Raw genomic sequence first — 55,266 nt, forward strand, 5'->3', positions numbered from 1 at the left:
GGTGCGTCGTTGGCGCCGTTGATGGTGATGGTCACGGTGGCGGTGTCGAAACCACCGTTGCCGTCGAGGACCGTGTAACTGAAGGTGTCGGTGAAGGTTTCGCCGTCATCGAGACCTTGTGCGGCGGCGCTCGGGGTGTAGGTGAATGTTCCTGTGCCCGAATCGAAGACGAGCGATCCGTGTGCCGGTTGGGTGAGTGATCCGACGAACGGTGTGAGCGGGTCGTTTTCGGCGTCGGTGTCGTTGTTCAACAAGTTGGTGAGGTTGAAGGTCAGCGGCGGGGAGTCCTCCCCGGTGCTGAAGGCATCGTCGACGGCGACGGGTGCGTCGTTGGATCCGGTGACGGTGATGGTGACCAGGCCGGTGTCGGTGGTGGTGCCGTCGGAGACGGTGTAGGTGAAGGTGTCGTCGAACGAGTCGCCGGCGCCGAGGGCTTGGGCGTTGGCGCCGGGGGTGTAGGTGAACGTGCCATCGCCGTTGTCGACAACCGAACCGCCACTGATCGGTGGGGTGAATCCGATGACGGTCAGGGCATCTCCGTCGGCGTCGGTGTCGTTGGTGAGGACGTTGACGCCGACCGAGCTGTCTTCGTCGGTGGTGGCAGCGTCTGCACCCGCCACGGGTGCGTCGTTGGCGCCGGTCACGGTGATGGTGACGAGGCCGTCCGTCATGGTGGTGCCGTCGGAGACGGTGTAGGTGAAGGTGTCGGTGCGGGTTTCGCCGTCGTCGAGGTCTTGGGCGTTGGGGGTGTAGGTCCAGGTGCCGTCGCCGTTGTCGGTGACTGAACCGCCGTTGGTGGGCTGGGTGAAGCCGACGACGGTCAGGGTGTCGCCGTCGATGTCGGTGTCGTTGGCGGCGAGGTAGACGTTGGGGTCGCCGGTGAGGACGCCGTCTTCGCCGACGGTGAATGCGTCGGGATTGGTGATGGGTGCGTCGTTGATGCCGGTGACGGTGATGGTGACCAGGCCGGTGTCGGTGGCGGTGCCGTCGGTGACTTCGTAGGTGAAGGTGTCGGTGAGAGTGTCTCCGGCGCCCAGTGTTTGGGCGTTGGTGCCGGGGGTGTAGGTCCAGGTGCCGTCGCCGTTATTGGTGACAGCACCGCCGTTGGTGGGTGTGGTGAAGGAGACTGCGGTGAGATTTTCGAGGTCGACGTCGGTGTCGTTGCCGGCSAGGTAGAAGTTGGGGTCSCCGGTCAGTGAGTGGTCTTCGTCGGTGGTGAACGCGTCATCAACCGCCACGGGTGCGTCGTTGRCGCCGKTSACGGTGATGTTGACAGTGCCGATGTCGGTGCCACCGTGACCGTCGGAGAGGGTATAGGTGAAGCTGTCCTGCAACGACTCCCCGTCGTCGAGTGCTTGGGCATTGGCGCCGGGCGTGTAGGTCCAGGTGCCGTCCCCGTTGTTCGCGACAGCACCGCCATTGGTGGGTTGGGTGAACGACACAGCGGTCAGTGTGTCGCCGTCGACGTCGGTGTCATTGCCCGCCAGGTGGACATTCGGATTGCCGGTCAGCGGGTGGTCTTCGTCGGTGGTGAACGAATCGTCCACAGCGACCGGCGCATCGTTGACCGAACCGACCGTGATGGTGACCGTCGTGGGAGCCGCAGCGTGCGCCCCACCACCGAAGAATCCGCCCAAGCCGTGCATATGCCAGGGGCTGGCTTCATCGGACACCGTGTACGTGAACGTGTCGGTGCCGTTGAAGTTCGCGTCGGGGGTGTAGGTGAAGGTGCCGTTCGGGTTGAGGGCCACCGAGCCGTTGGCAGGCTGGGTGTAGTCGGTCACGGTCAATACGTCGCCGACGCCGAGGTCGCCATCGGTGTCGTTGGACAACACCGGGATGGTCACGCCGGTGTCTTCATTGGTGCCGATGTTGTCGGCCACGCCGTTGGGGGACTGGTTGAAGAAGGTTCGTGCCAATTCGCGCTGAGCCCAACCCAATACGACGAACAGCATGACCGGTGGCGCGGGAGTCCCCGGGCCGGGGTTCAACAGCCCGTTGAAGAACATCGAAATCGCGGTCGCCGCAATGTTGGCCAACGCTGCCGGCGCCCCCATCAGCGCTTCGATCGGATTGTCGGGTTGGTCGACCAACGCCGCGGGCGCGGGTGTTCCCGACGCGGTCGCCAGTGACAATTGCGAGGTGAAGCTGGTACCGGCCGCCGTGCTGAAGGTCTGAAGGTTGGGTTGTCCGCCGGACAGTCGTGCGGCACCGTTGCCGGGCTGGTTCGTTTCGCCGTTGTTATGGATGACTGTCGTTGTTGTGGTGCCGGTCAGCAGAGGGGTGACGTGGCCCGATTGGTTGGGTATCACGTTCGGAGTCGGGTTGCCCTGCGGTGCGGCAGGGGTGGTGGTGCCGGTGGGCGCGACGTAGCCGGATTCGGTTTGCGACGTGGTTGGGGTGGTACCGCCGGACGGTATTCCGTTGTTGACCAACGGTTCCTGCGTCGGGCTCGGAGTCGGTGTCTGCGAATGTGTCGTCGGCGTCTGTGTGGTGCCGCTGCCGGACCCGTTCTGCGCACCGCTACCGGTGAGTTGTGCCCCACCGCTGACGGAGACCTGCATTTCGGACGGGCTTGAGGTGTTCGACGGTTGTTGCGAGCCGGAATGTTCGGGCAGTTGCATTTCCGGGACTGTGGGGCCGCTGGAACCGGCGCCTGTGCCCGAACCCGATCCATTGCCGCCGGGCTCGGCGGGCGGATCTTGAGGATTGGGAGGATCGTTGGGGGTGTTTTCTGTGGACTCAGAACCGTTTTCGGCCGACGCCACCGCCGGGATGCCGAGGCCGTAACCGGTGGCGACCGCCGCGCCCAACCCCAACGCAACTGCCAACGCGCCGACCCGTCCCACATACCGTCCGTATCCCGGACCGCTCACGAGGACAGGGGCGGGCGCCGCAGCGACGGCGGGAACCTCTGGCTGCATTTTCGCTGCGCGGCGCGCCTTGCGGTTGATGCGCGTGGACGTGGCCTGGCGATGGCGAGTTGTCATGAGGTCCCCTTGATCGACCCGAATCGCCGATGTCCCGGCGATGCAGCAAACCATAGGACCGCATCTGTCGGGTTGGCTAGTGTTTCCTGCATATTTCCTGAATGTCGTCCTATCGGATGACAGCGCATATTTAACGCGTCAATATGAACTCGAATTGTTTTGCTGTCACATGCAAATAGATCGACTTGTCGTTTAGGGCTGCCGCGGAGATCCGCTGCTGCGGGGCGGCAGCCAACTTTGCATGAAGGTGGCGCATGAACCATCTGTATGGCCAGTTAAATGCTACTTTCAGGGTCGCCGCGGCCGGGAGTTGCCGCCGCGTCGGCGTGCTGTGCAAAGGCCGCTCGGCGGTGATCACTCCCGTCTGGTGCCAAATATGCCGCGGTGGTTGATTATTTTCTCGGGTAGCTGACAAATAATTTTTGCGAACGTTAATAGAATTTAGATAAGTTAGCCGGAAGGCTTCTAATTTGTCGATCTTGACAATAAGGTTCAGCCCGACAGCTAACTCATAGCGAACGCCATGTCTCGATCGGGAAAGTCTCGGGTCGGTACGCGTCTGCCTAGGTCGATCCGACGTGGTCGACCATCTGGTCGCTGATGACCCGCTTCGCGCCGATCGCCAAGCTCTGTGGTGGTGAATTCCACCGGGGTGCAGGATGATTCGATCCACCACCGAATGCGCTCTGCCGTGGAGCTACCGAAACCTTTGTGTTCGAATAGGTTTGGTCAACCGAAGCGCCTGGCGGTCGGTAGGGAAAGCGGCGGGCCGATTCGGCGGCGTTCGGTCACCACTCGGCTGTCACGGCGGCGTGGATCCTGAGGGTGCAACAAATCCGCGAGTTGGTGGTCCACTCCCCGGCAGCGCCGTACCGTGATGTCGACAGGAAAACAGCTCAAGTGTTCGCGAGGATTGATGACGCATCTCGACTCGATGAGGCGCTCCGTGATGGTAGGGGCGGCAGCGTGCCTGGCGCTCGCCGCCACGGCCGCGTGCGTCCGCACGAGTGCGGGCAATCCGGTCGCGGCCGAAAGTGGTGCGGCGGCCCCGACGAGCACGTACCGCCCGCCTGCCACCGGCGCACCTGACTCGCCGGCCTTCGGGGTGGTGCCGACCACTCGTGCGCCGGTGCCGGCCGACACGGTGACATGCGCGCCTGATCAGAAGCCGCGGGTCGGATTCGTCGCGAAGGTCACCGATGCGTCCGCGCCGGTGATCACGGTCCCGGTACCCGATGGCTGGTCCATGCAAGGCGGCAGCGGCGACATCGGCGGCTACCTCAAAGGCCCGGATGGGATGGCCGCCACCATCACCATCGCTCCCACTCCGCTGGATCCTGCGAAAGCTTTCGACGAGTACGCGGATCGGATGATGGCCGAGGCTGCCGTCAGTTCGATCAGCGTGCTGCCCGCCGAACTGTGTCAGTACAGCGGACAGAAGATGCTCGGCGCGTGGTCGGATACTCCGCAGAACGCACTGGAATTCGTCGATCGGGTGGTGCACATCTGGACGAACTCCGGCAACTACCTGGCATCGGTGCATACCGCAGCGCCCACCGGCACAACCGGATTCGACGCCGCCGCCGAATTGCTCTCCGGGGATTTCGAGATCCGCATCCCGTGACACCGAGCGAGCTTGTCGAGATTCCGGGTGGGCGATTCCAGATGGGCGCCATCGGCTTCTATCCCGAGGAGCAGCCGGTCAAGCCGGTGGAGGTCGGACCTTTCGCGATCGAGCGGCATCCCGTCACCACCGCGCAATACGCCGAATTCGTCGATGCCACCGGGTACCGCACTGTGGCCGAGCGACCGATGGATCCGGCGTTGTACCCGGGCGCGAACCCGGCCGATCTGGTCCCCGGCGCCATGGTGTTCCGGCCGACGGCCGGACCGGTAGAGCTGCGGGACTGGCGCCAGTGGTGGGATTGGGTGCCCGGCGCGAACTGGCGTCATCCGTTCGGCCCGGACCGCGCCGCGGCAGCGTCCGACCATCCCGTCGTGCAGGTGGCCTATGCCGATGCGCTGGCCTACGCGGACTGGTCGGGCCGTCGGCTGCCCACCGAAGCGGAGTGGGAGTACGCCGCCCGGGCGGGAACGCACACCGTCTACGCCTGGGGTGACGAGGTCAAACCGGGTGGCGAGTTGATGGCCAACACGTGGCAGGGTGCATTCCCGTACCGCAACGACGGGGCCGCGGGCTGGGTCGGGACATCTCCGGTGGCCACCTTTGCGCCCAACGCGTTGGGCCTGGTGGACATGATCGGCAACGTGTGGGAGTGGACGGCGAGTGAGTTCACCGGGCGGGTGGCCAACCCCTGTTGCCTGCCCGCTGACGACCCGAGCGTCAGTCAGGCGCTCAAAGGTGGATCGCACCTGTGCGCGCCGGAATACTGCCACCGGTACCGTCCGGCCGCCAGGTCGCCGCAGTCCCGGGACACCGCGACCACGCACATCGGTTTTCGCTGCGCCTCCGACCTTTCCTGAGGATATTCTCAGCGCGATTCCATATCTGGGTGAATGATCCCGCGTCCGGCAACCTGGCGGAATGGCTGACGAGCAGGGCACGACGAGCTGGGTGACCCGTGTCGGGTCTGACTGGTGGGCAACAATTCTCGGGCTGGCGATCACCGCGCTTGCGGTCGCCGACCTGCTCCCGAAGATTCCGTTCTGATGAGCACTGCCACCGCCGTCGACGAGACGTTCGAGGACGACGCCGCGTTCACCAGCAAGCGACCGCTGGACTATGTGCCCGGTCTACTGTTGCTGATCGCCGTGGGGCTGGCGGGCAAGTACGCCGAAATCGGCTGGCTGGCACTCGGCAAGAAGTTGCACTGGCATGTGCCCGATATTGAATTCGTGTTGTGGGCCATCCTGATCGGTCTGCTGATCACCAATACCGTTGGGCTGCATCGAATTTTCCGGCCCGGTGTGCTGACCTACCAGTTTTGGCTGAAGGTCGGCATCGTCGCACTGGGTTCGCGATTCGTGTTGGGCGACGTTCTGAAACTTGGTGGTATCAGCCTGGTTCAGATCATCGTCGACATGACGATCGCGGGCACCATCATCATTCTCGCGGCCCGTTGGTTCGGATTGTCCGGCAAACTCGGATCACTGCTGGCGATCGGCACTTCGATCTGCGGGGTTTCGGCCATCGTGGCGTCCAAGGGAGCCATCCGTGCCCGCAACTCCGATGTCAGCTATGCCATCGCGGCGATCTTGGCGCTCGGTGCGGTGGCGCTGTTCGTACTGCCCCCGTTGGGCCACCTGATCGGCCTCAGCGATCACGAGTTCGGGCTGTGGGCCGGTCTGGCCGTCGACAACACCGCCGAGACGACGGCCACCGGCTACCTGTTCTCCGATGAGGCGGGCAAGATCGCCGTCCTGGTCAAGTCGGTGCGCAACGCGCTGATCGGTTTCGTGGTGCTCGGTTTCGCGTTGTACTGGGCCGCCAAGGGTGAGGCCGACGAGCTGGCTCCCGGATTCGGCGCCAAGGCTGCCTTCGTGTGGGAGAAGTTCCCCAAGTTCGTGCTCGGCTTTCTGGCTGTCTCCGCGGTGGCCACCGCAGGGCTGCTGAGCAAGGGGCAACTGGCCAACATCGCGGCCGTGTCGAAGTGGGCGTTCCTGCTCACCTTCGCCGGGGTCGGCCTTTCGACCGACATCCGGCAGATCGCCCGCGCAGGGTGGCGCCCGCTGGTCGTGGCCGTGATCGGCCTGGTCGTGGTGGCTGTGGTGTCGCTGGGTCTGGTGCTTGTGACCTCGCGCATCCTGCATTGGGGTGTGGGCGGAACCTAGCCCTCGAACGTGCACAATGGTCGTTGCCGCTCCATCGGCAGCGGCCATCCTGTGCATTCTCGGGACGGCCTGCGCGGACCATAACCGCAGCAATTTGGTGCTGAGCACCTCGTCACCTAGACTCTAGGGGTTGCCGCGGGCAGACCTCGGTCATATTCGTATGACCCTGAGTGCCCTGCGGAAACAAGACCGCGTACGTCCAGGTCGGTATCTGGCGTGCACACAATCCAGGTCAAGGAGATCGAGTGATTCAGCAAGAATCGCGCGTAAAGATCGCCGACAACACTGGTGCCAAGGAAATCTTGTGCATCCGGGTGCTCGGTGGCTCAGCGCGACGCTATGCCGGCATCGGCGACATCATCGTGGCGACCGTCAAGGACGCCATCCCGGGCGGCAACGTCAAGAAGGGCGACGTCGTCAAGGCCGTCATCGTGCGGACCGTCAAGGAACGTCGTCGTGCCGACGGCAGCTACATCCGCTTCGACGAGAACGCCGCCGTCATCATCAAGAACGACAACGACCCGCGCGGCACCCGCATCTTCGGGCCGGTCGGTCGCGAACTGCGTGAGAAGAAGTTCATGAAGATCGTTTCGCTTGCCCCGGAGGTGTTGTAAATGAAGGTGCACAAGGGCGACACCGTCCTCGTCATCTCGGGCAAGGACAAGGGCGCCAAGGGCAAGGTCCTGGAGGCCTACCCGACCCGCGAGAAGGTTCTCGTCGAGGGCGTCAACCGGATCAAGAAGCACACCGCTCAGTCCCAGAACGAGCGTGGCGCATCCTCGGGCGGCATCGTCACGCAGGAGGCCGCGATCCACGTCTCCAACGTGATGGTCGTCGACTCTGACGGCAACCCGACCCGCATCGGCTACCGCGTCGACGAGGAGTCCGGCAAGAAGGTCCGGGTTTCCAAGCGCAATGGCAAGGACATCTGACATGACCACCGTAGAAAACACCGCCAAGGTGCAGCCGCGGCTGAAGCAGCGCTACCGCGAAGAAATCAAGGACGCACTCAACCAAGAGTTCTCCTACGCCAACGTGATGCAGATCCCGGGCGTGGTGAAGGTCGTCGTGAACATGGGTGTCGGTGACGCCGCCCGTGACGCCAAGCTGATCAACGGCGCGGTCAAGGACCTCGCGCTGATCACGGGCCAGAAGCCCGAAATCCGCAAGGCCCGCAAGTCGATCGCACAGTTCAAGCTGCGTGAAGGCATGCCGATCGGTGCGCGCGTCACGCTGCGCGGCGACCGGATGTGGGAATTCCTGGACCGCCTGGTGTCGATCGCGCTGCCGCGTATCCGCGACTTCCGCGGGCTGAGCCCCAAGCAGTTCGACGGCAACGGCAACTACACCTTCGGACTCGCCGAGCAGTCGGTGTTCCACGAGATCGACGTGGACGACATCGATCGGCCCCGCGGCATGGACATCACCGTGGTCACCACGGCGACCAACGACGATGAAGGTCGGGCGCTGCTGCGGGCCCTCGGCTTCCCGTTCAAGGAGAACTGAGCAATGGCAAAGAAGGCTCTGGTCAACAAGGCCAACAAGAAGCCGAAGTTCGCGGTGCGCGGCTACACCCGCTGCAACAGGTGCGGTCGCCCGCACTCGGTGTACCGCAAGTTCGGCCTGTGCCGAATCTGCCTTCGCGAGATGGCGCATGCGGGCGAACTGCCCGGCGTGCAGAAGTCCAGCTGGTAACCAGCATTCATTCGATTTCAAATTTCGGTAGGCCCACTGTGCCCAATGGCCATGTGGGAACCGCCGCAAGGAAGGTGAACCGGCTGTCATGACGATGACCGATCCCATCGCAGACTTCTTGACGCGTCTGCGTAACGCCAATTCGGCGTACCACGACGAGGTGACTCTGCCCCACTCGAAGATCAAGGCGAACATCGCCGAGATCCTCAAGAAAGAGGGCTACATCTCCGATTACCGCACCGAGGATGCTCGTGTGGGCAAGGCCCTGGTGGTGCAGCTCAAGTACGGCCCAAGCCGTGAGCGCAGCATCGCCGGCCTCCGCCGCGTGAGCAAGCCCGGTCTGCGGGTTTATGCAAAGTCCACCAATCTGCCTCGGGTGCTCGGCGGCCTGGGCGTGGCGATCATCTCCACGTCCTCGGGTCTGCTCACCGACCGACAGGCAGCGCGAACCGGCGTGGGCGGCGAAGTCCTCGCCTACGTCTGGTAGGGGAACAGAAACATGTCGCGTATTGGAAAGCAGCCGGTTCCGGTTCCCACCGGAGTCGATGTGGCCATCGAAGGCCAGAACGTGTCGGTGAAGGGCCCCAAGGGAACCCTGAACCTGGATGTTGCGGAGCCGATTGTGGTGTCCCGCAACGACGATGGTGCCATCGTCGTGACCCGGCCGAACGACGAGCGGCGCAACCGCTCGCTGCACGGGCTGTCGCGCACGCTGGTCGCCAACCTGATCACCGGTGTCACCGAGGGCTACACCACCAAGTTGGAGATCTTCGGCGTGGGTTACCGCGTCGCGCTCAAGGGCGCCAACCTGGAGTTCGCGCTCGGCTACAGCCACCCGGTGCTCATCGAGGCGCCCGAAGGCATCACTTTCGCGGTGGAGACGCCCACCAAGTTCTCGGTGACTGGCATCGACAAGCAGAAGGTCGGCCAGATCTCCGCGGTCATCCGTCGCCTGCGTCGCCCCGACCCGTACAAGGGCAAGGGCGTGCGCTACGAGGGTGAGCAGATCCGCCGCAAGGTCGGAAAGACAGGTAAGTAACCCATGGCTACCACGAAGACTGAAGCCCCCAACCGTAAGCCGGTGGGGCAGAACATCTCCGAGACGCGTCGTATCGCGCGTCTGCGCCGCCACGCCCGGCTGCGCAAGAAGGTCGAAGGCACGGGCACCACGCCGCGCCTGATGGTCAACCGCTCCGCGCGGCACATCCACGTGCAGCTCATCGACGACGCGACCGGCACCACGCTGGCCGCTGCCTCGTCGATCGAAGCCGACGTGCGTGCCGTCGACGGTGACAAGAAGGCCGTCAGCGCCCGGGTCGGTCAGCTGATCGCCGAGCGCGCCAAGGCCGCCGGCATCGAGGCTGTGGTGTTCGACCGCGGTGGGTACACCTACGCGGGACGTATTGCCGCACTTGCCGATGCCGCGCGTGAAGGCGGGCTGAAATTCTGATGACTGTTAACGAGAGGACTGCATGATGGCCGAGCAGGCTGGCGCCGGTTCGGCGCAGGACAATCGCGGCGGTCGTGGGGATCGTGACGGCCGTGGCCGTCGCGACGACCGCGGTGGTCGTGGTCGCGGTGACGACCGCGGCGAGAAGAACAACTACATCGAGCGCGTTGTCACCATCAACCGCGTCTCCAAGGTGGTCAAGGGTGGTCGGCGCTTCAGCTTCACCGCTCTGGTCATCGTCGGTGACGGCAACGGAATGGTCGGCGTCGGCTACGGCAAGGCCAAGGAAGTTCCGGCCGCCATCGCCAAGGGTGTCGAGGAAGCTCGCAAGAACTTCTTCCGCGTCCCGCTGATCGGCGCAACCATCGTGCACCCGGTGCAGGGTGAGGCCGCGGCCGGTGTCGTGATGCTGCGTCCGGCCAGCCCGGGTACCGGTGTCATCGCCGGCGGCGCGTGCCGCGCGGTGCTGGAATGCGCCGGCGTGCACGACGTTCTGGCCAAGTCGCTGGGTAGCGACAACGCGATCAACGTGGTGCATGCCACCGTTGCGGCGCTGAAGATGATTCAGCGGCCCGAAGAGGTGGCGGCCCGTCGTGGTCTGTCCATCGAAGATGTCGCGCCGGCCAGGATGCTTCGGGCCCGTCGCGAGAGCGAGGCGCTGGCCGCTGTGGCCGCGCGTGAAGGAAATGCGTGATCATGGCTGAACTGAAGATCACCCAGGTGCGCGGAACCATCGGCGCACGCTGGAACCAGCGCGAAAGCCTGCGGACCCTCGGACTGCGGAAGATCCGTCAGTCGGTGGTTCGTGAGGACAACGCGCAGACCCGCGGTCTGATCAAGGCCGTCCATCACCTCATCACGGTTGAGGAGGTCTAGGAAGATTATGAGCGTTATCAAACTGCACGACCTGAAGCCGGCGCCGGGCGAGAAAACCGCCAAGACGCGCGTCGGACGTGGTGAAGGCTCCAAGGGTAAGACCTCGGGTCGCGGCACCAAGGGCACGAAGGCCCGCAAGAACGTCCCGTCGACGTTCGAGGGTGGCCAGATGCCGATCCACATGCGGCTGCCCAAGCTGAAGGGTTTCCGTAACCGGTTCCGCACCGAGTACGGCGTCGTCAACGTCGGCGAGCTCGCCAAGGCATTCCCGGAGGGCGGCACCGTCGGTGTCGCCGAGCTGGTGGCCAAGGGCCTGGTGCGCAAGAACGTCCTGGTGAAGATTCTCGGCGACGGCAAGCTGTCCGCCAAGGTCGATGTCACCGCGCACAAGTTCAGTGGGAGCGCCCGCGAGGCGATCACCGCTGCCGGCGGCTCGGCGACTGAGCTGTAACAGCTCCACAGTCTCCACACGAMCGGCCCCCGCTTCGGCGGGGGCCGTTTGCGTTGTGCGCCATCAGTCCTCGGAGCGCAGCTGTCCTTTGCGCATCATGTCGTTCACGGCGACGCCCCACCGGGCCAGTTGGTCGGGCGAGGTGAACGGCGCCGGCAGATGCCGGTCGATGTGCGAACGCAGCAGCACGGTTCCGAAGAACAACAGCACCGGATTCAGCGCCGCCCAGGTGTGGTCCAGATCGTCGCGGGTGAGCCCCTCGTCGGCGCGCAGCTGCCAGCGGACCATGCCCTGCTCGATCAAGGTGTCGAAGATCAACGACCCGACCGGGGTGTCCTCCACAAGTGCCCGGGCCAGATAGTCGACGACGGTGGTGTGCTGCACCAGCAGCGCCGTCACCTGTTGGCCGAAGGCGTCGAGCGTGGTGGGACCCGGGCCGGAGGCCAGCGTTGTCCGGAGCACCTGAGTGACATGTCGGTCCACGGCGTCCACGAGTCCGGCCTTGGTGCCGAAATGGTGCTGGACCAGTCCGATCGACACGCCCGCCGCGCACGCCACCTCACGCAACGAGGTGGCTCCGACACCTTGCGCGGCGAAGCTGACGAGCGCCGCATCGCGGATCTTGTCGACATTCGACGCAGCCGGATCGGGTTTCTCCTCCGGCGGCCAGCGGGTCACCGACTCACCGTATAGCCCGACGTGGCAAGTACAAACGTATCGTGCGACAATACGTACGTATTGGCCTGCCGGGGGACGAGGGGTCGGGCAGGCCAATACCCATACCTTCCCGCGCGCTGTCCGTTCATGTTTCAGGTCAGCCGCGGAATCACTTCAGCCGCAAGGCGTTCCATCTGTTCGCGGTCCTCGGCGACCGTCGCGCCGAGCGGATTCAACAGGATGGTCTGGGCGCCCGCCGCGATCACCTCGGTAAGTCCGCGCACCACATCGGCGGGGGTGCCCGCGACGGCCACTGCGTCCAGTCCCGTGGCGCGCCCGTAGATCCGGTGCAGACCGCCCAGGGCCCGATCCCAGGCCAGCGATCTGTCGTCGTCGACGATCAGATACACCCGCTTGCCGATGGTGAAGCGACTCGCGTCCTTCTCCTGTTCGTCGAGTTCGCGGCGCAAGGTGTGCACCGCGGTGGCGAATGCCGCAGTCGTGGACGAACCAGCTCCGAGAAACGCATCCCCGTGCCGCACCGCGCGGGCCAGCGCGGCGGGGGCATTGGCCCCGAACCAGATCGGCGGGTGCGGCCGCTGCACCGGTTTCGGCACGATGTGCAGGTCGTCGACGTCGCGGAACCGGCCGTGGAAGGTCAGCCTCGGCTCTTCTGACCACGCTGCCTTCATCAACTCCAGTCCCTCGACGAAACTCGAGACGAACGACGAGCCGTCGACGCCGAACGCCGGGAACTGGCGCCCGCCGCCACCGGGGGCCACCCCGAGGTCCAGCCGGCCGTGACTGAGGTGGTCCACCGCCGTGACCGCCGAGGCAAGTTGCAGCGGGTCATGCAGGGAGGTGACCAGGACGGCCACTCCCAGCCGCAGCCGGGTCGTGCACGCCGCGGCGTAGGCCAGCAGCTCCAGCGGCGCGATCAGCGGTGCCGGCCCGACGGTCTGCTCCAGCGTCCACCCGCCGTCGAAGCCGAGCTCCTCGGCCCGGGTCAGGTAGTCCTTCACGCCCGTGGCGTCGAACGTGCCGCCGTCCGATGCGGTGCCGAGAAGCTGCGGCATAGAAATGGAGAACCTCACCGGGTCACGGTACGACTGATCCGGCGCCGGTGTGTGGTGGCCGGCGATCGGTACGCTCGGGAGATGTTCGGATTCCTTCCCGGTACAGCAGAACTGCGCGCCATCGTCCGCAAGGTGGACACCGTCCGGCACAACGGGGTGCCCGACGGGTGTGTGCTCGAGTTGGATCTCCAGGCGGTGCCGCCGGAGACCACGGGTTTCGACCCGATGACGCTGCTGTCGGTCGGAGGGAAACCGATGACGCTGCGCCGCGCGGTTGCGGCGATCCACCGCGCCGCGAAGGACGACCGGGTGGCCGGGCTGATCGCCAGGGTCCAGATCCCGGCGGCCGCACCGGGTCCGGTGCAGGAACTGCGGGACGCCATCGTCGCGTTCGGCGCCGAGAAGCCGACGCTGGCCTGGGCGGAGACCTACCCCGGCACGCTGTCCTACTACCTGGCCTCGGCGTTCCGCGAGGTGTGGATGCAGCCGTCGGGCACTGTCGGGCTGGTCGGTTTCGCCACCAACGCCACGTTCCTGCGCGACGCACTGGACAAGGTCGGCATCGAGGCCCAGTTCGTGGCGCGCGGCGAATACAAGTCGGCGGCAAACCTTTTCACGCAGGACAGCTACACCGACGCGCACCGGGAAGCCGACAGCGCGATGATCGAGAGCCTGCACGCGCAGGTGCGGACTGCGGTGGCGGCGTCGCGGCACCTCGATGCCGCTGCGGTGGACGCACTGGCCGACAAGGCGCCCTTGCTGCGTGATGATGCGGTCACCGGGGGACTGCTCGACCGCATCGGGTTCCGCGACGAGGCCTACGCCCGCATCGCCGAACTCGGTGGCGGCGCCGCGGTGGCAGACGGCGACGACGCGCCACCCCGGTTGTTCCTGTCCCGGTATGCGCGGGCGACAGCTGCCAAACCTGTGCCGAGCATTCCCGGTCTCAAGACCAAGCCGACGATCGCAGTGGTCACCCTGCACGGGCCCATCGTCAGTGGCCGCGGCGGACCGGGGGTGCTGCCGATCGGGAACTCCAATGCGGGTGGGGACACCATCGCCGCCGCTCTGCGTGACGCCGTCGCCGATGACGATGTCTCGGCGATCGTGTTGCGGGTGGACAGTCCGGGTGGCTCGGTGACGGGCTCGGAAACCATTTGGCGCGAGGTGGTTCGGGCCCGAGCAGCGGGCAAGCCGGTGGTCGCGTCGATGGGTGCCGTCGCCGCCTCCGGCGGCTACTACGTGTCGATGGCAGCCGATGCGATCGTCGCCAACGCGGCAACCATCACCGGCTCGATCGGCGTGGTCACCGGCAAGTTGGTGGCCCGTGAGCTCAAGGACCGGCTCGGGGTGGGCACGGATTCGGTGCGCACCAACGCCAATGCCGACGCCTGGTCGGTCAACGCGCCGTTCACCGAGGAACAGCACGCCCACGTCGAGGCCGAGGCCGATCTCTTCTACACCGATTTCGTGCAGCGGGTCGCCGACGGTCGCAAGCTCGCCGTCGAGGATGTCGACGCCGTGGCCCGCGGCCGGGTATGGACGGGCGCCGACGCGAAGGATCGTGGCCTCGTCGACGAACTCGGCGGACTGCGCACCGCGATCGCCCGGGCCAAGGTGCTGGCCGGTCTGCAGCCCGACGCCGCCGCCAGGCTGGTCGGTTACCCGGGATCGTCGCTGCTGGATGTGTTGCGGCCCAAGGCCTCATCGCAACCCGTCGCGGCGTCGGTGCCCCAGGCGCTCGGCGCGTTGCTGGGCCGTTCGGTGGTCGGAGCGTTGGACCAGGCGCAGAGCGCGGTCACCGGGGTGACCGCGCTGTGGCTGGGGGACTACCGCTTCTGAGTGCCGCTGATGTAGATGATCTCGGCCATCGGGTTGTCCACGACGAATTCGGGTAACGGCAGTCCGTAGCGGGCGAAGAGTTCGGCGCGTGGTTCGCCCGTCATCTCCCAGCCTCTGGCGCCCAGATAGTCGGCGGCCGAATGCCTTTCGCCCGGGTATACCAGCGACGACATATCCAGGTCGAGGCCGAGCGCCTTCATGCTCACGGCCTCGTCGCGCACCGCTTCGGGGTCGAAGTTCCGCAGACCGGGCACAAACTCGGTGGCCGCGGTACTACCGGGGGCGCTGAGCCCGTCGATGACGTCGAACAGGCGGTCCTGGGCTTCCGGGGGCAGATAGATCAGCAGTCCCTCGGCCAGCCACGCTGCGGGTGCGCCCGGGTCGAAGCCCGCCTTCTTCAAGGCAGCGGGCCAGTCCTCGCGCAGGTCGATCGACACGGTACGGCGCTCGGTCGTCGGTTCCGCGCCGATCCCGGCCAGCGTGCTGGTCTTGAAGTCGATGACATCGGGCTGGTCGATCTCGTACACGACAGTGCCTGCGGGCCAGTTCAGCCGGTACGCCCGCGAATCCAGACCCGAAGCCAGGATGACCACCTGGCGGATGCCCGTCGCGGTGGCGGCGAGCAGATACTCGTCGAAGAACTTCGTTCGCACGGCCATCTCGTCGATGTTGGCGCGGGCCCGTTTGGCGGCTTCGGGCGCGATATCGGTCAGGTCGAATTCACCGTCGATCATCTTGGTGAAGAAGTCGATGCCGACGGCACGGACCAGTGGGGCCGCGTAGGGATCATCGATCAGACCGTGTGGTTCGGTGCTGGCGATGGCGCGCCCCGCGGCCACCAGAGTTGCGGTGGCTCCCACGCTAGAGGCCACGTCCCAGGAATCGCCTTCGGTACGGACCATCATCACTCTCCCAGTGTTGCGGACAGGTACCCAGAGTCTCCGCCGAATGTGCGCCATTCGTCATCTGGTTGCTCGAATCCGTTGGCGGCGAAAGCATCATCACTCTTGAGCACGGACGTCAGCCAGCCGTGCTGCCGCAGATACGTAGCCGCCGACGCACGCTTGCCCGTGTAGAACAGCTCGGCGAGATTGATCCCCGTCCCCGCCCGCTGTGATCGTTCGGTGAGCTTTTCGGCCCAGTTCGCGGGCAGCGACGTCATGTCCATCTCCTCGGTCGCCAGCCGGCTGCCCGGCGCGGACAATGCGGTGATGCTGTCGAACAGGCGATCCTGGGCCTCGGGCGGCAGATACACCAGCAGCCCCTCGGCGATCCAGGCGGTGGGCAGGGTGGGGTCGAATCCGTTGTCGCGCAACGCCGTGGGCCAGTCCTCGCGCAGGTCGATGCTCACGGTCCGGCGGTCCGCCGTCGGTTCCGCACCGAGGTTGGTCAGTGTGCTGGTCTTGAAGTCGATGACCTCGGGTTGGTCGATTTCGAACACCACGGTGCCGGCCGGCCAGTCCAATCGGTAGGCGCGGGTGTCCAGCCCGGAGGCCAGGATCACGGCTTGGCGGATACCCGCCGCGGTGGCACCGGTGAAGAAGTCGTCGAAGAATCTGGTCCGCACCGCCATCTGCTCGCGCATGTGCCGGCGGGTGAACACCGGTTCGGCCGCGGCCGGCAGATCGTCGTCGACCAGTTTGACGAACGCCTCGAGCCCGACGGCGCGCACCAGCGGCTCGGCCAGGGGATCAGCCAGCAGGGGTGCGGGGCCCTGGGATGCGATGGCGCGAGCGGCGGCCACCGCGGTGGCGGTGGCTCCCACGCTGGAGGCGAGGTCCCAGGTGTCGCCGTCGGAGCGCGCTGTGGTGTTGGAAGCCATGCAATGTCCTTCAGTCACGAATTGCGGTGATGGATACGGAGTGCCGTAGAGGGTTGGCCAGTTCGGGGAACTGCCGCCCGTAGTCGGCGAACACGTCGCTGCGGTTGCGGCTGTGTGCACCTGCCAACCACGCTCAGTCAGGTAATCGACGACGTCGTTGCGTTCGCCTTTGTAGAACAGTTCGGACAGGTCGACGTCGAAACCCTGGGTGCCCCACTGCCCGACCATCTCCTTGGCGCGTTCACCCAGCGACTGGCCGAAGTCGCCGCCGTGGTACTCGGTGGCGAGGCGGCTGTCCGGTGAGGACAACGCGGTGATCTCGTCGAAGAGCCGATCCTGGGCCTCGGGCGGCAGGTACATGAGCAAGCCCTCGGCGCTCCAGGCGGACGGGGCCGACGCGTCGAATCCGGCCTGGCGCAACGCCGTAGGCCAATCCTCACGCAGGTCGATCGCGACGGTGCGGCGTTCGGCCGAGGGCGACGCACCGAGTGCCGCCATCGACTGACTCTTGAACGCGATGACCTCGGGCTGGTCGATCTCGTAGACGACGGTGCCCGCGGGCCAGGCCAACCGGTAGGGCCGGGTGTCCAGGCCGGACGCCAGGATGACGGCCTGCCGGATGGCGGTGTCGCCGGCGGTGACAAAAAAGTCGTCGAAGAAGCACCGCCGAGGTCTTCCAGCCGAGGCTGTCCAGGTGGGTGGCGGCATCGGTGCGGTCGCCGATGTAGACGAGTTCACTGAAGTCCAGGTCGAATCCGTGCTCGGACCATTTGTCGGTCACCGACTGCATGCGCTCCCGCACCTCGTCCATGTCGACGTCACCTGTGCTCGGCACCGCCTCCGCGGCCACCCAGCTGCCCGGGGCGCTGTTCTCGGTGATCAGCTCCAGCAGTCGGTCCTGGGCCTCTGACGGCAGGTAGCCGAACAGACCCTCGGCGATCCAGGCGGTCGGTGCGGCCGGGTCGAAGCCCGCGGACAGCAGCGCCGACACCCAGTCGTCACGCAGGTCGACGGCCACCGTGCGGCGTTCCGTGGTCGGCCGCGCACCCAGGTCGGTCAGCGTCCGGGTCTTGAACTCGATGACCTCGGGCTGGTCGATCTCGTACACGACGGTGCCCGCGGGCCAGTCCAGGCGGTAGGCGCGCGCGTCCAGTCCGGAGGCCAGGATCACTGCCTGCCGGACGCCGGATGCGACTGCCTGATCGAAGAACTCGTCGAAGAACCGCGTGCGCGCGGCCATGCCGTTGGCGAACCGGACGATGTTCATCGACGGATCGTCGCCGAGGTCCGCTTCGGTGAGTTCGCCGTCGACGAGCTTGGTGAAGAAGTCGACGCCCACCGCGCGCACCAACGGGGCGGCGAACTGGTCGTTGATCACCGGATCCGGCGCGGCCGAGGCGATTGCTCGGGCGGCCGCCACCATGGTCGCGGTGGCGCCGACGCTGGACGCCAGATCCCAGGTATCGCCCTCTACGCGTGCCATCAGAAGACCCCTCTCGCATTTTACTTAGCTGATGTAATGAACGCTTCCGACTGTACGCCTCGAAACTGAATGCTTCCTTTCGGAACGAAGGGCGCCGACCGAACACAAAACGAGGCCCCCGGCAGTGCTGCCGGGGGCCTCGCGTCATGCAGTGTGCGGATTACGCAGCGGAGCTGTGCTCTCCGGCCGACGAAGCGGACGAACCTTCCGAGCTGCCGCCTTCGGGCTTGCGGTGCTTGCCGCCGGTCGAGGCCTTCTTGCCGGTGGAGGCCGACGGGGTCGAATCGGCGTCGTCCTGGCGGGCGTGCTTGCCGTACGAGCTCTTCTTGCCGGTGCTCTGCTTGCCGGTTTCCGAATCCTTGGCGTCCTTGGCGTCCTTGGCGTCCTTGGTGTCCTTGACCTCGGTGGTGTCCTTGACCTCGGTCGGGTTCTTGACCTCGGTGGTGGTGTCCTTGACGTCGGTCGGATCCTTCACCTCGGTGGTGGTGTCCTTGACCTCTGTGGCGTCCTTGACCTCGGTCGCATCCTTCGCGTCCTTGGCGTCCTTCTTGGTGCCGGTCACCTCGTCGGCGGTGGTCGCCGTGCTGTCCTCGGTCGACGACTTGGCGGTCGGCAGAGCCAGCGTCGAGACGCGCTCGCTCTGGACGAACGTCGCGGCCGTGGAGGTGGCGGACGCCGGGTTGAACAGGTTGCCGATGGCCTTGGCGTTGTAGCTCAGGAGGGTCTGCGGCAAGGCGAGGACCTTCTTGAACGCCGCGACCTCGTCGGTCCAGGCCTTCTGCAGGTTGGCCGGGACCTGGTCCCAGTTGCCCTTGTAGATGTTGCCCAGCGCCAGGTTCAGGCCGGTGACGAAGTTCGTCAGACCGCCGAGGGTGCTCAGCGTCGTGTTCAGGTTGTTGAACGGGATGCCGAGCACGACAAGGAGAGCGGACGCCGACGGCGCCTGGGCCGTCGGGAGGGCCGCGGCAGTGGAGACGACGGACTTGTTGGTGGCGGCGACAGCCAAGCTGCCACCGTTCAAGCTGCTGAGGAAGTTCCCGATGACCGTGGCGTCGTACTTGATCAGCGTCTGCGGCAGCCGCAGCACCTTCTGGAAGGCGGCGACCTCGTCGGTCCAGGCCTTCTGCAGGCCCGCCTGGACCTGGTCCCAGTTGCCCTTGTAGATGTTGCCGAGCGCCTGGTTCAGGCCGGTGACGAAGTTCGTCAGACCGCCGAGGGTGCTCAGCGTCGTGTTCAGGTTGTTGAACGGAATGCCGGCGACGAGCAACAGGTTCTGAAGCGCCGCAGAGGCGGCCGTCAGGTCATACGGCTGGTCCACCGCCGACACCGTACGGTGCGGGGCAACGGGGGCTGCAGCTGCAGCCGCAGCGTGCGGCGGGGCGACAATCAGTGACGCGGTGATGCACAGCGAGCACACACCAGCCGTCAGCGAAGCGGGCTTATTCACGGCAGAAACTCCCGGGGTCTGGGTAAGTTTGACAGCCAGAAAATACCTCAGGTTTTGCTAATCCACTACCTAGCAAGGCTTTTAAATCCGGGGCGATTGAATCAGCAAGCCTTCTACCAGCGATTCGCTTCGAACGGTCCAGGGGAGTTCGCCAAATGTTCACCGAATCATACGGCGCCGGAGCGGATTTCGGACTCCAGAGAGTTGCTGTGCGCAGCCTTGCGAAAGCGGCTCTAGCCCGTCCGGCACGGCTCTCGCCGCGTGATTGTGCGACGAAAAATATTGACATTTAATGAATTCCGAGGTGGTGCGGCAAGATCAAAAGCAGGCCAACCGATTTCAATTCACCTCATTCACTCGGGGCTCCGAAACGACAAAGAGACCATATCCCGATGGATTGAAACCCATTGGGATACAGTCTCTTTCGCGCCAAGGATCTGGCGATTGATTGTCAGCCCGGCGGTGGTGGCACCGGGGCGGGGGGAGCGCCGGCCGCTGGTGGCACCGGGTCGGGCAGGTACTGGCCGAGTCCGGGCGGGATGTTGGTCCCAGGGACAGGCGCGGTACCCGGCAACGGCTCACCGAGCTGCTGCTGCGGCAGCTGGCCGAGCAGTCCGCCCCGGAGCCTGCCGTCGCGGTACAAGTCGATGTACCGGCCCAGCCATTCCCGACGGCTCACGTCTGCGTGCTCCTCGCCGGGTGCGACGTCGAACTGCTCGCATTTACCGGGAGCCGAAGGAACTTCGCACTGCGGCAGCCCGTAGGCGTTGTTGAACGGGTTCAGGTTCGGCACCGTGCCGGGCCCGGCGCCGGGAGCGGCGGGTGCCGCGAGCTGACCCAGAACGGTGGTGCGGTCCAGGCCGTCCACTGCGGGAGCGCCGAGGCCGCCAGGGACATCGGCGGCCGGAACTCCGTTCTGCGCCAACACATTGAACCCACCGGGTCCGAGCGGCGCGCCGATGACCGGCACGTTCGGAGCGGGCGGGGGAGGTGGACCGGGATCCACGGGGGCCGGCGCGGGGACCGGTGGCAGAGGCTCCGCAACGGCGGCCGCCGGGAAGGCGACCGCCGCTGCGAATGCGACTAGACCAGCTGCCGTTGCCACCGCGTACCGGGTGTGCGCTGAGCGATCTGGTGTAGAGACCATGTCGATGTCAGACGGCCTTGGTCACGCCGTAGTAGGCCACGATGTCATCGGTGTCCTCGGTGGCGCTCGTCAAGGTCGCGTACGACCGCAGGAACGACTGTCCCACGCAACCGTCGACCTTGATGTGGGTGTCTTTGATGGTCACACGCACCGGTGCCGCCTTGTATTCCTTCTTGTTGACGGCGACGTTGGAGACCGTGCCGGGCTTGGCGTGGATCTCGATGGTGCCGGACAAGGGGAAGGAGACGCCGGTGGGGATGAGGCCACCGGTCAGGGACGAGCCGGAGGTGCTGATACCGGCGGAACCGATCAGGCGGACCTGGCCGAGCTCGATACCGCAACCGATCTGGTAGCCGGCCTCCAGCGTGCCGCCCTTGAGGGTGGTCTTGCCGGAGCCGGTCACCGTGCCGGTGAAGGTGCCGCCCACGAGGTATTCACGAGAGGACACCGCGGTGGTCAGGGGCGCCACCGGCAGCTGGGTCTCGTCCTTGGCGACCACGTTCAGCACCCAGCCGTCCGGGGTGGTCACGATGCCGGGCTCCGCCGAGGCGACGATGCCGTTGTCCGGCGGGGGGCCGACGTCGTCGACGGGCGGGTCGGCCAGTGCGAGCGGCGCCGTCGCGAGCGGCAGTGCCATGCAAGCGGCAACTGTGGCAAAACGCTTCAACATTTTCTCTTCCGTTCCGGTGCGCATGTGTCAGACGGCCTTGGTGACGCCGAGGTACGTGATGATGTCGTCGGTGTTGTCCGTCGAGCTGGTCAACGTCGCGTACGAGCGGATGAACGACTGGCCCGCGCACTGATCGGTCTTGATCCGCACGCCGGTGATCGTGATGCGGGTTTCTTTGCCCTTGAACTTCTTCTTGTCAATGGCGACCGTGGTGACCGTGCCGGGCTTGAGGTAGATCTTGCCCTGCAGCGAGACGCCGAAACCGGCAGTTGCGTTGCCCGTGAACGGGATTCCGATACCGGGCGAGAAGCTGGCGCCGGGGTTGATCTCGACCTCGTCGGAGATGATGCCGCAACCGATCTGCTCGCCGGCTTCGAACGATCCACCGGTCAGCTTGGTCTTGCCGCCGCCGGAGACCTTGCCGGTGAACGTTCCGGCGATCAGGTATTCGCGGGAGGAGATGGCGGTGGTCAGCGGGGCGACCGGCAGCTGGGTCTCATTCGTGCCGGTGACCTCGAGGCGCCAGCCGTCCGGCGTCACCAGGACTCCGGGAGGGCCGGACGGAACGCGGCCTTCGTCCGGCAGCGGGTTGGTGGCATTGAGTGCAGCCGCCGGATCAGCGGGGGCCGGGGGCGGTGGCGGGTCAGCCTGTGCGAGAGGTGCCGTCGCAACCGGCACCAGCACGCAGGCAGCCAGAGCGGCAAGATGTTTGTACATGGTGGTGATTTCGCCCTCTCATGTTCGGAATACCGAAGGTCCAACAGTTCTGTAACGAATACGTCGCGTCGGAGCCTCTAATGGCCGGGTTTCCGGATGGTGAACGGAGGGGAAATTGTTCACGCCTTGTACCTATCGAGTGAGCGTCTTGGAGCTGGGCTTCTTTCCGGAATCACATGCACCCCCAATGAATTCCACAGAGCGACGCAAGCGAATGGACGACGGCTGGAAACTACCCGTTGGGTGTTCGTTCACCATTTGGACACCTGATGAATGGACCGTGAGTCGCATTGCTGTCTCAGGGCCCGTACGGGCCGGCTCGTCACGAGACCGAATGCAATTGGAGGAATGTCTTGAAGTCAGCGCGATGGAGTGGAAAGGTCGCGGCGGCATCGCTCGTCGCGCTCAGCATCGGATTGACCAGCGCGGCAACGGCGTATGCCGATGACCTCGATGGCGAGCCGGCTCCCGCTCCGGTGCAGGGCGCACCGGTGCAGGTCGGCGCAGTGACATCGGACAACGCAGACCCGGCCGCCGTGGCCGCGTGCGCGCAGTTCGCCCAGGTGCTCGACGGTTCCTCGACCTACTACGAGAGCTTCGCCGAGTCCTTCGAAGGCTCGGACTACGGCGATCCGGCGGTCGCGAGCAGCAACACGACCGGCCGGACCGCGCTGCGCGAAGCGGCCGGGCTGTCCATGGACGCCGCCAACACCCCGGGACTGCCGGGGGACGTCGCCGACCCGATGCGCTCCTGGTCGCTCGGCGCCACCAAGTTGCTCGTCAAGATGGGCCTGCGGATCCCCGGCGACAGCCTGAACAACACCGTGACGGAGATGAACAATCAGGCCACCCTCACGCAGGAGGCCTGTGCCCGGGCCGGGACGCACGCCTGACCCGGTGAAGTTCATTGTTCTCGGGGCGCTCGCGCTCAGCCTCGGGCTGGCCGGTTGCTCCGACGGGATGGCCTCGGAAGCCTCGAAGCCGCCGAAATCGGTGGCGGACTCCGCCTTGCCCGGTCTGCTGCTCACTGCCAAGGACGTCGACACCGTCATGGGTGTCTCCGGCATGACGCCGCAGAATCCGGTGGACGTGATGGGCGACCATCGCAACCTGCTGCCGAACCTCAACTGTCTGGGTGTGTGGCAGGTCAACGAGGCGCCCATCTACGACCCGAGCCATTTCAAGACGCTCCGCCAGCAAATGCTCCGCACACCCAACGCGGACAACTGGGACAGCCTGGCGGTGCAGTCGGCGGTCACCTACCGCACGGCAGACGCAGCGCAGGCATTCTTCAACGACTCGGCGGACCGGTGGTCCAAGTGCGCCGGTCACACGGTGAACATCCGGCTCAACGAGCAGGCGCTGCCCAAATGGGTGAGCGGCAACCTCGACAAGACCGACAGCCTGCTATCGATGCCGTACACGCGGACCGACGGAGATCAGGTCAGGTCGTGCCAGCGCGCCCTCGCGGTCGCCGCCAACGTGATCCTCGACATCCAGGCCTGCAAGCCCGCACAGCCGGAGCCGATCACCGCGGCGGTCGACATCGCCGACAAGATCGAATCGAAGATGCCCCGATGATCAGGTATGCCGGGAGCCGGTTTCCCCGGCGGGGCGCCGGCGTGCGACTGTTACTCTCGTAGACTGTTTGACGCGCGACTGTGCAGGCTGGGAGCAGCTGATCGGGGCACCGCGCACGACTTGACCAAACGCTGGATCAACCAGCCCCATTGGCACGCCGCGACAAGTGCTCGGCTGCGCAGGAGGAAGAGTGCTTTCGGCTTTCATTTCGTCGTTGCGGACGGCCGACCTCAGGCGCAAGATTCTTTTCACTCTTGCAATCGTGATCCTGTACCGCGTCGGCGCATCGATCCCGTCACCCGGGGTCAACTACCCGAACGTGCAGAAGTGCATCGAGCAGGTCAGCGGTGGTGACTCGGCGCAGATCTACTCGCTGATCAACCTGTTCTCCGGTGGTGCGCTGCTGCAGTTGACGGTGTTCGCCGTCGGCGTGATGCCCTACATCACGGCCAGCATCATCGTGCAGTTGCTGACGGTGGTCATCCCGCGCTTCGAACAGCTGCGCAAGGAAGGCCAAGCCGGCCAGGCCAAGATGACGCAGTACACGCGTTATCTGGCGGTTGCGCTCGCCATCCTGCAGGGCACCAGCATCGTGGCGCTGGCCGCCAACGGTGGCCTGCTGCAGGGCTGCAACCTGGACATCATCGATGACACGTCGATCTTCGGCCTGATCGTCATCGTGCTCGTCCTGACGGCCGGCGCATCGCTGGTCATGTGGATGGGCGAGCTGGTCACCGAGCGCGGCATCGGCAACGGCATGTCGCTGCTGATCTTCGCCGGTATTGCCGCGCGGATCCCGTCCGAGGGCAAGACCATCCTGGACAGCCGCGGTGGCATCGTCTTCGCCGCGGTCTGCGTCGCCGCACTGGCGATCATCGTCGGCGTGGTGTTCGTGGAGCAGGGTCAGCGACGCATCCCGGTGCAGTACGCCAAACGCATGGTGGGCAGGCGCATGTACGGCGGCACGTCGACCTATCTGCCGCTGAAGGTCAATCAGGCCGGCGTCATCCCGGTGATCTTCGCGTCCTCGCTGATCTACATCCCGCACCTGATCACCCAGCTGATCCAGAGTGGGCGGACCAGCCCCAGCAACGGCTGGTGGGACCAGTTCGTCGCCAACTACCTGACCAACCCCGCGGACCCTGTCTACATCGCGATCTACTTCGGTCTGATCATCTTCTTCACGTACTTCTACGTCTCCATCACGTTCAACCCCGACGAGCGGGCGGACGAGATGAAGAAGTTCGGTGGCTTCATCCCCGGCATCCGGCCGGGCAAGCCCACCGCGGACTACCTGCGCTATGTGCTGAGCCGTATTACTCTTCCGGGATCGATCTACCTCGGTGTGATCGCCGTGCTGCCCAACCTGTTCCTCGAGATCGGCAACTCCGGATCGGTGCAGAACCTGCCGTTCGGCGGTACGGCGGTGCTGATCATGATCGGTGTCGGCTTGGACACGGTCAAACAGATCGAGAGCCAGCTCATGCAGCGCAACTACGAAGGGTTCCTGAAGTGAGAATCGTTTTGCTCGGCCCGCCAGGTGCCGGAAAAGGCACGCAGGCCGAGAAGCTCGCCGAGAAGCTCGGGATCCCGCAGATTTCCACCGGTGACCTGTTCCGCTACAACATCAGCAACGGCACCCCGCTCGGGCTGGAAGCCAAGAAGTACCTGGACGCCGGGGACCTGGTGCCCGCCACGCTCACCAACGCGCTGGTCGATGACCGCATCGATGACGAGGACGCGGCCGGCGGGTTCATCCTGGACGGTTTCCCGCGTTCGGTAGAGCAGGCCGAGGCGCTCAAAGAGATGCTCGCCAAGCGCGGCCTCACCCTCGACGCGGTCGTCGAATTCCGGGTGCCCGAGGACGAGCTGGTCGACCGCCTGAAGGGCCGCGGCCGGGCCGACGACACCGAAGACGTCATCCGGAACCGATTCAAGGTGTACCGGGACGAGACGGCGCCGCTGCTGGACTATTACGCAGGTGAACTCAAGACGGTCGAAGCCGTGGGTTCCCTGGACGAGGTGTTCGCTCGGGCGCTGCAGGCGCTCGGCCGCTGAAGTAGTCGATCATGATTTCGGTGCCTGGCCGGCGCAAGACCGTTGCCCAGCGCAGTGCGGGCGAACTCGATGCGATGGCCGCCGCGGGCGCGTTGGTGGCCGCCGCGTTGCGAGCAGTACAGAAAGCGGCGGCGCCCGGGGTATCCACCGGCGAGCTGGATCGCATCGCCGAATCGGTGATCCGAGACGGCGGCGGCGTGCCGTCGTTCCTCGGTTATCACGGGTATCCCGCGACGGTCTGCGCTTCGGTGAACGCCCGGGTCGTGCACGGTATCCCGTCCGATGACGAAGTCCTGGCCGAGGGCGACCTGGTGTCCATCGACTGCGGGGCAATCCTGGAGAAGTGGCACGGCGACTCAGCGGTGACCTTCGGCGTCGGTGCGTTGATCCCCGCTGATGAACTGTTGTCGGAAGCAACCCGACTGTCCATGGAAGCCGGGATTGCCGCGATGGTGCCCGGCAATCGGCTGACCGACGTCTCGCACGCCATCGAGACCGGGACACATGCCGCCGAGGCGCGCCATGACCGCAAGTACGGCATCGTCGAAGGCTACGGCGGTCACGGGATCGGTCGCGAAATGCACATGGATCCGTTCCTGCCCAACGAGGGCGCACCGGGACGTGGCCCGTATCTGGCCGTCGGATCGGTACTGGCCATCGAGCCCATGCTGACGCTGGGTACGGCCAAGACCAAGATCCTGGACGACGAGTGGACCGTCGTCACGACCGATGGCTCGCGGGCCGCGCATTGGGAGCACACCGTCGCGGTCACCGATGACGGGCCACGCATTCTCACGCTCCACCCGGCATAGTCGCTCACCGCCGGATCACGTCCCGGGTCGCTTCGCTTTCCCCGCCGGTGGCAAACATTTACCGTTGAACCGGATCACCGCCCACGTCGTATAAAGGACGGAGGTTGGGAGTGGACGATCCGGAGGCCGCGATGATGCGGGTGCTGTATGACGAGCACGCCGGCGCACTGTGGCGGTACGCCCTGCGATTGACGGGCGATGCCGCCCGCGCCGAAGACGTGGTGCAGGAGACCCTGCTGCGCGCGTGGCGCCATCCCGAGGTGACCACCGACCCCGACCGGCCCGTACGTCCCTGGCTGTACACCGTCGCGCGTAATCTCGTCATCGACGACCGGAGAAGCGCCCGTTTCCGCAACGAGACCGACACACCCGACGTCGAAAAGGCCGCCGACAGAGCAGGCCCCGACGAAGTGGATTCTGCGCTGGACCGCCTACTGATCAGCACCGCGCTGAGCGAACTCTCCGAGGATCATCGCGCGGTCATCAAGCGCGCCTACTACCAGGGCATGAGTACCGCACAGATCGCCGCCGACCTCCAGATCGCCGAAGGCACCGTGAAATCCCGACTGCACTACGCGGTGCGCGCGTTACGGCTTAATCTGCAGGAAATGGGGGTGACGCGATGACCGGGTTCGATACGACCTCCGCAGGAGATCAGTACGCCACCTGGGACGCCTCCTATGTGCTCGGGGCGCTGTCGCCCGCGGAACGTCGTGAATACGAGGCGCACCTGCTGACCTGCGCGCCGTGTCGCGCCGCGGTGGCCGAACTGACGGGCATGCCCGCACTGCTGGCGATGGTCGACCTCGCCGACATCGAGGCGATGGACAGTGCGGAAGGGGCAGGGGGAGAACCGGAGCCGCCGCTTCGTCCCGAACTGCGCGACCAGGTGATCGACCAGGTGCGGACGCGCCGGCGTCGGTCGCGGTGGCTGACCTCGGCTGCGGTCGGGTTGGCCGCGGCACTGCTGGCGGTCGGAGTTGTGGTCGCATTGCGCCCCGAGGTGTTCGGCATGCAACAGGGCACGCAACAGGCGGCGCCCTCGCTGGAGATGAGCAAGGTCAATCAGACCACCATCGCCGCGAGCATCTCGTTGTCCGAGTACGGCTGGGGCACCCGGATCGACATGGCGTGCAGCTACGGCGACTGGGGTCAGCGCGACACCAAGCCCCAGAACCTGGGAATGGTGGTGGTCGGCAGGGACGGTAGCCGCGACCAGATCGCGACGTGGCTCGGACTGTCCGGCGCGACCGCCCTGCCCAGCGGAAACACCCCACGACCCATGAAGGAAATCGCTGCCGTGCAACTGGTTTCGGCAGACGACGGAAAGGTCCTGCTGGAAAAGAACCTGTGAATCGGGCCCGGAGGGTGAACCCAATCCCCACCGGACCCGTGTCATCTGCAGAACGAGAAAGCAGGTGAGCGGTGAGCAGCAGGAACAGGGTGGTCGACCATATCGTCGGCCGTCTCGCGGCACACGGGGTGCGGCACATCTTCGGCGTCGACGGCGCGAACATCGAGGACCTCTACGACGCCGCCCACTTCCGCACTGATCTCACCGCGGTGCTGGCCAAGCACGAGTTCTCGGCCGCCACGATGGCCGACGGATACCGCCGGTCCGGGGAGCCGCTGGGAGTGGTGGCCGCGACATCGGGCGGCGGCTCCCTCAATCTGGTTGCTGCGCTGGGAGAGTCGCTGACAAGCCGGGTCCCGGTGCTTGCCCTGGTAGGTCAGCCGCCAACGGCGCAGGACGGGCGTGGGTCGTTCCAGGACACCAGCGGGCTGGGAGGTTCACTCGACGCCGAGGCGCTGTTCTCGGCGGTGTCGGTGTTCTGCCGGCGGGTGGTCGACCCCGGCGCCATCGACTCGGTGCTGACCGAGGCGCTGACCGCAGCCCGGCGCGGACCCGCCGTCGTGCTTCTGCCAAAAGACGTGCAGCAAAGTAATTTTCGCGTCGGAACCGGTGTCGCATCGACCTTCGCCGCGCCGCTGGGTGACCCCGCGCCGATTGCCGAACAGTTGCGGCGGGTTCGTGGTCCGGTCACGATCATTGCCGGTGAGCAGGTCGCCCGCGATGATGCCCGCGACGAACTGGAACGGCTACGCGCCATGCTGCGGGCCCGGGTGGCGACCGTGCCGGATGCCAAGGACGTCAGCGGTGCTCCCGGTCTGGGATCATCGTCGGCCCTGGGGGTCGCAGGTGTGATGGGTCATCCCGGGGTGGCCGAGGCGGTGGCCGCCAGTGCCGTCTGCCTGCTGGTGGGCACGCGACTGCCGGCCACCGCGCGCGCCGGCCTGGACGCCCCGCTGGCAGCGGTGCCGGTGCTGTCGCTCGGGGCGGAGCCGCCCTACGTCCCGAGCCTGCATGTACACACCGATGATCTCCGTGGTTCGCTGGCACTGCTCAACACGGCCCTGTCGGGGCCGGGGCGAGCCACCGGAGTTACTGTCCCAGAGCATATTTCGCACGCCGAGCTAACCCCGCCCGCCCACGACGGCAGCGGGATCCGGTACCGGGCCGCGATGCACGCGCTGGACCGGGCGCTGCCCGAAGGCGCCGACATCGTCGTCGACGCGGGAAACACCGGTGCGTCGGCCATCCACTATCTGCCGGTCCGTCGCGGCGGACGCTTCGTCGTGGCGCTGGGGATGGGCGGGATGGGCTACAGCTTCGGAGCCGGTATCGGGATGTGTTTCGCCCGCGGCCGGCGGACCGTCATCATCGCAGGCGACGGTTCGTTCTTCATGCACGGGCTGGAACTGCACACCGCCCTCGAATATCGACTTCCCGTCACCGTCGTGCTGTTCAACAACAACGCCCACGCGATGTGCGTCACCCGCGAACAGCTGTTCTACCAAGATCTGTACAGCTACAACCGTTTCCGGCCCAGCAGACTCGGCGCGGGGCTGGCGGCGATGTTCCCGGGACTGCCTGCGGTCGACGTCGCCGATATCGGTGCGCTGCCGCAGGCGCTGCAGACCGCCCTCACCGCCGAGGGACCGTCGGTGGTCAGCATCGAATGCTCCGCCGACGAAATACCACCGTTCGCACCGTTTCTCACGACCAAGGAGGTAAGACCTCATGTCCCTGCCCGCACTTGATGACATCACCGCCCCGATCGACGGGGTGGTACGGATCGAGACCGCGCCGCGTGAACAGGCCACCCCGATCATCATGGAGATGATGCGGTCGGTGTACCCACACGACCAGGTGTTCGGCGACTTCTGCACGGTCAACAGCTATGTCGACTGTCCGCCGACGGAACTCTTCGACTACCTGGCTGACACTCGGAGTCTGGAGGAGTGGACCTATAGCCTGCGCGGATTCACCCCCACCGACGAACCGGATCTCTGGCTGGCCTATGACCGGCTGGGCTCTGAGACCGAGATATTCACCCGCACGGTGGCCAACCGCGAGGCCATGACGGTCGATTACCACTGCGCCTGGGACCAGGGACACCACCTGTGGATGGTGTATCTGATGCGCGTCGTCGACGCGCAGGTGGTGTTGAACAAGCCCGGCTCCGTGGTGTTGTGGACCAACTGCCACCACCCGTTCTACGACGAGAATCCGTACCCGGAGGCGGCGCCGCCGGAGCGGCCGGTGTGGGTCGGCGACTTCTGGGACATGTTCGGCGCCGGCCACGAACTGGAGCTGCGCAACCTGAAGGCCATCGCCGAGTACCGGTACCACCACGGCCTGCCGATCACCCCCGACTGGATGAAGTGAGGTGTCTGCGATGACGAGAACAGCTGTCAGCCTGCTCGACGTCTCGACCTATCTGCCCGGCGATCCCATCGGGGCGGACTACTACGCACAGTTCGCCGATTCCGATGACCTGCGCGACAATCTGATGTTCCGCGCTCCGAAGTATCGCCACCACGTGGCTCCCGACGAGACGGCCACCGACATGATCGAACGGGCCGCCGCCGGCCTGATCGAGCGGCATGGCGCCGATGTGCTGGCCGATGTGGATGTGCTCATCACCCACACGCAGCTTCCCGACATGCCGTTCTACGGCGGGGGTGGGGCGATCGCGCACCGGCTCGGGATGAAACCGGGCTGGGTGGTCGACCTGCACAACGGCGGCTGTGCGGCATTCGTGCTCGGCCTCAAGATGGCCCGCAACCTGCTCATGTCGGGGGAGGGGCGCACGGCGCTGATCGCCGTCGCACAGAATGCCGCGGGGCAGATCTTCGAACAGGAGACGGTGCGGCGCAAGGCCCAAGCGTCGGTCCCCGGCGACGGTGCGGCCGTCGGACTGGTCACCGTGTCGGACACCTCGCCGATCCTGGACGTGGAGTGCCGCACCTACGGAGAGTTCGCCGGGGACATGACCATCGCCGTGGACCCGCCGCGAAAGTGGTGGGCTGCGGGCCCGGGTGAAGGCTGTATCGGATTCACCGAGTCGAAGATCACCAAGGTGCTGGCCCGCGGAAACCGGCAGGTGCCCGAGGTGTCGTACGCGGTGTGCGATCGGATCGGATTGGCGCCCAGGGAGATCGACCTCTTGGTCACCAACCAGCCGAACCGGGTCTTCCTGCGCAATTGGCGTGACGCGCTGGAACTGCCCGCCGAGCGTCACGTCGACACTTTCGATGACTGCGGCAACCTCTTCGCCGCCGGGATCCCGGTGAACTTCGACCGCGCGATCACCGACGGTCGGGTGAAGGCCGGCGATACCGTGCTGATGGCGGCGTTCGCGCACGCCGGCGACTTCGCCGGTGCGGCCGCCGTGCGCTGGGGCGGACGATGAGCATGCCCGATGGGGCGCTGTCCGATGTGTTCGACGCCTTTCCCGAGGGTCAGGACCCGTTGGCGTTGTCGCTCAACGAGAATCCGTTCCCGCCGTTGCCGTCGGTGCGGGCCGCGCTGGTCGCCTCGATCGGCTCGGCGAACCGGTACCCGGAGTTCCTGCCGCAACGGTTGCGCACCCTGGTCGCCGGTCACCTGGGGATCGATGACACGCAGGTGGTGATCGGTACCGGCGCGACCGGAGTCATCATGCAGGTGCTGCAGGGAGTCGCCCAACCCGGGGACACCATGGTGATGGCCGCGCCGACCTTCGACGGGTATCCGATTTTCGCTCAGATCGCGCGGCTGCGATCGGTCACCGTGCCGCTGGACGCCCACGGCCATCACGATCTGGACGCGATGGCCGAGGCGGCTGCCGCGGGCGCACGGGTAGTGGTGGTGTGCCGACCGCACAACCCCACCGGCACCATCGAATCCGCGTCCGACATGCAGCGGTTCCTCGCACGGATACGCGCCGACACCGTCGTGGTACTCGATGAGGCGTACGTGGAGTTCTTGGCTCCCGAAGACCGGCTGCCCGTTCGCGAATTGCTGCAGAGCTTCCCCAATCTGGTTGTGGTCCGGACATTCTCGAAGGCGTACGGACTGGCGGGGCTTCGCGTCGGATACGGTTTCTGCGGCCGGGATCTGGCCCGGCGGCTGTGGACCATGCAGATGCCGTTCGGGGTGGGGCTCACCGGTCTGGTGGCGGTGGCCGCCTGCTACGACGCGGAAGATGAGATGCGGCAGCGGATCCGGATCATCGGTTCGGAGCGCCGGCGGCTACGGGCGCGGCTGTCCCGGCTGGGGATCTACAGCACCGATGCGCAGGCCAACTTCGTCTACCTGCCCGCGCCCAACGGTGACCGCACGGCATGGCGGCAGGTGTTCGACGAACACGGTCCCCGCGTGCGGCATTACGGGGACGGTGGGGTGCGCATCACGGTCGGGGTGCGCCAGTCCACCCGGGCGGTGCTGTCCGCGGTCGCCGGGTTTCGGGCCTGAGGATCCGCTTGCCCGAGGTATGCGGTGATCAGGGCGCGATGCGGTAAGAACTAGGGAATGTCCCCGCAACCCGGCAAACGTGACCCGATCGCGCAGGCCCGCGCCAACTGGGAACGCGCGGGCTGGGGTGATGTGGCCGACGGGATGGTGGCGGTCACGTCGGTGATGCGGGCGCATCAGATCCTGCTCGCCCGGGTGGAAACCGCACTGCGCCCCTACGATCTGAGCTTCTCGCGCTATGAGCTGTTGCGGCTGTTGGCGTTCAGCAGCAGCGGTGCGCTACCCATCACCAAGGCCTCGGACCGATTGCAGTTGCACGTCACCAGCGTCACCCATGCGATCCGGCGGCTGGAGGCCGACGGTCTGGTCGAGCGGCTACCGCACCCGACCGACGGCCGCACCACGCTGGTGCGGTTGACCGAACTGGGCCGGTCCACGGTGGAAGACGCCACCGAAACCGTGAACAAGGATGTCTTCGCCGACGTCGGGATGTCGGCGGCGGACTCGCAGGCGCTCACCACGGCCATCGAGACCCTGCGCAGGCACGCCGGCGACTTCTGACGCGCCTAGACCGACGGGAGCGGGATGGTGGCCGTCACCGCCGTACCCGAGCCGGGGCGCGACCGGATGTTGAGCCGCCCGCCGACGATCTCGGCGCGTTCGGCCATCGACAGCAGGCCGTAGCCGCCCATCTCGTCACTGCCCAGCGGGTTCTCCAGGGTGTCGAAACCTATTCCGTCGTCGACGATCTCCAGGCGTGCGGTGTCGTCGTGCACCCCGAATGTGAGCCGCGCCGAGCTCGCCTGCGCGTGCTTGACGACGTTCTGCAGGCACTCCTGCGCGATCCGGTACAACGCCACCTCGATGTGGTCGGGCAGGCGCTTGTCGGACAGATCCACCTCGAGGCGCAGTTGCGGGATGGACCGCGCCAGGCTGGCCAGCCCGCCGGCCAGGCCGAGATCATCGAGCACCGGTGGCCGAAGGCCGCCGATCGCCGCCCGCGCCTCCTGCAGCGTCAGATCGACCAGTTCGCGGGCCCGGCCGAGTTGCTCGCCGGCCGCAGAAGGATTCTCGGCCACCGTTCGGGTGGCCGCGTCCAGCCAGTACGACAACGTGATCAACCGCTGCGATATCCCGTCGTGGATGTCGCCCGCCAGGCGCCTGCGTTCGATCTCTTGGGCCTGGATGACCTGTTCGACGAAGTTCTCGTGGGCGCGTTCGCGCACCACCAGCTGCCGGTGCAACCGCGCCTGGTGCATGGCGCCGGCGATCAGCTTGCCGATCACCAGCAGCAACTCCACATCACGGGCACCGAACTCGCGGCGCGCCACGGTGTGCACGTTGAGCACGCCGACCAGTCCGCCCGGATCGGTCTCCATCGGCACCGACACCATCGAGGTGAAGTCGGATCCCCGCAGCGACTCGAAAGGCAGGTAGCGCGGGTCGGCCTCCTTGTCGGCGATGATCACCACCGTCTCCCGGTGGCTGGCCACCCACCCGGAGACACCATGGCCGAGTGGGAGCCGGATCTTGCCCACCTCGCTGTCGAACGGCGGCGTCGCACCGGCCAGCGTGAGCGATCGTTCGGTGTCGTCGAGCACGTGCACGAAACACACGTCGGTGCCGGTGGCCGCGGTGATCATCCGGGCTGCGGCGGCCGCCAGCGGCTCGACGCCGGGACCGCTGGAGGCCGCCTGGATGAGCTCGCGCAACAGGGCCAGTTCGCCGTCGGCGGTCAGCAGGTTCGCGCGGGCGGGAGCGGGACGACCCGGGAGGTGGCCGGCGTCGGTCATCGGTAGATCCCCTCACGTAGCGCGGTGGCCACCGCCCCGGTGCGGTCGGTGACCCCGAGCTTGCGGTAGATCGAACTGAGATGGCTCTTCACCGTTTCGTCGCCGATCACCAATTTGGTGGCGATCCCGCGATTGGACAGACCGTTGACCACGTACGACAGGATTTCGCTCTCACGCTGGGTCAGGCCTTGGCGTGCGCCCGGCCAGAATTCGTCGCGTTGCAGGCGGGCGGCCGTATCGGCGGCACGGGCGGCCATCCCCGGGTCCAGCGCGGTCTGTCCGACATGCACGAATTCCAGCTGCCGGACCAGTTCATCGCTGCCGATGCTCTTGAGTAGGTAGCCCGACGCCCCCACCCGCAACGCCTGGAACAGGTATTGCTCGTCGTCGTAGACCGACAGCATGACGACCCTGCGATGGGGGTTGCGCTCCCGCAATTCGAGACACAGATCCAGGCCGCTGGAACCCTGCATCCGGACATCGCAGAGCACGATGTCCGGGTCGAGTTCGTCCACGATGTCCAGCGCGCGGTCGGTGCCGACAGCCTGGCCCACCACCTGCACCCGGTCGCCGAACGCGGCGAGCATCGCCTTGAGCCCCTCGATGACCATCTCGTGGTCGTCGACCAGGACCAGCCGCAAGGGCGCGCGCGATCCGCCTTCGGCTTCCGGCTGGGATGACATGGCCACCATTCTGCGCAAGTTGACCTGCCGAATCCCCCCTTTGGGGGAGGCCGTCCAGGTGTGACCTGGGCCACGATATGCGGATGAGGGGTGAAACGGTGCGAGCGGAGCGACGGGAAATGTTCTGGTGGGACGCCGGCAGGCCCGCAGGCGCTGTGGTCGAGCCGCTGCAGGCGGTGATCTTCGACGTGGACGGCGCTCTTGCCGATATCGAGCGCGATGGTCAGCGGCGCGCGTTCAACGCGGCGTTCGCCGCCCACGGTTTCGATATCAGCTGGACCGCCGCCGAATACGGCAGGCTGGTCTGTATCGGTGACGAACGGCGGCGGATCGCGTCGGCGCTGCGCCGGCGCGGTTACGGGCGGATCAGTGCGGAGATCGCCAGCTACATCCAGCACACCAAGAACGACGCGTTCGCCGAATGGGTGCTCGACGGTGACGTAATCCCTCGGACGGGCCTGGTTGATCTGGCGAACAGCCTGTACGCGGCCGGTATCTCGGTCGCCGCGGTCAGCACCGGCTCCTCGCAGTGGGTGGAGCCGCTGGTGCGTCAGCTGATCGGCGAGGGGATGGCCGAGGCCATCGTCACCCCCGACGATCTGCCCCGACCGTCCCGCGAACCCGACCTGTACGGCCATACGCTCTGGGAACTGGGGCTGGGCCCGGAGTCGGTGCTGGCGGTGGCCGGCTCGGTGCACGGGCTGCGTGCCGCAACGGGGGCCAAGCTGGCCACCGTGGTTGTCCCGACGACGTACACGGCGAGTCAGGACTTCACCGGCGCTGCCGCGGTGCGCATCGATTACGAGGGGTGGACCGCCGACGGGTGCGCGCGGTTGCACCGCCACTGGTGGATGTCGCGCTGATGGCGCGCCGGCGTCAGCCGCGGATCAGCTCGATGACGGCGCTGAAATCCTTGTCCGCGTGTTCTTCGGCGAACTTGGCGTAGATCTCGGCTGCGTGGGTGCCCAGCGGTGCGGCCGATCCCGTCGATGACACCGCAGCCATCGCCAAGCCGAGGTCCTTGTTCATCAGCGCGGTGGCGAACCCGGGCTTGAAGTCGTTGTTGGCCGGCGAGGTGGGTACGGGTCCCGGAACCGGGCAATTGACCTGTACCGCCCAGCAATTGCCGGTGGCCCCGGTGATGACGTCGAACAGGGACTGCTTGTCCAGACCCAGCTTCTCGGCCAGCACGAACGCTTCACCGATGGCGATCTGTTGCACGGCGAGCACCATGTTGTTGCACACCTTGGCGGCCTGGCCGGCGCCCGAGTCGCCGCAGTGGATGATCTTGCCCGCCATGGGTTCCAACACGGGCCGGCCACGCTCCACGGCCTCGCTCTCGCCGCCCACCATGAAGGCCAGCGTGCCCGCGGTGGCGCCCTTGATACCGCCGGAGACCGGCGCGTCGAGCTGAGCGAAACCGGCATCGACGGCCTGGCGGTGGATGTCGCGGGCGTCGTCGACCGAGATCGTCGAGGTGTCGATGAACAGTGCGCCTGCCTTCGCGGCCGGCAGCACCTCGGCGTAGCAGCGTTTAACGATGTTGCCGTTGGGCAGCGACGTGATCACCACGTCCGCCTCGGCCACCGCCTCAGCGCCGGTGCCAAAAGTCTTCGCGCCCTTGGCCGCGGCCTGTTCGGCGAGCGCGGCCACAGGGTCGAACCCGTGGACCGTATATCCGCCGGCGACCAGATTGGCCGCCATCGGGCCGCCCATGTTTCCCAGCCCCAGAAAAGCAACGGTGCTCATCAGTGCCCCACCTCTCGTTATCCGGCGGCCCTGGCGCGGGCGGCTTCCGCCCGGCCGATGACCACGCGCATGATCTCGTTCGTTCCCTCGAGGATGCGGTGCACCCGCAGATCCCGGAGGATTTTCTCCAACCCGTATTCCTTGAGATAGCCGTAGCCGCCGTGCAGTTGCAGCGCCTGGTCGGCCACCTGGTAGCAGGCATCGGTGACGTAGCGCTTTGCCATCGCGCACAGGGCCACCTTGTCGGGATGATTGCTGTCGAGGGCGGAAGCAGCCCGCCACAACATGATCCGCGACGTCTCCAGGCTGGTGGCCATGTCGGCCAACGCAAACCGGATGGTCGGCTCGTCGAGCAGGGCACCCCCGAAAGCCTGCCGGTCTGCCAGGTAGGCCACCGTCTTGTCATAGGCGGTCTGTGCCCCACCCAGCGAGCAGGCGGCGATATTGATGCGGCCGCCATTGAGGCCGTTCATCGCTATCCCGAAGCCGGTGCCTTCGGTGCCCCCCAGCAGTGCCTCGGCGGGCACCCGGGCGCCCTCGAAGACGACCTGGGCGGTGGGCTGCGCATTCCAGCCCATCTTCTGCTCGTTGACGCCGAAACTCAGTCCCGGCGTGTCCTTCTCGATGACGAAGGCCGAGATGCCGCGCGGGCCGTCGGCACCCGTTCGGGCCATCACCACATACAGATCTGAGACGCCCGCCCCGGAGATGAACTGCTTCACCCCGTCCAGGACATAGTGCTCCCCGTCCCGAACGGCCCTGGTACGCAACGCTGCCGCATCCGATCCGGCGCCAGGTTCGGTCAGGCAGTAGCTGGCGATGGTCTCCATCGAGGAGAGCTTGGGCACCAACGTCTTTCGCTGCTCTTCGGTGCCGTAGCTGTCCACCATCCACGCGGACATGTTGTGGATGGACAGGAACGCCGCGATGCTCGGATCGGCGGCAGCGAGTGCCTCGAAGATGCGCACCGCATCAAGGCGGCGTAACCCGCTGCCACCGGCATCCTCGGAGCAGTAGATACCCCCCATGCCCAGGTCGGCTGCTGCGCGCAGCACATCGGTCGGGAAGTGATGGCTTTCATCCCATTCCAACGCGAAAGGGGCGATACGTTTCTCGGCGAAGGCGGCAGCCGTCTCGGTGATGACGCGTTCGTCGTCATCCAACTCGAACATGGCCGGCTACTTCATGGTCGGGATGACGAACTCGGCGCCATCCTTGATGCCGGAGGGCCAGCGCTCGGTGACGGTCTTGGTCTTGGTGTAGAACTGGATCGAGGCGGGTCCGTGCTGGTTGAGATCGCCGAAGCCGGAGCGCTTCCAGCCGCCGAAGGTGTGGTAGGCCACCGGAACCGGGATGGGTACGTTGACCCCGACCATGCCGACCTGGACGCGGGAGACGAAGTCGCGGGCGGCGTCGCCGTCGCGGGTGAAGATGGCCACGCCGTTGCCGTATTCGTGTTTGGTGGGCAGTTCGAGGGCGGCTTCGTAGTCCTCGGCGCGCACGATGCACAGCACGGGTCCGAAGATTTCGTCGGTGTAGATCGACATGTCGGTGGTGACGTGGTCGAACAGGGTGGGGCCGATGAAGTAGCCCTTCGACAGGTCCTGGTCGTCGAAGGTGAGTTCGTCGGTGGCGCGTTCGCGGCCGTCGACGACGAGTTCGGCGCCGGCTTCGACACCTTGGCCGATGTAGTCGCGGACGCGTTCGAGTGCGGCGCCGGTGACCAGGGGGCCGTAGTCGGCTTTGGGGTCCAGGCTGTGTCCGACGCGCAACTGGTTGACGCGCTCGACGAGCCTGGCGCGCAGGCGGTTTGCGGTTTCTTCGCCGACGGGCACGGCGACGCTGATCGCCATGCATCGTTCACCGGCGCTGCCGTAGCCGGCGCCGATGAGTGCGTCGACGGCCTGGTCGAGGTCGGCGTCGGGCAGCACGATCATGTGGTTCTTGGCGCCGCCGAAGCATTGCGAGCGTTTTCCGTGTGCGGCGGCGGTGGAGTAGATGTACTGCGCGATGTCGGAGCTGCCGACGAACCCGACGGCCTGGATGTCCGGGTGGGTGAGGATGGCGTCGACGGCCTCCTTGTCGCCTTGGACGACCTGGAAGACGCCCGGGGGTAGGCCCGCCTCGATGAACAGTTCGGCCAGGCGCAGCGGCACCGAGGGGTCGCGTTCGGAGGGCTTGAGGATGAAGGCGTTTCCGCATGCCAGGGCGGGGCCGGCTTTCCAGAGCGGGATCATGGCGGGGAAGTTGAACGGGGTAATGCCGGCGACGACGCCGAGGGGCTGGCGGATCGAGTACACGTCGATGCCGGTGCCCGCGCCTTCGGTGAACTCGCCCTTGAGTAGGTGCGGGATGCCGATGGCGAATTCGATGACCTCGATACCGCGCTGGATGTCGCCGAGGGAGTCGGGCACGGTCTTGCCGTGCTCGATGGACAGCAGCTGGGCGAGTTCGTCGGCGTTCTGGTTGACCAGGTCGACGAATTTCATGAAGACCCGGGCGCGGCGTTGCGGGTTGTAGGCGGCCCATACCTTCTGGGCTTCGACGGCGTTGGCGACGGCGGTGTCGACGTCGGCGGTCGAGGCCAGCAGCACCTGGGCCTGGACCTCGCCGGTGCTCGGGTTGAGCACGTCGGCGGTGCGGGTGGATGCGAGGTTGGTGCGCTCGCCGTTGATGAAGTGCGGAATCTGTGTGGTCATGACGTCCGTCCCGAGAGGTTGTGCCCAGAGAGTTGTGCGCGAGAGATCCGGGCCGCGACCCGAGATACTTGCATATCCTAGTAATGGTGCTGTCGAGTTGGCAAGAGGTCGTCACCGGGCGATCGGACGGCGGATCGCCGACCTATATTTACTTCGGGTGCGGGGCTGCCGCGCCGGCAACGATCGACCGCTGAGGTGACGGATGGCCGGGGTTCACGAGTACGAGCTGGACGTGACGTGGACCGGGAACACCGGCACGGGAACCAGTGGATATCGCGACTATGCGCGTTCTCACGACCTCAGCGCGCCCGGCAAGGCCACGATCCCCGGGTCCGCCGACCCGGCTTTCCGCGGGTCGCCGGATCGGTGGAATCCCGAGGAGCTGCTGGTGGCCACCCTGTCTCAATGCCACATGCTGTGGGTGCTGGCGCTCTGCGCGCAACAGGGGATCGTCGTCACCGGCTATACCGATCACCCGTCCGGGACCATGGTCGAGACGCCGGACGGGGGCGGGTACTTCTCCGACGTGATCTTGCGTCCGCAGGTGGACATCGACGACCCGCGGGATGCCGACAAGCTGCCCGGCGTACATGAGCGCGCACACCAGCTGTGCTTCATCGCCAACTCGGTCAACTTCGACGTCCGTTGCGAGGCGCGGTATTTGGTGCGCGGTCAATAGGTGACCTGAGCTCACCGCTGCGGTCGATTCGTCACTCCGTTGTGGGTATGGCGGCGCCTGACCATGCGATGACGGCCCTCGAGCGGCACCAATTTCAAAAAACTTTCCGGCGGTGGATGAGCAGAGCGCGCCGGCGTTCGTACTTTTGCCGTTTCCGCCCGGATGGGCCCGGATGTTGCTGGAGGCCCTTTCGGTAGACGGCCGGAGGCGTCAATTCCGCTGGTGACGGCATGAAACAGGTATGCCGGCACCCTACCCATTGCTAGCGGTTCTAGCTAATTATTTTCAAGATCGTAGATTTGCTGAATCAGTCATTGAACTGTGAGATTGACGGATTTGTCATTTTCTACAGTTACTTCCTGTCGCAAGCTGAGTGAATGACGCCGTGAGACCCCGGGTATGGCCCCTAGTGACGCAGATCACCAAGGGGAAGGGAAATCATCGTGAGGAACATCGTTTGCAGGACCAATAAATTCGTGGTCGGCTCCATCGCGATCATCAGCGCCTCGGCGGTGATGGCGTACACAGGTCCGGGGACCGCGCCCATGGACGTGGCGCTGGCGGCGGCGATCGACACGTCTTCGGACACACTGGGTATCGCCGATTCCGACCTCATCTGGGACTCGCCCGCAGCGCAGGATCAGGCGCTGGATGCGATGCAGGCCATGGGGGTCAACACCATTCGCATCGGTGTCTTCTGGGCGGGGATCGAGCAGGCGCCGGGTTACTACAACTGGACCGCGCTCGACAACCTGGTGAATGCGGCGGCCGAACGCAACATGGGTGTGCTGGCGGCGGTCACCACCACACCGTCGTGGGCTTCCAAGCCCGGGTCGGGGTACTACACGCCGCCGTCGAACCCCCAGACGTTCGGAAACTTCACGGGGGTTCTGGCCGACAGGTACGCCGGCAAGATCTCGGCTTATGAGGTGTGGAACGAACCGAATGCCGGTTTCTTCTATAACCCGCAACCGGATCCGGCGTCGTACACCCAGTTGTTGAAGGCGGCCTACCCGCAGATCAAGGCTGCCGATCCGGACGCCACCGTGATCGGGGGTGTGGTCGGCGCGGGTCTCACGTGGGGCAACCTGACGATGAACCCGGTGGACTTCGTGAAGGGGATGTACGCGGCCGGCGCCGAGGGCAACTTCGACGCACTGTCGTTCCACCCGTACCAATACACGACGAAGTTCTCCGAGGGCGAGACCCTGGCCAATTCGCCGATCAATCAGCTCACCGACATCCGGAATCTGATGGTGGCCAATGGTGATGTCAGCAAGCAGATCTGGTCCACCGAGTACGGCTTGCCGACCAACGCCGTGAGCGAGCAGCAGCAGGCGGACTACATCCAGGACATGGTCACCGACTGGCGCACGCTGCCCTATGCCGGTCCGGCGTTCATCTACACCTTGCAGGACACCAACACCGGAAGCACGAACGACGAGGACAACTTCGGCGTCTACCGCACCGACTGGACACCGAAGGCGGCCGTGGCGGTGATCAGGGCGTTGACCAGCAGTGCGGCAGCAGATCCCGCGGTGGCGTTGACGGCCCTGACCACACCGCTGGATTCGTCGCGGATGGTGACGCTGAACACTGCCTCGACGACTACGGACGCCGCTGCAGCTGCCACTGCCGCCGCGGCTACGCCGGCCCAGCAGCTCGCCGCGATCGCGGCGGCGGATCCGACGGTCGCGGCACAGCTGGAGACGCTCACCGATCAGCTCGCCACGGCGACCACTGATGCGTCCGACCCGGCTGTGGCGGCACAGCTTTCGACGCTGAGCCAGCAACTGCAGAGTGTCGAATCGGTCGAGCCGGCGACTGCCCTGGCCGCGGATGTCGCAGCGGCGGCGGCTACGGATCCGGCTGCCGAGGCCGCCCCGACCACGGTTGCTACGCCGGCGGCAGCGGAGCCTGCTGCCACCACGAAGAGCGCCCCGACCATTGCGCAGCGGATTGCGGCGGCGGTCAAGAAGAATCCGGTAGTGGCAAGAATGCTTGCGGCGGCCAAGGATCGTGCTGCCGATGAGAAGGACGCGACTGCCGCCGAGAGCGCGGATTCCGCGCAGCAGCAGGTGGCCGCGGTCGCCGAACAGAATCCGGCCGTAGCGAGAAGGCTTGCGGCGGCGGCGAATCGTGAGGATGCGGCCACCCCGGCCACGCCCGCGACGCCGGCGACCCCGGCAACTCCCGTGACGCCGGCAACTCCGGCGACGCCGGCAACTCCGGCGACCACATCCAGCGACACCGATTCGACTGCGGGACAGGATGATACGCCCAAGCCGGCACGCCGGGACACACCCCGCACGCCTGCTCGGGATGACGCCAAGGGGCCGTCCGCGAACGGGCGCGACAGCGGCTCTTCGGATCCCGGCCCGCGCCGGTCGGCTGGCCGCCACGACCGCGGTGACCGGCATGCTGACGGCGGCGGCAACCACCGCCGTGCCGAACATGCGGGAAGCGGCCGCCGATAGCGGCATCGATGACCGAAGTGGCGCGGCGATCGCATCGGCGGTGCCGTGCGCCACCACGGCGTCGATCAACGTGTCGCTACCGGGCTTGGCGATGTCCTCTTCGCTGAAGCCCAGGCGGCGCCAGTTGTTCAGGTAGTTGCTCAGATTCAGATAGAAGTCGACGGTCTCGCGGCCGACCTGGCGGGCCGCCTCGGTCGCCTCGGGTGAACCGTCGGTCAGAACCACCTTGTGCTCGGGCGCCAGGAAAACGCCCTCTCCCAGCACCTTCCGTGCCTCTGCGGTGTGCTCGGGAGTGGTCAGGTACGGATGCGCACCGGCGCTGCGATCACGCGAGAGGCGCAGTACCTTCGGGCCGAGCGCGGCGACCACCCGTCGCTCCGGGGGCACACCTGCGGCGTCCAGTGCGTCGAGATACTCGACCAGGACGTCGTAAGGTTTGCGGTATTCCTCGGTGTGCTCCGGATGCCCGATACCGATACCCAGCAGGAAACGTCCGGGATGAGTCTTCTCCAGACGGTGGTAGGTCTCGGCGGACTGTTCGGCCGGCGACGTCCACACATTGATGATGCCGGTGGCCAGTTGCAGTGTGTCGGTGGCGTCTAGGATGCCCTCGGCGAAGGGCAGATCCCCGGCCGGGGAGCCGCCGATCCACACGGCGCCATAACCCAGCTTCTCGATGGCGACGGCCTGTTCGGGGGAGACCTTGCCGAATGTCCACACCCCGTAACGGCCCACATTGATCGTCATGGCTGTCCCTTTCGGTTACCGCAGGCCCAGCGGACCGGCGAGTTCGGTCAATGCGGCGACGAGCTTGTCCGGCGAGGTGAGCACCTGCACCGGCACGTGGTCGGCGCCGGCATCGCGGTGCTCGCGCAGGCGTGCCGCAATCGCGTCGACGGTCCCGTGCGCGACCACCGCATCCACCAGGCGATCGCTGCCCGGCTTGGCCACGTCGGAGTCGGTGAACCCCAACCGCTTCCAGCTGTTGAGGTAGTTGTCCAGGTTGAGGTAGATCTCCAGGGTCTTACGGCCGGCCGCGCGGGCCTGCTCGGCGTCGGTGGTCAGCACGACCTTGTGCTCGGGGGCGATGAATGCCTCGCTGCCGAGCAGTTCACGCGCCTGCCTGGTGTGCTCCGGGGTGGTCAGGTAGGGGTGCGCGCCCGCCGACCGGTCCGCGGACAGCTGCAGCACCTTCGGGCCCAGCGCGGCGACGACACGACGGTCCTTGGGTACACCGTGCTCGTCGAGCTTGTCCAGATAGTCGTTGAGGGCGTCGAGCGGCTTCTTGTATTCGGTGATCGCCTCGCGGTGGCCCACGCCGATGCCCAGCAGGAAACGGCCGGGGTAGGCCTTGTCGATGCGGTGGAACGACTCCGCCGTCGGGCCCGCGTCGGCGGTCCAGATGTTCACGATGCCGGTGGCCACCTGCAGGGTGGTGGTGCTCGCCAGCAGCGGCTCGACCCATTCCAACTCGGCGGGTGGTGACCCGCCGGCCCAGATGGCGCCGTAACCGAGTGCTTCGATCTCTTGCAGTTGAGCGGGGGAGAGCTGCTGCCACTGGGTGTAGTGGCCGAAGACGCCGTACGGTCCGAGATTCGGTTTCGATGAGCGCTCGCGCGAAGAGGATGTGCCCTGTGTCATGGATCAAGTCAACCCGTCGCGCCGCCGACGGTATTCCGATTGGATCCGCATGAGGCGAACTATTCGGCGGGGTCGGCCTCGTCGGGCCGCGGGGCGATCACGGGCAGGCAGACGATGAAGCGGGTGTTTCCCGGTTCGGACACCACGCGCATGTCCCCGCCGTGCTTCTCCACGACGATGCGCCAGGCCAGGTCCAGGCCGAGCCCGGTGCCCTCGCCGAACGGCTTGGTGGTGAAGAACGGCGTGAAGATACGGCCGATGATGTCCTCGGGGATACCCGGCCCGTCATCGCAGATCTCGACCCGGATCATCTCGTCGCTCTCGCGCGCGGTACGCATCGTCAACGTGCCGTGCCCGTTCATCGCCTGGATGGCGTTGTCGATGATGTTGGTCCACACCTGATTGAGATCGCCTGGGTAGCACTGCAATTCGGGCAGTGACTTGTCCAGATCCTTGATCAGGGTGATCGGCTTGCCCTGATGCCCGATCTTGTCGCCGAACATCATGATGGTGCTGCGCAACAGTTCGTGGACGTCGGCGCTTTGATACGAGCCGCGGTCCATCTGCGAGTACTGCTTGGCGCCGGCCAGCAACGCGGAGATCCGGCGGCTGGCTTCGGCGATCTCGTTCATCCGCAGCTCGTTGTCGATGGTGTATTTCAGCCAGCCGGTGGCGGCCTGCAACGAAGCGGTGGCGTCGACGTCGTCGATCTGGGCCGAGATGCCCTCCAGCCAGTCGATGTCGAGGCCGGCTTCGACGAAGGTGGGCGCGTAGTCCCACGCACCGACGATCCCACGGTCCTCGAGCCACTCACCGACCTGGTCCTCGCGGTCGGTGGTTTCCAGCGCGGTGAGTTCGACACCCTTGTTCTTGGCGACCTGTTCGGCGACCTGGTCCTGGATGGTGACGAGTACTCGCAGCGCCTCGGGGGAGAACTTGCCGTCGGCGAGCATGGCGAGCTTGTGCCGCATCTTGCCGACGCCCTCACGCAGGTCGGCGACGGCGCGGGCGGTGGCGGCCGCGGGGTTGTTGAGCTGGTGGGTGAGCCCGGCGGTGATGGTGCCCAGCGCCAGCAGTTTCTCGCGCTGTCCGATGATCTGGCTCTGGCGCCTGCCGCCGACGAGGTGTCCCTCCAGAAGGTGCACGGCCATGGGGAACTGCGCCCGCATGAACGCGGCGAACGCGTCGGCGTCCAACACGAACACACGCGACGGCTCCACCAACCGGACCGAGGCCATGTAGATGTGCTCCTCGCCGGGGATGTACGCCGACCACGCGCCGAAGTAGACGCCGCGCTGCGAGGTGCGATTGGTCTGGATGTCGACGCCGCCGGAGCGCTTCGACATGATCAGTTCGCCATCGATCAGCACGTAGAAGCAGGTGGCTTGCTCACCTTCGGTGACGATCGGACCCGCAGGGAACGTCTCGATGGTGCCGGCACGGCACAACGTGTCGAGCTGGTCGTCGGTGAGGTGCTCGAACAGGAACAGTGTCCGCAGTTCGTCGCGCACGCAGGTTTCGCCCATCGTGTTCAGTTCCTTTTCTATGCCTCGGCCAAGTAGCGGTGCACGAGCATGACGGCCATCGACCCCTCACCGACGGCAGCCGCCACCCGCTTCGCGGATTCGGCGCGTACATCTCCTGCAACAAACACACCGGGCACACTTGTTTCCAAATGGTGCGGCGGACGTTCCAGACCCCAACCGCAGACGTCGCGCAGATCGGGTCCGGCCAGGATGAAACCGTGGTCGTCGCGGGCCACCACGCCGTCGAGCCAGTCGGTGCGAGGTGTTGCGCCGATGAAGCAGCACAGCCGCGTCGAGTGCACCTCTTCGCGCTCTCCGGTGCGCCGGTCCTCCAGCGTCAGGCCCACCAGATGGTCGTCCCTGCCGCTGGTGCCGACCACCTCGGTGCAGGTGCGCACGCTGATGTTGGGCGTCTGCTCGATCTGCTGGATCAGGTAGTAGGACATCGACGTCTCCAGCGACGGCCCACGCACCAGCAGAGTCACCGATTTGGCTTGCTTGGACATGAACATCGCCGCTTGGCCCGCCGAGTTGGCGCCGCCGACGATGTAGACGTCTTCGCCGGCGCACTCGGAGGCGTCCGACACCGAGGCGCCGTAATAGACGCCCTTACCGATGAGGTTGGACTCATCGGCCGCCGAACAGCCGGACACCGAGAGTTCGCGGTACTCCACGCCGGTGGCGAGGATGACGGCGCGGGCACCGATGGTGCTGTGGTCCTCGAACGAGATGGTGCGGGCCGTGCCGACCTCGCCGGCCTGGAGCTTGACCGCCTTGCGGGTGGTGATCACCTCGGCACCGAACCGCTCGGCCTGGCGCCGAGCGGTGGTGGTGAGCTCGATTCCGGAGACGCCGTTCTCGAATCCGAGATAGTTCTCGATCCGCGAACTGCGCCCGGCCTGACCGCCGGTGGTCGCGCGTTCGATGAGCACGGTGTTCAGCCCCTCGGAGGCGCCGTACACAGCTGCCGCGAGTCCGGCGGGTCCGCCGCCGATGACCGCGAGGTCGTACATCTCCAGCGACGGGTTGGTGGACAGCCCCAGCAGGTCGGCGAGTTCGGCGTCCGACGGTTCGACCAGTGGGGTGCCCTCCTCGGTGATGACGACCGGAAGCTGCCTACCGTCGAGGCCGGCGGCGTCGAGCAGCTGCTTGCCCTTGGGCTCCTCGGCGGTGAACGCCTTGAAGGGGTAGGCGTTGCGGGCCAGGAACTGACGCACTTCCCAGGACCGGGGATTCCACTGGTGGCCGATGACCTTCGTGTACGGGATGGCCCGATCGCCGACCGCATGCCAGGACTCCAGGAGGCCGTCGATCACCGGGTACAGCTTTTCCTCCGGTGGATCCCACGGCTTGAGCAGGTAATGGTCGAGGTCGACGACGTTGATGGCGTCAATGGCCGCGGTGGTGTCGGCGTAGGCGGTCAGCAGGACCCGCCGGGCCATCGGGTAGAGGTCCATCGCTGCTTCGAGGAACTCGATGCCGCTCATCTGCGGCATCCGGTAGTCGGCGACGAACACCGCGACGGCGTCGCCGCGCAGCTTGAGTTCGTGCAGGGTTTCCAGGGCGTCCGGGCCGGATTCGGCGCGCACGATGCGGTACCGCTCGCCGTAGTGGCGGCGAAGATCGCGGGCCACGGCACGAGAGACGGCAGGGTCGTCGTCGACGGAGAGAATCACGGGCTTGCGGGGCTGGGGCGCGGGTCCAGTCATATCGCTTTCAATTATGCTCCCGCCGTCCACTGATTTCGGCGCTGACCTCCTCACATGACCGATTGTGAGGTGCCGCTTCGGCGATTTGGGTGCTGGCCATAGCAGAGGGTATTGTGGAGCAACGGTGCGGCTTCCGCGCCGACTCTTCTCGTGCCCGGTCATTGGAACTTCTTCGTTTCACCGATTCAGCCCACGTTTTGAAGTCGGAACGAAGGTGTGCACCGACTGCAAAAAGCGGGCGCACGATACGAAACGAAAGCAAGGATCGTCAGACAGTATGGCAAAGAAAGACGGTGCCATCGAGGTCGAGGGTCGCGTGGTCGAACCCCTGCCCAATGCGATGTTCCGCATTGAGTTGGAGAACGGACACAAGGTCCTGGCCCACATCAGCGGCAAGATGCGGCAGCACTACATCCGCATCCTGCCCGAGGACCGCGTCGTGGTGGAGCTCTCTCCATACGACCTGTCCCGGGGCCGCATTGTGTACCGATACAAGTAACTCGCCCTCAACCGCAACCACACCGAATGTGTGACGAGCGCTCGCGCCCGTCACCGCACAACCAAGAAGGATCGCGAAGCCGTGAAGGTCAACCCGAGCGTCAAGCCGATCTGCGACAAGTGCAGGGTGATCCGTCGGCATCGGCGGGTCATGGTGATCTGCTCTGATCCGCGGCACAAGCAGCGGCAGGGCTAGTCCCGAGCTCAAGCAGCTCCACCCACAACTGAATGCAGACCTCCCAGTACCACTGAGCAGATTCGCTGCTCATCACGTCCGGCACGGAGGCCGGACCCCGTGAGGGGAACGGACTGGGAACAGACCTCCGCAACCTAGAAGGAATCACTGCCACATGGCACGTCTCATGGGCGTCGATCTGCCGCGCGATAAGCGCATGGAGATCGCGCTGACCTACATTTACGGCATCGGCCGTACCCGTTCCCAGGAAATCCTGGACGGCACCGGTATCGACCGGAACCAGCGCAGCAAGGACCTGACCGACGATCAGGTCAGCCAGCTCCGCGAATTCATCGAAGCCAACCTGAAGGTGGAGGGTGACCTGCGCCGCGAGGTTCAGGCAGACATCCGCCGCAAGATCGAGATCGGCTGCTACCAGGGCCTGCGCCATCGCCGCGGCCTGCCGGTGCGTGGTCAGCGGACCAAGACCAATGCGCGTACCCGCAAGGGCCCCAAGCGCACCATCGCCGGCAAGAAGAAGGCCAGGTAATCCGAGATGGCACAAGCCAAGAAGGGCGCGCCCAAGAAGGGTGCTGCCAAGACCCGCCGCCGGGAAAAGAAGAACATCCCGCACGGCGCCGCGCACATCAAGAGCACGTTCAACAACACGATCGTCTCCATCACCGATCCGCAGGGCAACGTCATCGCCTGGGCATCCTCGGGCCACGTCGGCTTCAAGGGTTCGCGCAAGTCGACGCCGTTCGCCGCGCAGCTGGCCGCCGAGAACGCAGCCCGCAAGGCGCAGGAGCACGGTGTCAAGAAGGTCGACGTGTTCGTGAAGGGCCCGGGCTCGGGCCGCGAGACCGCGATCCGTTCGCTGCAGGCCGCCGGACTCGAGGTCGGCGCCATCTCTGACGTCACTCCGCAGCCGCACAACGGCTGCCGCCCGCCCAAGCGGCGCCGGGTCTAACGAGAATTTAGGAGAGGACCTCAAACATGGCTCGTTATACCGGACCCGCGACCCGCAAGTCGCGTCGCCTCGGCGTCGACCTCGTCGGCGGCGATCAGTCGTTCGAGAAGCGCCCCTACCCGCCCGGCCAGCATGGCCGTGCGCGGATCAAGGAGAGCGAATACCGCACCCAGCTGCAGGAGAAGCAGAAGGCTCGCTTCACCTACGGCGTCATGGAGAAGCAGTTCCGCAAGTACTACGAAGAGGCCAACCGCAAGGCTGGCAAGACCGGCGAGAACCTGCTCCAGATCCTGGAAAGCCGTCTGGACAACGTCGTCTACCGGGCCGGGCTCGCCCGCACCCGCCGGATGGCGCGCCAGCTGGTCAGCCACGGCCACTTCACCGTCAACGGTGTGAAGGTCAACATCCCGAGCTACCGGGTGTCGCAGTACGACATCATCGACGTCAAAGACAAGTCGCTGAACACCCTGCCGTTCGAGCTCTCGCGGGCCACCGCCGGCGAGCGTCCGATCCCGGGCTGGCTGCAGGTCGTCGGCGAACGTCAGCGGGTGCTGGTGCACCAGCTGCCGGTGCGGGCCCAGATCCAGGTGCCGCTCACCGAGCAGCTCATCGTCGAGTTCTACTCGAAGTAATGTCGCCCGGCCAACTGGCCGAGTGACACCGTAACGGCATCAAATAGCGGGTGCCGAGAAGGAGATAGAAACACCATGTTGATCTCACAGCGACCCACACTTTCCGAAGAAGTGTTGGCCGACAACCGTTCACGGTTCACCATCGAACCGCTGGAGCCCGGTTTCGGTTACACCCTCGGCAACTCGCTGCGGCGCACGCTGCTGTCGTCCATCCCGGGCGCAGCGGTGACCAGCATCCGCATCGACGGTGTGCTGCATGAGTTCACCACCGTTCCCGGGGTGAAGGAAGACGTCACCGACATCATCCTGAACCTCAAGGGTCTGGTCGTGTCCTCCGAGGAGGACGAGCCGGTCACCATGTACCTGCGTAAGCAGGGCCCGGGTGCGGTCACCGCCGGCGATATCGTGCCGCCGGCCGGTGTCACGGTGCACAACCCCGACATGCACATCGCCACCCTGAACGAGAAGGGCAAGCTCGAGGTCGAGCTCGTCGTCGAGCGGGGTCGCGGTTACGTGCCTGCCGTGCAGAACAAGGCTTCCGGCGCCGAGATCGGCCGGATCCCGGTCGATTCCATCTACTCGCCGGTGCTCAAGGTGACCTACAAGGTCGAGGCCACCCGTGTCGAGCAGCGCACCGACTTCGACAAGTTGATCCTCGATGTCGAGACCAAGAACTCGATCACCCCGCGGGACGCACTGGCTTCGGCCGGTAAGACCCTGGTCGAGCTGTTCGGTCTCGCACGGGAACTCAATGTCGAGGCCGAGGGCATCGAGATCGGCCCGTCGCCGGCCGAGGCCGATCACATCGCCAGCTTCGCGCTGCCGATCGACGACCTGGACCTGACGGTGCGGTCGTACAACTGCCTCAAGCGCGAGGGTGTGCACACGGTGGGCGAGTTGGTGTCTCGTACCGAGTCGGATCTGCTCGACATCCGTAACTTCGGCCAGAAGTCCATCGACGAGGTCAAGATCAAGCTGCATCAGCTGGGTCTCTCGCTCAAGGACAGCCCGGCCACCTTCGATCCGTCCGAGGTCGCCGGCTACGACGTAGCCACCGGCACCTGGACCGGTGACGCCGGCTACGACCTGGATACCGACCAGGACTTCGCCGAAACCGAACAGCTCTAAACCAGAAGTTCCGTCCCGGCCCTACCTGATACGGGGGTCGGCCCCACTTAGGAGATAGACGCAATGCCCAAGCCCACTAAGGGTGCTCGCCTCGGCGGGTCGTCCTCGCACCAGGCCGCGATCCTGGCCAACCTGGCCACGTCGCTGTTCGAGCACGGCCGTATCAAGACCACCGAGCCGAAGGCACGGGCACTGCGTCCGTACGCCGAGAAGCTGATCACCCACGCCAAGAAGGGCACGCTGAACAACCGGCGTGAGGTGCTCAAGAAGATCCGCGACAAGGATGTGGTGCACACCCTGTTCGCCGAGATCGGACCCTTCTTCGCGGACCGTGAGGGCGGCTACACCCGCATCATCAAGGTCGAGAGCCGCAAGGGCGACAATGCGCCCATGGCGGTCATCGAGCTGGTGCGGGAGAAGACCGTGACCAACGAGGCCGACCGTGCACGTCGTGCCGCGGCCGCGCAGGCCAAGGCAGCCGAGGCCGCTGAGGCCGACGCCCCGGTGGAGGACGCCCCGGTCGCCGAGGCTGAGGTCGCTGACGAGGCGATCGCCGACGCCCAGACCGACGAGGTCGTCGACGAGGTCGTCGAGTCCGAGGACAAGGCCGGCTCCGAGGATGAAGCCAAGTAGCCAAGCAATGAACGAACCCGCCATCGAAACCGATGGCGGGTTTGTTCGTTTGCGCCTCGATATCGCTTACGACGGTACGGATTTCGCCGGCTGGGCCACCCAGGACGGGCAACGAACAGTCGCCGGCGTGCTGGAGCAGGCGCTCGCGACGGTGTTCCGGACGCCGCTGGAGTTGCGGGCTGCAGGCCGTACCGACACCGGGGTGCACGCCTCCGGTCAGGTGGCGCATGTGGATATCCCCGCCGACTCGCTCGGCTACGCCTACCCGCGCACCCCGCGCCCGCAAGATCCCGAATTTCAGCCTCTGGTGCGCAGACTGGGCCGATTCCTGCCCGACGACGTGCGGGTGCTCGACACCGTCCGTGCGCCCACGGGATTCGACGCTCGTTTCTCCGCGCTGCGGCGGCACTACGAATACCGGCTCAGCACCGCCACTTTCGGTGCGGTGCCGGAGCAGGCCCGCTACATCACCCCCTGGCCACGCCGCCTCGACGTCGCGGCGATGGCCGAGGCATCCCGCGCGTTGGTGGGCCTGCACGATTTTGCCGCGTTCTGCCGGCACCGCGACGGCGCCACCACGATTCGCGATCTCCAGCGGTTCGACTGGGATGCCGAGGGCGACATCGTGACGGCCCGGGTCTGCGCCGATGCATTCTGCTGGTCGATGGTCCGGTCACTGGTGGGTGCCCTGCTCGCGGTCGGAGAGGGCCGGCGAGACGCCGCCTGGTGCGCCGACCTGCTGGAGGCGACATCGCGGTCCAGTGCGTTCCCTGTGGCGCCCGCACGCGGTCTCTCGCTCGTTCGCGTCGACTATCCGCCTGACGATGAGCTGTCGGCGCGCATCCTGATCACCAGGGACCTGCGGGTGCGGCCACCGGTCGAGCCTGCCTGACGGTATCGGCGGATCAGACGAGCTTGCCTGCGACGAAATTCGCGGCCTTGTTCACCATGCCTGCTTTGATGTACGCCGGCGCCAGGTGCTCTGGCCAATAGGTCTGCCAGTTCTCCATGTCCGTCGGGTTGCAGATCGGGTCGTTGCCGTGGCACAACTCGATGGTTCGACTCTGGAACGCAGGATTGAACTGTGTGATCGGGGCGACCCATTGAATACCGTTGCCGAACAACGCGATTGCCACGATGTGAGGGCTCGCGGTCGCCGGCAGTGGCAACTTGAAGTTGAGAATCGGGAACGGCATGGCAAGAACCACATCGGTGGCCGCCGCGCCGAGCGAGTACCCGCCCAGCACGATGGGCGTCTTCGGGCAGTTGGTCATGGTCGTCTGGATTCGGCGACTCATATCGTTGGCGCCCATGTCGATTTGGGTGTCGGCCGGGTAATTCACCGAATAGAGCGTGATGTTCTTCTTGGTCTTCTGGCGCAGTGCCGTCACCAAAGCGTTGCCGATCTGCCCCGCGCCTGGCGGTTCCATCCTGCCGCGCGCAAAGATCACTTCCGCGTCCGGACATGCCGCAGCCGAGGCGACGGGAGCGACACCGACGGGAGCGGCCGTGGTCAGCACAGCGCTGAACACGGCGAGAATGGCGGCGCACCACCGGATTCGACCCTTCGACATCAAGATCACCGGTTCGATTGTAGACAACCGAATTGACGTAACCGTTTTTCGATTCTCTACGTTTCCGAAACGTATTGGTGCCGTGACCTGCCGGAGATCTACTTATTGGACTCGCGCGGCGGCGAAATCAGCGGCCTGATTCACCAATCCGCCGTTGATATAGGAATCCTGAAGATGGCTGCCCCAGTCGTTCTGGAAGTCGGGCATTCCGGTGCGGCAGATGGGGTCCTCGGGATTGCAGGCCTCGAAGACCCTGTCCCGGAACGCCGGACCGACACCCGCACCACCCATCCGGCGGGTGACGTTCGCGAACAACACCACTGCGGCAACATGAGTGTCGACACCGGGGGGAAGTGGATTCTTGAAGCCGAACCCGTTGGTGTTGGCAGACAGCGCAACCGCGGCGGAGGCGGCGCCGAGTGAGTAGCCGCCCACGACCAGTCGAGTGTCAGGACAAGCCCCGGCCATGTACTGGATCCGTGAACTGACGTCGTTGGCACCTTGAGCGATTTCGGTGTTGGCCGGGTAGTTGGCGCCGTATGCGGCGACCTCCATGGGGACCCGAGCCCGCAAGGCGTCGATGAACGCGTTACCCAGCCTGCCGGGGCCCGGTGCTTCATTGCGTCCGCGCGCGAAGATCACTTCGACGGGCGGGCACGGATCCGCATGTGCGGAAGGAAGACCGCCCGAATTGAACGACGAAGAGACCATCAAACCGCCGACGGCGCCTGCCGCGGCCAGAGAGCACGCGGCGAGGCGCCGTACGAACGTCGAAATCATTGCCACCCAGCAAATACTAGCTGTACCTGTGAGGTGGTGGTTCTGCCCAGGTCAGCCGGGGAGGCCCTGCATCTCGATGGGCAGCGGCGCCGGTCCCTTGATGGCCGGCTCGGCCTTGGCAATGGCGGGCGCGTTGGCCGGTGCGGTCGGGGTCACGGTCGTGCCCAACTGCATGTCACCGTCGGCGACGGCGCTGGCCGACTGCTGCATCACCGCGCCGGTCGCCAGAGCGCCGATACATGCCAAGCCTCCGATGGCCGCGGCTGCCCGAACCCGGACGTCACTGAAAGAAAAGCTGTGTGCGTTCATGATCTAAGGTTTCCCATCAATCTTGTGTGCAATAGAAGTAACTCGTAACAAGATCAACAGGCGGATCGCTCGGAACATTCCTGTCTCGATGAGCGAAAATCTGTGACTTTCGTCGAACCTAGAGAAGCCCGGCGACGAAGTTGGCGGCCTGGTTGGTCGGGCCACCCGTGTAGGCGCGGTGCGCCGCGACGTCCTCGCCGGGGCCACAGACCGGGTCGCCACCGTTGCACAGATCGATGGCCCTCGATCCCCAGACGGGGCTTGAGGTCATCGGGAGGCCCACCTTCGCCGTCGGATTGCCGAAGACCGCGATCGCCGCGACGTGGTCGGGTGCGTTGGGCGGCAGGGGAGCGTTGAAGCCGACCGCGGGGAACGGGACGGCGGCGATGATGTCGATGACCCCGGCGCCCTGGGAATAGCCGCCCAGCACCATCCGGGTATTGGGGCAGTTGTCCATCACCCATTGGATGTGGCCACTGGCGTCATTGGCACCGGCCGCCGCGGCGAGGAAATCGAAACTGGCCGGGTAATTCACGGCGTAGGCGCCCACCGAACGCCCGCCGACCTTGTTGCGCAGTGCGCCGACGAACGCGTCACCGATCCGGCCGAGGCCTGGGCTGTCGTTGGTGCCGCGAGCGAACACCACCTCGATATCGGAGCACCCGTCGGCTTGAGCCGAGGCGAGCATGCCCGTGGATGCCGGAGTGATGACGGCTGCGGCGGCGGTCAGTAAGGCTGCGGATGTCGCCAGCGCGACACGACGAAAAAGGTCGAACGTCATGCCACACTCTAACGCGGAGTACAGCTAAACAAGTCGCGCGACGAATCCTGCTGCCTGTGGGATGAACGGCGAGGTCTCGTAGTGGGTGTGCGCGAACGGGTTACGTCCACGCGAGCAGATCGGGTCGCCGTCGGCGCACAGGTCGATGGCCCGGCCGCCGTAGGGGGCGGGCGCGGAGTTGGCCGGATGGCTGAACTTGGCGCCGGGATTTCCGAAGACCGCGACGGCTGCGATCTTGCCTGCGAGCGCGTCGGGCAGTGGCGGTGCCGACCCGACCTCGCCGATCTTGTCGCCGACGGGCGGGAGGCCGATCAGCATGTCGACGATGGCCGCGCCCTGCGAATAGCCGCCCAGCACGACCTTCGTCGACGGGCATTGCTGCGCCAGGGCCGCGATCCGGGCCGTCGCGTCGGATGCTCCGTCGGCGGCGGCCAGGAAGTCGTAGGTTGCCGGGTAGTTGATCC

Annotated in this window: 60 protein-coding genes and 3 pseudogenes (1 of these 63 only partly in view); 38 read left to right on the forward strand and 25 right to left on the reverse strand. The window is 65.9% G+C overall.

The window, feature by feature from the left end; all coding sequences use genetic code 11:
* The coding region (locus AC1DY7_RS29040) for a cadherin-like domain-containing protein (RefSeq protein ID WP_477497223.1) at positions 1-2,990 on the reverse strand (2,990 nt) is incomplete at its 3' end.
* A 916-nt stretch (positions 2,991-3,906) separates the two neighbouring features.
* Here AC1DY7_RS29040 and AC1DY7_RS29045 point away from each other — a divergent pair.
* From AC1DY7_RS29045 to rplO, 14 genes are all read left to right on the forward strand, one after another.
* On the forward strand, positions 3,907-4,614 hold the full coding sequence (locus AC1DY7_RS29045) for a hypothetical protein (protein WP_477497224.1): 708 nt from the start codon (positions 3,907-3,909) through the stop codon (positions 4,612-4,614).
* A complete protein-coding gene (locus AC1DY7_RS29050; RefSeq protein ID WP_477497225.1) occupies positions 4,611-5,474 on the forward strand; it encodes a formylglycine-generating enzyme family protein in 864 nt (287 codons plus the stop codon). Before AC1DY7_RS29045 ends, AC1DY7_RS29050 begins: the two co-directional genes overlap by 4 nt.
* A 61-nt stretch (positions 5,475-5,535) precedes the next feature.
* Positions 5,536-5,661 (forward strand): hypothetical protein, encoded by a 126-nt coding sequence (locus tag AC1DY7_RS29055; protein WP_477497226.1) that lies wholly within the window; start codon positions 5,536-5,538, stop codon positions 5,659-5,661.
* Positions 5,661-6,782, forward strand: a complete 1,122-nt coding sequence (locus AC1DY7_RS29060; RefSeq protein WP_477497227.1) for a YeiH family protein — start codon at positions 5,661-5,663, stop codon at positions 6,780-6,782. The genes AC1DY7_RS29055 and AC1DY7_RS29060 overlap by 1 nt, the downstream gene beginning before the upstream one ends.
* A gap of 245 nt (positions 6,783-7,027) precedes the next feature.
* Positions 7,028-7,396 (forward strand): 50S ribosomal protein L14, encoded by a 369-nt coding sequence (gene rplN, locus AC1DY7_RS29065; protein WP_477497228.1) that lies wholly within the window; start codon positions 7,028-7,030, stop codon positions 7,394-7,396.
* Complete coding sequence (rplX, locus tag AC1DY7_RS29070; RefSeq protein ID WP_458709252.1) at positions 7,397-7,714, forward strand: 50S ribosomal protein L24; 318 nt, start codon at positions 7,397-7,399, stop codon at positions 7,712-7,714. It begins immediately after the preceding gene.
* A 1-nt stretch (position 7,715) separates the two neighbouring features.
* Entirely contained in the window at positions 7,716-8,288 is a 573-nt protein-coding gene (rplE, locus tag AC1DY7_RS29075) for a 50S ribosomal protein L5 (protein WP_477497229.1), read from the forward strand.
* 3 nt (positions 8,289-8,291) lie between these two features.
* Positions 8,292-8,477, forward strand: coding sequence for a type Z 30S ribosomal protein S14 (locus tag AC1DY7_RS29080; RefSeq protein ID WP_425704477.1), 186 nt, complete (start codon positions 8,292-8,294; stop codon positions 8,475-8,477).
* Positions 8,478-8,565: 88 nt separating this feature from the next.
* Positions 8,566-8,964, forward strand: a complete 399-nt coding sequence (gene rpsH / locus AC1DY7_RS29085) for a 30S ribosomal protein S8 (protein WP_477497230.1) — start codon at positions 8,566-8,568, stop codon at positions 8,962-8,964.
* Between the two features lie 12 nt (positions 8,965-8,976).
* A complete protein-coding gene (gene rplF, locus AC1DY7_RS29090; RefSeq protein ID WP_477497231.1) occupies positions 8,977-9,516 on the forward strand; it encodes a 50S ribosomal protein L6 in 540 nt (179 codons plus the stop codon).
* A 3-nt stretch (positions 9,517-9,519) separates the two neighbouring features.
* Entirely contained in the window at positions 9,520-9,927 is a 408-nt protein-coding gene (gene rplR, locus AC1DY7_RS29095) for a 50S ribosomal protein L18 (protein WP_477497232.1), read from the forward strand.
* Positions 9,928-9,952: 25 nt separating this feature from the next.
* Positions 9,953-10,621, forward strand: a complete 669-nt coding sequence (rpsE, locus tag AC1DY7_RS29100) for a 30S ribosomal protein S5 (protein WP_477497233.1) — start codon at positions 9,953-9,955, stop codon at positions 10,619-10,621.
* Positions 10,622-10,623: 2 nt separating this feature from the next.
* A complete protein-coding gene (rpmD, locus tag AC1DY7_RS29105; RefSeq protein WP_477497234.1) occupies positions 10,624-10,803 on the forward strand; it encodes a 50S ribosomal protein L30 in 180 nt (59 codons plus the stop codon).
* Positions 10,804-10,810: 7 nt separating this feature from the next.
* Positions 10,811-11,254 (forward strand): 50S ribosomal protein L15, encoded by a 444-nt coding sequence (gene rplO / locus AC1DY7_RS29110; protein WP_477497235.1) that lies wholly within the window; start codon positions 10,811-10,813, stop codon positions 11,252-11,254.
* A 63-nt stretch (positions 11,255-11,317) separates the two neighbouring features.
* On the opposite strand, the gene AC1DY7_RS29115 is transcribed toward rplO, so the two are convergent.
* Together AC1DY7_RS29115 and AC1DY7_RS29120 are read right to left on the reverse strand one after the other, a co-directional pair.
* The gene (locus tag AC1DY7_RS29115; RefSeq protein ID WP_477497236.1) at positions 11,318-11,932 is read right to left on the reverse strand and encodes a TetR/AcrR family transcriptional regulator; all 615 of its coding nucleotides are present in this window, start codon (positions 11,930-11,932) and stop codon (positions 11,318-11,320) included.
* 131 nt (positions 11,933-12,063) lie between these two features.
* Positions 12,064-13,005, reverse strand: coding sequence for an LLM class flavin-dependent oxidoreductase (locus AC1DY7_RS29120; protein WP_477497237.1), 942 nt, complete (start codon positions 13,003-13,005; stop codon positions 12,064-12,066).
* 63 nt (positions 13,006-13,068) lie between these two features.
* Between AC1DY7_RS29120 and sppA the strand changes: the two genes are divergently transcribed.
* Positions 13,069-14,829, forward strand: coding sequence for a signal peptide peptidase SppA (sppA, locus tag AC1DY7_RS29125; RefSeq protein ID WP_477497238.1), 1,761 nt, complete (start codon positions 13,069-13,071; stop codon positions 14,827-14,829).
* Here sppA and AC1DY7_RS29130 read toward each other — a convergent pair.
* The 8 genes and pseudogenes from AC1DY7_RS29130 to AC1DY7_RS29165 form a co-directional block, all read right to left on the reverse strand.
* Positions 14,817-15,731 carry a class I SAM-dependent methyltransferase gene (locus AC1DY7_RS29130; RefSeq protein WP_477497290.1) on the reverse strand — a complete coding sequence of 305 codons (915 nt, stop codon included), beginning with the start codon at positions 15,729-15,731 and terminating at the stop codon, positions 14,817-14,819. The genes sppA and AC1DY7_RS29130 overlap by 13 nt on opposite strands.
* A 2-nt stretch (positions 15,732-15,733) precedes the next feature.
* Entirely contained in the window at positions 15,734-16,651 is a 918-nt protein-coding gene (locus AC1DY7_RS29135) for a class I SAM-dependent methyltransferase (protein WP_477497291.1), read from the reverse strand.
* 120 nt (positions 16,652-16,771) lie between these two features.
* A pseudogene (locus tag AC1DY7_RS29140) lies at positions 16,772-17,320 on the reverse strand (SAM-dependent methyltransferase); the annotation flags it as partial.
* A pseudogene (locus AC1DY7_RS29145) lies at positions 17,313-18,134 on the reverse strand (class I SAM-dependent methyltransferase); the annotation flags it as partial. The pseudogenes AC1DY7_RS29145 and AC1DY7_RS29140, both read right to left, overlap by 8 nt.
* Positions 18,135-18,294: 160 nt before the next feature.
* Positions 18,295-19,452 (reverse strand): hypothetical protein, encoded by a 1,158-nt coding sequence (locus AC1DY7_RS29150; RefSeq protein WP_477497239.1) that lies wholly within the window; start codon positions 19,450-19,452, stop codon positions 18,295-18,297.
* Positions 19,453-20,032: 580 nt separating this feature from the next.
* A complete protein-coding gene (locus AC1DY7_RS29155) occupies positions 20,033-20,551 on the reverse strand; it encodes a hypothetical protein (RefSeq protein WP_477497240.1) in 519 nt (172 codons plus the stop codon).
* Positions 20,552-20,735: 184 nt separating this feature from the next.
* A complete protein-coding gene (locus AC1DY7_RS29160; RefSeq protein ID WP_477497241.1) occupies positions 20,736-21,398 on the reverse strand; it encodes an MspA family porin in 663 nt (220 codons plus the stop codon).
* A gap of 27 nt (positions 21,399-21,425) precedes the next feature.
* Entirely contained in the window at positions 21,426-22,115 is a 690-nt protein-coding gene (locus tag AC1DY7_RS29165; RefSeq protein WP_477497242.1) for an MspA family porin, read from the reverse strand.
* 353 nt (positions 22,116-22,468) lie between these two features.
* On the opposite strand from AC1DY7_RS29165, the gene AC1DY7_RS29170 reads away from it, so the two are divergent.
* The 12 genes from AC1DY7_RS29170 (at position 22,469) to AC1DY7_RS29225 (ending at position 32,927) form a co-directional block, all read left to right on the forward strand.
* Positions 22,469-23,008, forward strand: a complete 540-nt coding sequence (locus AC1DY7_RS29170; RefSeq protein WP_477497243.1) for a hypothetical protein — start codon at positions 22,469-22,471, stop codon at positions 23,006-23,008.
* A 4-nt stretch (positions 23,009-23,012) separates the two neighbouring features.
* Positions 23,013-23,696: a sensor domain-containing protein gene (locus AC1DY7_RS29175; protein ID WP_477497244.1), complete on the forward strand. Its 684-nt coding sequence runs from the start codon at positions 23,013-23,015 to the stop codon at positions 23,694-23,696.
* 190 nt (positions 23,697-23,886) lie between these two features.
* The gene (secY, locus tag AC1DY7_RS29180; protein WP_477497245.1) at positions 23,887-25,212 is read left to right on the forward strand and encodes a preprotein translocase subunit SecY; all 1,326 of its coding nucleotides are present in this window, start codon (positions 23,887-23,889) and stop codon (positions 25,210-25,212) included.
* Positions 25,209-25,754, forward strand: a complete 546-nt coding sequence (locus AC1DY7_RS29185) for an adenylate kinase (RefSeq protein ID WP_477497246.1) — start codon at positions 25,209-25,211, stop codon at positions 25,752-25,754. Before secY ends, AC1DY7_RS29185 begins: the two co-directional genes overlap by 4 nt.
* An 11-nt stretch (positions 25,755-25,765) precedes the next feature.
* A complete protein-coding gene (gene map / locus AC1DY7_RS29190) occupies positions 25,766-26,566 on the forward strand; it encodes a type I methionyl aminopeptidase (RefSeq protein ID WP_477497247.1) in 801 nt (266 codons plus the stop codon).
* Between the two features lie 110 nt (positions 26,567-26,676).
* Positions 26,677-27,192, forward strand: a complete 516-nt coding sequence (locus tag AC1DY7_RS29195) for a sigma-70 family RNA polymerase sigma factor (protein ID WP_477497248.1) — start codon at positions 26,677-26,679, stop codon at positions 27,190-27,192.
* Positions 27,189-27,920 (forward strand): anti-sigma factor family protein, encoded by a 732-nt coding sequence (locus AC1DY7_RS29200; RefSeq protein WP_477497249.1) that lies wholly within the window; start codon positions 27,189-27,191, stop codon positions 27,918-27,920. Before AC1DY7_RS29195 ends, AC1DY7_RS29200 begins: the two co-directional genes overlap by 4 nt.
* Before the next feature lie 71 nt (positions 27,921-27,991).
* Positions 27,992-29,668 carry a thiamine pyrophosphate-binding protein gene (locus AC1DY7_RS29205; RefSeq protein ID WP_477497250.1) on the forward strand — a complete coding sequence of 559 codons (1,677 nt, stop codon included), beginning with the start codon at positions 27,992-27,994 and terminating at the stop codon, positions 29,666-29,668.
* Entirely contained in the window at positions 29,649-30,296 is a 648-nt protein-coding gene (locus AC1DY7_RS29210) for an SRPBCC family protein (RefSeq protein WP_477497251.1), read from the forward strand. Before AC1DY7_RS29205 ends, AC1DY7_RS29210 begins: the two co-directional genes overlap by 20 nt.
* Positions 30,297-30,306: 10 nt before the next feature.
* The gene (locus AC1DY7_RS29215; RefSeq protein ID WP_477497252.1) at positions 30,307-31,323 is read left to right on the forward strand and encodes a 3-oxoacyl-ACP synthase III family protein; all 1,017 of its coding nucleotides are present in this window, start codon (positions 30,307-30,309) and stop codon (positions 31,321-31,323) included.
* The gene (locus AC1DY7_RS29220) at positions 31,320-32,366 is read left to right on the forward strand and encodes a pyridoxal phosphate-dependent aminotransferase (RefSeq protein WP_477497253.1); all 1,047 of its coding nucleotides are present in this window, start codon (positions 31,320-31,322) and stop codon (positions 32,364-32,366) included. Before AC1DY7_RS29215 ends, AC1DY7_RS29220 begins: the two co-directional genes overlap by 4 nt.
* Positions 32,367-32,423: 57 nt before the next feature.
* Entirely contained in the window at positions 32,424-32,927 is a 504-nt protein-coding gene (locus tag AC1DY7_RS29225; protein WP_477497254.1) for a MarR family transcriptional regulator, read from the forward strand.
* 5 nt (positions 32,928-32,932) lie between these two features.
* On the opposite strand, the gene AC1DY7_RS29230 is transcribed toward AC1DY7_RS29225, so the two are convergent.
* The gene (locus tag AC1DY7_RS29230; protein WP_477497255.1) at positions 32,933-34,159 is read right to left on the reverse strand and encodes a GAF domain-containing sensor histidine kinase; all 1,227 of its coding nucleotides are present in this window, start codon (positions 34,157-34,159) and stop codon (positions 32,933-32,935) included.
* The gene (locus AC1DY7_RS29235; protein WP_477497256.1) at positions 34,156-34,842 is read right to left on the reverse strand and encodes a response regulator; all 687 of its coding nucleotides are present in this window, start codon (positions 34,840-34,842) and stop codon (positions 34,156-34,158) included. The genes AC1DY7_RS29230 and AC1DY7_RS29235 overlap by 4 nt, the downstream gene beginning before the upstream one ends.
* Positions 34,843-34,925: 83 nt before the next feature.
* Between AC1DY7_RS29235 and AC1DY7_RS29240 the strand changes: the two genes are divergently transcribed.
* Positions 34,926-35,705 carry an HAD family hydrolase gene (locus tag AC1DY7_RS29240; protein WP_477497257.1) on the forward strand — a complete coding sequence of 260 codons (780 nt, stop codon included), beginning with the start codon at positions 34,926-34,928 and terminating at the stop codon, positions 35,703-35,705.
* Positions 35,706-35,718: 13 nt separating this feature from the next.
* Here AC1DY7_RS29240 and mmsB read toward each other — a convergent pair whose 3' ends face one another.
* Genes mmsB through AC1DY7_RS29255 form a run of 3 tightly spaced genes read right to left on the reverse strand, consistent with a single transcriptional unit; the run spans position 35,719 to position 39,290 of the window.
* The gene (gene mmsB, locus AC1DY7_RS29245; protein WP_477497258.1) at positions 35,719-36,591 is read right to left on the reverse strand and encodes a 3-hydroxyisobutyrate dehydrogenase; all 873 of its coding nucleotides are present in this window, start codon (positions 36,589-36,591) and stop codon (positions 35,719-35,721) included.
* Between the two features lie 17 nt (positions 36,592-36,608).
* Entirely contained in the window at positions 36,609-37,763 is a 1,155-nt protein-coding gene (locus tag AC1DY7_RS29250) for an acyl-CoA dehydrogenase family protein (protein WP_477497259.1), read from the reverse strand.
* Positions 37,764-37,769: 6 nt separating this feature from the next.
* Positions 37,770-39,290, reverse strand: coding sequence for a CoA-acylating methylmalonate-semialdehyde dehydrogenase (locus AC1DY7_RS29255; protein WP_477497260.1), 1,521 nt, complete (start codon positions 39,288-39,290; stop codon positions 37,770-37,772).
* Between the two features lie 202 nt (positions 39,291-39,492).
* Here AC1DY7_RS29255 and AC1DY7_RS29260 point away from each other — a divergent pair, with 202 nt between their 5' ends.
* Together AC1DY7_RS29260 and AC1DY7_RS29265 are read left to right on the forward strand one after the other, a co-directional pair.
* On the forward strand, positions 39,493-39,969 hold the full coding sequence (locus tag AC1DY7_RS29260; protein ID WP_477497261.1) for an OsmC family protein: 477 nt from the start codon (positions 39,493-39,495) through the stop codon (positions 39,967-39,969).
* A gap of 545 nt (positions 39,970-40,514) precedes the next feature.
* Entirely contained in the window at positions 40,515-42,446 is a 1,932-nt protein-coding gene (locus tag AC1DY7_RS29265; RefSeq protein ID WP_477497292.1) for a cellulase family glycosylhydrolase, read from the forward strand.
* Here AC1DY7_RS29265 and AC1DY7_RS29270 read toward each other — a convergent pair.
* From AC1DY7_RS29270 to AC1DY7_RS29285, 4 genes and pseudogenes are all read right to left on the reverse strand, one after another.
* Positions 42,438-43,193: pseudogene (locus tag AC1DY7_RS29270) on the reverse strand (LLM class F420-dependent oxidoreductase); the annotation flags it as partial. The gene AC1DY7_RS29265 and the pseudogene AC1DY7_RS29270 sit on opposite strands and share 9 nt — an antisense overlap.
* A 15-nt stretch (positions 43,194-43,208) precedes the next feature.
* Positions 43,209-44,087 (reverse strand): LLM class F420-dependent oxidoreductase, encoded by an 879-nt coding sequence (locus tag AC1DY7_RS29275; RefSeq protein ID WP_477497262.1) that lies wholly within the window; start codon positions 44,085-44,087, stop codon positions 43,209-43,211.
* Positions 44,088-44,146: 59 nt separating this feature from the next.
* Positions 44,147-45,613: an ATP-binding protein gene (locus AC1DY7_RS29280; RefSeq protein WP_477497263.1), complete on the reverse strand. Its 1,467-nt coding sequence runs from the start codon at positions 45,611-45,613 to the stop codon at positions 44,147-44,149.
* A gap of 17 nt (positions 45,614-45,630) precedes the next feature.
* The gene (locus tag AC1DY7_RS29285) at positions 45,631-47,322 is read right to left on the reverse strand and encodes an NAD(P)/FAD-dependent oxidoreductase (RefSeq protein WP_477497264.1); all 1,692 of its coding nucleotides are present in this window, start codon (positions 47,320-47,322) and stop codon (positions 45,631-45,633) included.
* A 277-nt stretch (positions 47,323-47,599) separates the two neighbouring features.
* On the opposite strand from AC1DY7_RS29285, the gene infA reads away from it, so the two are divergent.
* The 8 genes from infA to truA all read left to right on the forward strand — a co-directional run bounded on the left by infA (position 47,600) and on the right by truA (position 52,250).
* Positions 47,600-47,821 (forward strand): translation initiation factor IF-1, encoded by a 222-nt coding sequence (gene infA / locus AC1DY7_RS29290; RefSeq protein ID WP_003418601.1) that lies wholly within the window; start codon positions 47,600-47,602, stop codon positions 47,819-47,821.
* An 81-nt stretch (positions 47,822-47,902) separates the two neighbouring features.
* Positions 47,903-48,016, forward strand: a complete 114-nt coding sequence (rpmJ, locus tag AC1DY7_RS29295; RefSeq protein WP_079925868.1) for a 50S ribosomal protein L36 — start codon at positions 47,903-47,905, stop codon at positions 48,014-48,016.
* A gap of 154 nt (positions 48,017-48,170) precedes the next feature.
* Positions 48,171-48,545, forward strand: a complete 375-nt coding sequence (gene rpsM / locus AC1DY7_RS29300; protein ID WP_477497265.1) for a 30S ribosomal protein S13 — start codon at positions 48,171-48,173, stop codon at positions 48,543-48,545.
* A 6-nt stretch (positions 48,546-48,551) separates the two neighbouring features.
* A complete protein-coding gene (rpsK, locus tag AC1DY7_RS29305) occupies positions 48,552-48,965 on the forward strand; it encodes a 30S ribosomal protein S11 (protein ID WP_078020665.1) in 414 nt (137 codons plus the stop codon).
* Between the two features lie 26 nt (positions 48,966-48,991).
* Positions 48,992-49,597, forward strand: a complete 606-nt coding sequence (rpsD, locus tag AC1DY7_RS29310) for a 30S ribosomal protein S4 (RefSeq protein ID WP_477497266.1) — start codon at positions 48,992-48,994, stop codon at positions 49,595-49,597.
* A gap of 75 nt (positions 49,598-49,672) precedes the next feature.
* Positions 49,673-50,725, forward strand: coding sequence for a DNA-directed RNA polymerase subunit alpha (locus AC1DY7_RS29315; RefSeq protein WP_477497267.1), 1,053 nt, complete (start codon positions 49,673-49,675; stop codon positions 50,723-50,725).
* Between the two features lie 63 nt (positions 50,726-50,788).
* Entirely contained in the window at positions 50,789-51,358 is a 570-nt protein-coding gene (gene rplQ / locus AC1DY7_RS29320; protein ID WP_477497268.1) for a 50S ribosomal protein L17, read from the forward strand.
* A gap of 7 nt (positions 51,359-51,365) precedes the next feature.
* Entirely contained in the window at positions 51,366-52,250 is an 885-nt protein-coding gene (gene truA / locus AC1DY7_RS29325; RefSeq protein ID WP_477497269.1) for a tRNA pseudouridine(38-40) synthase TruA, read from the forward strand.
* Between the two features lie 13 nt (positions 52,251-52,263).
* Here the strand turns inward: truA and AC1DY7_RS29330 are convergent, their stop codons facing one another.
* From AC1DY7_RS29330 to AC1DY7_RS29350, 5 genes are all read right to left on the reverse strand, one after another.
* Complete coding sequence (locus tag AC1DY7_RS29330; protein WP_477497293.1) at positions 52,264-52,932, reverse strand: cutinase family protein; 669 nt, start codon at positions 52,930-52,932, stop codon at positions 52,264-52,266.
* 102 nt (positions 52,933-53,034) lie between these two features.
* Positions 53,035-53,712 (reverse strand): cutinase family protein, encoded by a 678-nt coding sequence (locus AC1DY7_RS29335; RefSeq protein ID WP_477497294.1) that lies wholly within the window; start codon positions 53,710-53,712, stop codon positions 53,035-53,037.
* 51 nt (positions 53,713-53,763) lie between these two features.
* Positions 53,764-54,021: a hypothetical protein gene (locus AC1DY7_RS29340; protein ID WP_477497270.1), complete on the reverse strand. Its 258-nt coding sequence runs from the start codon at positions 54,019-54,021 to the stop codon at positions 53,764-53,766.
* A 118-nt stretch (positions 54,022-54,139) separates the two neighbouring features.
* Positions 54,140-54,802 (reverse strand): cutinase family protein, encoded by a 663-nt coding sequence (locus tag AC1DY7_RS29345; RefSeq protein WP_477497271.1) that lies wholly within the window; start codon positions 54,800-54,802, stop codon positions 54,140-54,142.
* 24 nt (positions 54,803-54,826) lie between these two features.
* Positions 54,827-55,266: the 3' portion of a cutinase family protein gene (locus tag AC1DY7_RS29350; protein ID WP_477497295.1), read on the reverse strand. The gene runs 238 nt beyond the window's last position; the window shows 440 of its 678 coding nt (coding positions 239-678); the start codon falls outside the window, past its right edge; the stop codon is at positions 54,827-54,829.

The sequence above is a fragment of the Mycobacterium sp. P2_H7 genome (assembly GCF_056403275.1).

Bases quoted from the DNA above. Each gene is read 5' to 3' on its own strand.
- rpmD (WP_477497234.1), top strand. From the start codon at position 10,624: ATGGCTGAACTGAAGATCACCCAGGTGCGCGGAACCATCGGCGCACGC.
- AC1DY7_RS29230 (WP_477497255.1), bottom strand. From the start codon at position 34,159: ATGACCGACGCCGGCCACCTCCCGGGTCGTCCCGCTCCCGCCCGCGCG.
- truA (WP_477497269.1), top strand. From the start codon at position 51,366: ATGAACGAACCCGCCATCGAAACCGATGGCGGGTTTGTTCGTTTGCGC.
- rpsD (WP_477497266.1), top strand. From the start codon at position 48,992: ATGGCTCGTTATACCGGACCCGCGACCCGCAAGTCGCGTCGCCTCGGC.
- AC1DY7_RS29275 (WP_477497262.1), bottom strand. From the start codon at position 44,087: ATGACACAGGGCACATCCTCTTCGCGCGAGCGCTCATCGAAACCGAAT.
- AC1DY7_RS29160 (WP_477497241.1), bottom strand. From the start codon at position 21,398: ATGTTGAAGCGTTTTGCCACAGTTGCCGCTTGCATGGCACTGCCGCTC.
- rplR (WP_477497232.1), top strand. From the start codon at position 9,520: ATGGCTACCACGAAGACTGAAGCCCCCAACCGTAAGCCGGTGGGGCAG.
- AC1DY7_RS29060 (WP_477497227.1), top strand. From the start codon at position 5,661: ATGAGCACTGCCACCGCCGTCGACGAGACGTTCGAGGACGACGCCGCG.
- map (WP_477497247.1), top strand. From the start codon at position 25,766: ATGATTTCGGTGCCTGGCCGGCGCAAGACCGTTGCCCAGCGCAGTGCG.
- rpsM (WP_477497265.1), top strand. From the start codon at position 48,171: ATGGCACGTCTCATGGGCGTCGATCTGCCGCGCGATAAGCGCATGGAG.
- AC1DY7_RS29280 (WP_477497263.1), bottom strand. From the start codon at position 45,613: ATGGGCGAAACCTGCGTGCGCGACGAACTGCGGACACTGTTCCTGTTC.
- AC1DY7_RS29240 (WP_477497257.1), top strand. From the start codon at position 34,926: ATGAGGGGTGAAACGGTGCGAGCGGAGCGACGGGAAATGTTCTGGTGG.
- rpsE (WP_477497233.1), top strand. From the start codon at position 9,953: ATGGCCGAGCAGGCTGGCGCCGGTTCGGCGCAGGACAATCGCGGCGGT.
- AC1DY7_RS29225 (WP_477497254.1), top strand. From the start codon at position 32,424: ATGTCCCCGCAACCCGGCAAACGTGACCCGATCGCGCAGGCCCGCGCC.
- AC1DY7_RS29330 (WP_477497293.1), bottom strand. From the start codon at position 52,932: ATGTCGAAGGGTCGAATCCGGTGGTGCGCCGCCATTCTCGCCGTGTTC.
- AC1DY7_RS29260 (WP_477497261.1), top strand. From the start codon at position 39,493: ATGGCCGGGGTTCACGAGTACGAGCTGGACGTGACGTGGACCGGGAAC.
- AC1DY7_RS29285 (WP_477497264.1), bottom strand. From the start codon at position 47,322: ATGACTGGACCCGCGCCCCAGCCCCGCAAGCCCGTGATTCTCTCCGTC.
- AC1DY7_RS29055 (WP_477497226.1), top strand. From the start codon at position 5,536: ATGGCTGACGAGCAGGGCACGACGAGCTGGGTGACCCGTGTCGGGTCT.
- AC1DY7_RS29250 (WP_477497259.1), bottom strand. From the start codon at position 37,763: ATGTTCGAGTTGGATGACGACGAACGCGTCATCACCGAGACGGCTGCC.
- AC1DY7_RS29215 (WP_477497252.1), top strand. From the start codon at position 30,307: ATGACGAGAACAGCTGTCAGCCTGCTCGACGTCTCGACCTATCTGCCC.
- AC1DY7_RS29335 (WP_477497294.1), bottom strand. From the start codon at position 53,712: ATGATTTCGACGTTCGTACGGCGCCTCGCCGCGTGCTCTCTGGCCGCG.
- mmsB (WP_477497258.1), bottom strand. From the start codon at position 36,591: ATGAGCACCGTTGCTTTTCTGGGGCTGGGAAACATGGGCGGCCCGATG.
- AC1DY7_RS29210 (WP_477497251.1), top strand. From the start codon at position 29,649: ATGTCCCTGCCCGCACTTGATGACATCACCGCCCCGATCGACGGGGTG.
- AC1DY7_RS29080 (WP_425704477.1), top strand. From the start codon at position 8,292: ATGGCAAAGAAGGCTCTGGTCAACAAGGCCAACAAGAAGCCGAAGTTC.
- rpsH (WP_477497230.1), top strand. From the start codon at position 8,566: ATGACGATGACCGATCCCATCGCAGACTTCTTGACGCGTCTGCGTAAC.
- AC1DY7_RS29340 (WP_477497270.1), bottom strand. From the start codon at position 54,021: ATGAACGCACACAGCTTTTCTTTCAGTGACGTCCGGGTTCGGGCAGCC.
- rplX (WP_458709252.1), top strand. From the start codon at position 7,397: ATGAAGGTGCACAAGGGCGACACCGTCCTCGTCATCTCGGGCAAGGAC.
- rpsK (WP_078020665.1), top strand. From the start codon at position 48,552: ATGGCACAAGCCAAGAAGGGCGCGCCCAAGAAGGGTGCTGCCAAGACC.
- AC1DY7_RS29235 (WP_477497256.1), bottom strand. From the start codon at position 34,842: ATGTCATCCCAGCCGGAAGCCGAAGGCGGATCGCGCGCGCCCTTGCGG.
- rplF (WP_477497231.1), top strand. From the start codon at position 8,977: ATGTCGCGTATTGGAAAGCAGCCGGTTCCGGTTCCCACCGGAGTCGAT.
- AC1DY7_RS29165 (WP_477497242.1), bottom strand. From the start codon at position 22,115: ATGTACAAACATCTTGCCGCTCTGGCTGCCTGCGTGCTGGTGCCGGTT.
- rplO (WP_477497235.1), top strand. From the start codon at position 10,811: ATGAGCGTTATCAAACTGCACGACCTGAAGCCGGCGCCGGGCGAGAAA.
- AC1DY7_RS29220 (WP_477497253.1), top strand. From the start codon at position 31,320: ATGAGCATGCCCGATGGGGCGCTGTCCGATGTGTTCGACGCCTTTCCC.
- AC1DY7_RS29255 (WP_477497260.1), bottom strand. From the start codon at position 39,290: ATGACCACACAGATTCCGCACTTCATCAACGGCGAGCGCACCAACCTC.
- AC1DY7_RS29265 (WP_477497292.1), top strand. From the start codon at position 40,515: ATGGACGTGGCGCTGGCGGCGGCGATCGACACGTCTTCGGACACACTG.
- AC1DY7_RS29200 (WP_477497249.1), top strand. From the start codon at position 27,189: ATGACCGGGTTCGATACGACCTCCGCAGGAGATCAGTACGCCACCTGG.
- sppA (WP_477497238.1), top strand. From the start codon at position 13,069: ATGTTCGGATTCCTTCCCGGTACAGCAGAACTGCGCGCCATCGTCCGC.
- rplQ (WP_477497268.1), top strand. From the start codon at position 50,789: ATGCCCAAGCCCACTAAGGGTGCTCGCCTCGGCGGGTCGTCCTCGCAC.
- AC1DY7_RS29135 (WP_477497291.1), bottom strand. From the start codon at position 16,651: ATGGCTTCCAACACCACAGCGCGCTCCGACGGCGACACCTGGGACCTC.
- AC1DY7_RS29130 (WP_477497290.1), bottom strand. From the start codon at position 15,731: ATGGTCCGTACCGAAGGCGATTCCTGGGACGTGGCCTCTAGCGTGGGA.
- rplE (WP_477497229.1), top strand. From the start codon at position 7,716: ATGACCACCGTAGAAAACACCGCCAAGGTGCAGCCGCGGCTGAAGCAG.
- AC1DY7_RS29045 (WP_477497224.1), top strand. From the start codon at position 3,907: ATGACGCATCTCGACTCGATGAGGCGCTCCGTGATGGTAGGGGCGGCA.
- infA (WP_003418601.1), top strand. From the start codon at position 47,600: ATGGCAAAGAAAGACGGTGCCATCGAGGTCGAGGGTCGCGTGGTCGAA.
- AC1DY7_RS29315 (WP_477497267.1), top strand. From the start codon at position 49,673: ATGTTGATCTCACAGCGACCCACACTTTCCGAAGAAGTGTTGGCCGAC.
- AC1DY7_RS29345 (WP_477497271.1), bottom strand. From the start codon at position 54,802: ATGACGTTCGACCTTTTTCGTCGTGTCGCGCTGGCGACATCCGCAGCC.